This is a genomic window from Streptomyces sp. NPDC005374, assembly GCF_042872225.1.
GTDB lineage: Bacteria > Actinomycetota > Actinomycetes > Streptomycetales > Streptomycetaceae > Streptomyces.
In genome coordinates, this window is the sequence record NZ_JBIAKA010000001.1 from 1,030,558 (window position 1) to 1,088,095 (window position 57,538).

The following is a 57,538-nucleotide window of genomic DNA, read 5'->3' on the forward strand; positions in this document are numbered from 1 at the left end:
CCAGGGGCGCGGGGAACTGCGCGGCCAGCCACAGCCGACCCGCAGCCTGCAACGGCCCTGCGGACCCCAGGACCCGACGACTCCCCGGTCAGACCGTCAGCCCCCGCACCAGCAGATCCAGCAACGCACACACGAACAGGGCAATGCCGATAAAGCCGTTGACGCTGAAGAACGCCCTGTTCAGCCGGGACAGGTCATGCGGCCGAACAATCGAGTGCTCGTAGACGAACGCGCTCGCGACGATCATCAGACCCACCCAGAAGAACCCACCCGCGTCCGTCGCGACGGCGTACCAGACAAGGAGCGACATCGTCAGGAAGTGACAGGCCCTGGCCCCCCAGATCGCTCCGGGAATCCCGAAGCGCGCCGGCACCGACATCACGCCGACCTCCCGGTCGGTCTCCACGTCCTGGCAGGCGTAGATCAGATCGAACCCGCCGATCCAGATGCCGACCGCGAGACCGAGGATCACCGCGTCCCACGACCACTCACCGGTGATCGCGAGCCAGCCGCCCACCGGCCCCATCGCCTGGGCGAGACCGAGGATGGCCTGCGGGAAGTTCGTGAACCGCTTCCCGTACGGATAGACCACCATCGGGATGACGGCGACCGGAGCCAGCGCCAGGCACAGCGGGTTCAGCAGCGCCGCCGAGCCGAGGAAGACCACGACCGCGACCAGCGCCCCGGTCCACGCGTGCTTCACCGACATCGCCCCGGTGACCAACTCCCGCTGGGCCGTCCGCGGATTGCGCGCGTCGATCTCCCGGTCGATGATCCGGTTGACCGCCATCGCGAAGGTGCGCAGGCCGACCATGCAGATGGTCACCAGGAGCAGCCGCCCCCAGTGGATGTTCCCGTCCCACTCGAACATCGCGGTCAGCGCGGCGATGTAGGCGAAGGGCAGCGCGAAGACCGAGTGCTCGATCATCACGAGGCGAAGGAATCCCTTCACCTTCCCGGTCGGCTGCGGCGCCGGGCCCGGGCCCACGACCCCGTCGGCGGTGGTCATCATGCGAGGCTCCCGAGGAAGGCGTCGAGGTCGGTCAGGAGTGCGGCGGCGGGCAGCGGCCCCGTCTCCACGGTCAGCGGTGTCTCGGCGTCGTCGGGCGGGGTGACGTGCGCCGTGAAGGTGTACGCGTCCGCGCCGGCCGGGCGTGCGTCCAGCCGCAGCACCGCTCCGCCGTCGACCGTGAACGGGCCGTCCGCCGCGGTGAGCCCCGCGCGCAGCCGCTCCGCGAAGTCGACGGGTTCCGCGTCACGCACACCGGGCAGCTCGAAGCCGTCGCCGTCGCCGCCGTGCTCGAAGAGGACCGCCCAGGTGTCACCGGGGCCGGCGAGCTCCTCCGGGGTGACGCCCGCCTGCTCGGCGGCCAGCCGGACGCCCGGGTCGGCCGGGTCCAGCTCGGGCCGCACGAGTGCCACATAGTCGGTGTCGGTGCCGATGAACAGGGCCGGGCCGCCCGCGGCGATGGGGCTCACAGGCCGTACTCCTTCCACCGGCGGTCGACCTTCGCCGCCGTCTCGGGGTCGGACAGGACCATCTCGGGCCAGCCGCCGTCCCGCGTATAGCCCTCCTCGGGCCACTTCCTCGTCGCGTCGATGCCCGCCTTGCCACCCCAGAACTGCTGGTAGGAGGCATGGTCGAGATGATCGACGGGTCCTTCCACGACCGACAGGTCCCGGGCGTAGTCCGTGTTGCCCAACGCCCGCCAGGCGACCTCGTGCAGATCGTGGACATCGCAATCAGCGTCGACGACCACGATCAGTTTGGTCAGGGACATCATGTGTGCCCCCCAGACCGCGTGCATCACCTTCTGCGCGTGCTTCGGGTACTTCTTGTCGATCGAGACGATCGCGCAGTTGTGGAAGCCGCCCGCCTCGGGCAGGTGGTAGTCCACGATGTCCGGCACGATGATCTTCAGCAGCGGGAGGAAGAAGCGCTCCGTCGCGCGGCCCAGCGGCCCGTCCTCCGTCGGGGGGCGGCCCACGACGATGGACTGGAGCAGCGGCCGCTTCCGCATCGTCACGCAGTCGATCTTCAGCGCGGGGAACGGCTCCTGCGGGGTGTAGAACCCGGTGTGGTCGCCGAAGGGCCCCTCCGGCAGCATCTCCCCCGGCTCCAGCCAGCCCTCGATGACCACCTCGGCCTGCGCCGGGACCTGGAGCGGAACCGTCTTGCAGTCCACCATCTCGATCCGCTTGCCCGCGATGAACCCGGCGAAGAGGTACTCGTCGATGTCCCCGGGAAGCGGCGCGGTGGAGGCGTACGTGACGGCCGGCGGACAGCCGAAGGCGATCGCGACCGGCAGCCGCTCGCCCCTCCTCGCCGCGACCTGGTAGTGGTTGCGGCTGTCCTTGTGGATCTGCCAGTGCATGCCGATCGTGCGCTTGTCGTGGCGCTGGAGCCGGTAGAGACCGAGGTTGCGGATCCCGCTCTCGGGGTCCTTAGTGTGGGTCAGGCCCAGGTTGAAGAAGGAGCCGCCGTCCTGCGGCCAGGTGAAGAGGGCCGGGAGCTGGTCCAGATCGACGTCGTCCCCGGTGAGGACGACCTCCTGGACCGGGGCGTTGTCAGCCTTCACCTTCTTCGGCGGTACGTGCACCATCGAGCCGAGCTTCCCGAAGGCCTCGCGCACGCCCACGAAACCGTGCGGCAGTTCGGGACGGAGCAGCCCGCCGATCTTGTCGGAGATGTCGCCGTACGACTTCAGGCCGAGGGCCTTGAGCAGTCGCCGGTCGGTTCCGAAGACGTTCATGGCGAGCGGCATGGCGGACCCGCGGACGTTCTCGAAGAGCAGTGCGGGGCCGCCCGCCTTCTGCACCCGGTCGACGATCTCCCCGACCTCCAGGTGAGGGTCGACCTCGGCCTTGATCCGCTTGAGGTCTCCCTCGCGTTCCAGTGCCCTGAGCAGGGAGCGAAGATCGTCGTAAGCCATGGGGTCAAGTATCCCCGAGCCGCTACCCTGGCCCCGTCAGGGGGCGGTCACAGGCTCCCCACAACGTTCCCAGGGGGATTGCGCGCATGCTCAGGCTGTTGATGTACCTCGTGCCGCTGGCGCTGACGATCTACGCGTTCATCGACTGCCTGAACACCCCCGAGGACGAGGCGAAGCACCTTCCCAAGATCGCCTGGGTCTTCATCATCCTGCTGTTCTGGATCGTGGGACCGGTCGCCTGGCTCGCGGCGGGCAGGCTGCGCACCCCGCCGGCGGACGGCCGCACCCCTTCCGAGTGGCACCGCAACCACCGCATGGAGTACGTCGCCCCCGACGACAACCCCGAGTTCCTGAACTCCCTCAAGGCCGACAACAAGAAGGACGAGGCCCTGCTGAAGGACTGGGAGGCGGACCTGCGCCGCCGCGAGGAGGAGCTGAAGCGCCGGGAGCAGGGCGAGGGCCCCGAGGGCAACTGACCCGACGCCGTACACCTTGTAAGCCGCCGAGCCGCCCGAAGCGGACAATGCGCCCCTGGGCGGCGCCGGACGCGGGCCGGACACTTGCCTCGCATGACGACAGTTCCCGCCGACTCCACGACCGGCGCCCCCGCCCCCGCATACGGTGACAAGGTCATCGCCGTCGAGACGGCGGGCTCGGAGCCCATCCCCGAGTCCGAACGACACGGCACCCCGCTCCAGCTCCTGTGGACCTGGGCCTCCCCGAACATCGAGTTCGCGACCGTCTTCATCGGCGTGATCGCGGTCCTCTTCTTCGGTCTGGGCTTCTGGCAGGCCACGGCCGCCATCGTGCTCGGCACCGCGCTCGGCGCGCTCACCCAGGGCGTGCTGTCCCTGGACGGGCCGCGGTTCGGGGTGCCGCAGATGGTGATCGGCCGGCTCTCCTTCGGCCATCGCGGCAACATCCTGCCCGCCGCGGCCAACGGCCTGGTGGCGGGCGTCGGCTGGTTCGCGGTGAACAGCGTGAGCGCGGCCTTCGCCCTCAACACCCTCACCGGTCTGCGGCCGTTGCCGTCGCTCCTCCTCGTGGTGGCCGCCGAGATCCTGATCGGCTTCATCGGCCACAACTTCGTCCACGTCTTCGAGAAGTACGCCTTCCCCGCCCTCGCGGTGATCTTCCTGCTGGCCGGGGTGTGGACCTTCAAGGACGCGGACCTCGGCGGCGGCGGCACGGGCGGCGGCGTGGGCGGCTTCCTGCTCGCGTTCAGCGCGGCCTGGGGGTACGCGGCGGGCTGGAACCCGTACGCCACGGACTACTCGCGCTATCTCCCCCGTACGGCGAACAGGTTCCGGACCGTCCTGTACCCCGCGCTCGGCCTGTTCCTGTCCGTCTCGGTGGTCGCCGTGATCGGCGCGGCCTCGGCGACGATCGTCTCCCCGAAGGACGCCACCCCGACGGCGGCCTTCACCGGCCATCTCCCCGGCTGGCTCGGCGACCTGGTCCTGCTCGCGATCATCCTGGGCGCGGTCTCCGCGAACGCCCTCAACGTGTACTCCGGCGCGATCTCGATCGCCTCCTTCGGCCTGAACCTCCCCGCCTGGCTGAGCCGCAGCGTCCTGGTCGTGGTGTCCGGGGTCGCGGGTACGGCGGCGGCCTGGGCGTCGCTCTCCGACGCGGGGGCGGCCTACGAGGCGTTCCTGCTGGTGATCGCGTACTGGGTGGCGCCGTGGCTGGGTGTCGTCCTGGTCGAACGCCTCCTGCGGTCCCGCACGCCGGACGACGCCCTCGCCGCCCGCCTCGACGACCGCGGCTTCACCAACTGGCCCGGTCTCGCGGCCCTGTTGATCGGTGTGGCGGTCTCGGTCCCGCTCTTCTCCAACCAGGAGGACTACGTCGGCTATGTGCCGAAGCACTGGCCGTCGTTCGGGGACATCACGCCAGTCGTCGGGTTCGTGCTGAGTGCGGCACTGTACGCCGGATCAGTTTTTTTCCGTCGTACTCGACGGTAATAACTGTCTTCGGAATTACGGGAGTTACCGGCGAGCACCCTTCACATCCAAGGCGCCGCTCCCGGACCGCACAAGATTGTCGACTCGTCTACTCGCGTCCACACCCGCAGTATGCCGACGGGCCGTCATATCACCTTCCCTGCCTCCGAGTTAACCCACACGAGTGACACGAGATTGAGGCCGCACACGCGCTAGTCTCCTTCTAGCTCCTTTCCGGGCTGGTGTCGATGGGCACCGATCGGGTCCATCCGGGCTCGGCCCCCGAAGGAAAGGAGCAAGGTCCGTGGCTAGCTCTGACCAGCCGAGCGACCGGGACGACGACAGTCCCCCGCGTGGCACCCCAGAGCCGGACCGCGGTGACGCGCCGCGCAGACGTCGGACACGCGTGGTCGGAGAGTGCCTGTACTGGCTCATCCGGCTGATGCTCGACCTGTACGACAACGGCGGATGAGGTCTCGACCCCATCCGCCGTCAGTTACCGAATAGTCCGCAGCGTGGGTCCGTGCTCAGGTTGGCCGCCGGACGCGGGCCCACGTTGCTTTCGGCAAGTCGTCGCGGAGCGGCACGCTCCGGAAACACCTCAACTGTAGTGATCCCCTGAGAACGCCACCCCTAGTGAGCACATCCTCACTCCTGCGGAGCACCCCCGGGAACCCAAAACAGTTCTATGCGGTACCCCCACCGTACTGCGTTCGATCCACAAAGAGCGGCCGGAACGGGCTCCAGGATGAGCGGGCATGCATGATGATGAACCTGAACGGTACCTCCGGGGCTAGCAAGGCTAGTTGAAGGACCAACGAGGAGAGTTGGGGTTCAAGTGGCACGTGGTACAGCGGACTTCGACGGCAGAGCACTGCGCGCCACCCGCCAGACCCGCCCGGTCGACGGCGAACTCCTCAGCGCCCAGGCCCTCGCCGAGCGCCTGGGCACCTCCAAGAGCCGTGTCCTCGCGTACGAGAACAACACCTCCACACCGGACCCGAAGCGCATCGCGGAGATCATCCGGCTCTTCGGCATCGACGAGCCCCGGAAGCTGCGCCGCAACCGGGTACTGGCCGACATCCACGGTCTGCGCTGCCAACGCGGTCTGACCATGGCGGAGGCGGCCGCACAGGTCGGCATCAGCCGCAGCGGCTACGCCAACCTGGAACGCCACGCCCTGCTTCCGGTGCGGGACGACGGCACCGTCCGCATGAACCTGGCCCGCGTGTTCGGGGTGGCCCCGGCGGTCATCGACCGCGCGCTGCTGCGCCACCCCGAGGCGGTCGCCCGCCAGACCCAGCTCGCCCGGCAGCTCGGGATCGTCTTCGAGCGCGCGCACCAGGAGCACACCCCGGCCGTCATCGACGTCGACGACCCGCTGCTCCTGCGGATCGCGCCGCTCGTCCAGCGCCCGACGAGGGTGGCCTGCCGGCTGGTCAACGCCGAACTCGACGCCTACCGCGACCTGTTGCGCGACCACGCCCGGATGAAGGTGGACGCGGCCTTCGCGCAGTCCACCGCCGACGCCGCCCTTGCCCACAAACGCCGCAGCCGCCTGGAGACGCTGATCAAGGAGGCCGCTCCGGTCGCGTCGAAGAACCTGAGCCGTTTCCTGTCGGAGGCGATGAACGTCCGCCAGTGGCGGCTGATGGTCGCCCTGGCCAACGCCGGACTCGACGGCATCGCCCTGCCAAGCACCACCCGCTACGCCTCCGTGGAGGACCTCACCGTCCTCCAGATCCGCCAGTACGCGACCGTCCTCCAGCGTGGCGACCAGACCTACGCCACCCCCACCGAGGGCGGCATCGCCACGGTCCGCACCAACTACGCCCGCTACGGCCGCCTGTATCCCCGTGTCCCGGCCCCCAACCTGAGCCGCTACTGGGAACAGCGGCGCCGGCCGAGGCCCCTCGTACGCAGACCCGGACAGCAGGCACCGGAAGTGTCCTGAGGCCCGGAGAAACGGCCCTCAGTCCACGGTGATCGAGTCCAGCTTCTCCCGCAGATACGCGTGCGAGTCCACCGCCTCGTAGGCCACCCGTCCGACCGGTGCCGGGACGGACTCGACGGTCGTGCCCGGGGTGCACTCGCCGAAGTAGACCAGGGACATCAGTTCCTCGGCGGGTGCGTCGGCCGGCGGCGGGAGCACCCGGTGCCGTCCGGACCGCCACCGGTCTCCGGTCCAACGGGCCATCAGGTCACCGATGTTGATGGTGAAGGCATCGGGGTCGAAGGGCGCGTCCTCCCAGCCGCCCTCGTCGGTGAAGACCTGGAGCCCGCCCTTGCCGGCCTGCCGGTCGAGGATCGTCACCGTGCCGAAGTCGGTGTGCGGGCCGATGCGGAACTGCCCGGGCTGGGGCTCGCCGACCACTTCCGTGCCCGGGTACCAGTTGATGTTGAAGCCGTACGTCGGATGGTCCATGTGCCGGGAGAAGAAGTCGGCTCCCAGCCCGAGGGCCTCGCCCAGGAGCGACAGCAGCCCCTTCTCCAGTTCGCCCATCCGCTCCAGGTACTCCTCGCACAGCGACCGGAGTTCCGGCACCTCGGCGGGCCAGACGTTCGGCGCGTACCACTCGGCGTTGACGACCGGGTCCTCGAAGGGCTCGTGTGTGGCGAAGGTGAGCGACTCCTTGAGGTCGGGCGGGGTCTCCGTGCCCTCCGAGTAGCCGTTGGCCTCGGCGCCCGGACCGAGCCAGCCGCGGCCGCCGACCTTCGCGGTGTACGGCTGCTTGACGTCCACCGGCATCCGGAAGAAGGTCCGCGCGGCCTCCCGGATGCGGGAGCGCAGGGCCGGGTCGACGCCGTGCCCGGTGACCAGGAAGAACCCGGCCGTCTGGAGGGCCTCGTCCAGGGTGCGGGCGATGGCGGCGCGGGCCTCGGGGTCCCCGGAGAGCCAGGGGCGCAGATCGATCGTGGGGATGCGGGGGTCACTCACCGATGTCCTCGTTCCACAGTGCGGGGTTCTTCTCAATGAAGTCGGTCATCATCCGGACGCATTCGGGATCGTCGACGAGCACGATCTCCACACCGTGCGCGGCCAGCCAGTCGTGCCCGCCGTGGAAGGTGGTGGCCTCCCCGACGACGACCCGCCCGATCCCGAACTGGCGGACCAGACCGGAGCAGTACCAGCAGGGCGAGAGGGTGGTCACCATCGTCGTACCGCGGTACGACCGCTGCCGTCCCGCCGCCCGGAAGGCGGACGTCTCGGCGTGCATGGAGGGGTCGTCGTCCTGGACGCGCCGGTTGTGGCCGCGTCCGAGGAGGGTGCCGTCGGCGCCGTAGAGCGCGGCCCCGATCGGAATGCCGCCCTCGGCGAGCCCGGTGCGGGCCTCCGCGACGGCGGTGGCGAGCCACGTGCGTGCCGTCGCCCGGTCCAGGGGGTCCAAAGGGTCCATGTCCTCACTCTCCTGTGGCCGAAACACGAGGGCAACGTGCGGAAAGTACTCTCCCGGCAACCCACATCCGGACGAACTGTCGGGAGGCACGCGTGCCCGCGCTCACTCTTCGCGAGATCCTTGCCCTCGATCCGGTCCGCGCGTGCGAGCCCGAGCTGCTGGCCGGCCACACCGCCCTGGACCGCCCGGTCCGCTGGGTCCACTCCAGCGAGGTCTACGAGGGCGCGAACTTCCTGGACGGCGGCGAGCTGCTGCTCACCAACGGTTTCGGGCTGACGGACGCCGACGAGGAGGTGCGCCGGCGTTACGTCCGCGAGCTGGCCGCGAGGGGCGCCACCGGGCTCGCGGTGGAGGTCGGCCGGTCCCTGCCCGCGATGCCCGCCGAGGTGGTCGACGAGGCCCGCCGGCGTGAGCTGCCGCTGCTGGCCCTGCACCGGGTCGTGCCCTTCGTACGGATCACGGAGGCCGCCAACCGGGCGATCGTGGCCCGCGGCCTGTCGGGCCGTGCGGTCGTACGGCCGTGGGGCGACGACCACACGGCGGCCCTGCTCGCCGACCTCGCCGACCGGGCGGCGCTGAACCAGCCGGAGGTGGAGGCGCGGGCCGCGCTCGCGGGCTTCCACCCCGGCCCCGGCGCCCGGCTGATCGGGGTCTCCCTGCACGGCACCCGGGACGTGAGCACGGTCGACCGCGCGGTACGGCTGCTGGGCGGGGCGGGTGTGCTGCGGGCCGCGTTCCCCGGAGACGTCCTGGCGCTGCTCTCGCTGCCGGGAGCGCGCCCCGGCGACCCCGTGAAAGCGGTGCGGGAGGTCTTCCGCAAGGCCGCCGACCCCGGGCTCACGGTGGCGGTGGGCCACGCCGTCTCCGCCACCGACGGCGGCTGGCTGCGCTGGAGCGACACGCTGCGGGCGGCCCGTACGACACTGGAACTGGCGCTGACCGTCCCGACCGCCGAGCCCGCCGTCCCCGACGGCCCCGTGGTGACCTCGTCACGCGCGCTGGCGCTGGAGCGGGAGCTGACCAGGGGCGGCCTGGACGCCAACCGGGAACGCCTGTCGGCCCTGGTCCACCACACCCTGGGCCCCCTCCTGGCCTGGGAGGCGGCCCACCCGAGCGACCTCGTCCGCACCCTGGAGACCCACCTGCGCAACGGCTGCTCCCCCACCCGCACCGCCGCCCTGCTCCACATCGGCCGCCAGTCCCTGTACCAACGCCTGGAGCGCATCGAGTCGTTGCTGGACCTCGACATCGACGACCCGGACCTGCTCGGAGAACTCCTGACGGCCACGTGCGCCCACCGGGTGGTCCGCGGAACGGGAACCGTCGTACGACGCGGCCTGCGGACGGTGGCCTGACGGAGGGGGACGCGAGGGCCGGTCGGTCGACATCCCCGGCCCCATGTCCAGCAGGCGGCCCGCCCGGGGTCAGCCGCTCACCCTCAGCAGGAGCTTGCCCGTGCTGGTCCGTGCGCCCATCAGCCGGTGTGCCTCCGCCGCCTCCTCCAGGCCGAACTCGGCGGTTACCGGCAGGGTCACCGCGCCGTCGGCCACCGTGGCGAAGGCCTGCTCGGACAGGGTCCGCAGCTCGGCGGGGGCGATCTGGGCGAGGGTGAGGATGGAGAAGCCGGCGACCGAGATGCCACGGGGGTACAGCTCGGGCTGGCCCACCTGCCAGGGCGGGGCCCCGCTCGCGTTGCCGAAGGAGATCAGGCGGCCGTACACCGCGAGGGAGGCCAGGGAGGCGCGGAGGGTGTCGCCGCCGACCGGGTCGAGGGCGAGGTCGACCCCGCGGCCGCCGGTCGCCGCCCGCACCGGCTCCTCGAAATCGCCGACGAACACCTCGTCGTAGCCGTACTCGCGCGCGTGCGCCACCTTGGCCTCGCCGGACACCACGCCGTACACCGTGGCTCCGGCCCGCTTCGCCAGCTGGCCCACCACCGTGCCGATCCCGCCCGCCGCGCCCTGCACCAGGACCGTCTCTCCCGGCTGGAGCCGGCCGACGGTGTGCACGAGGGCGTACGCCGTCGGCAGGACCGACGGCAGGGTGGCCGCCGTGCGCAGGTCGAGGCCGGACGGGAGCGCGAAGACGCTGTCCGTGCCGACGACGGCCACGTCCGCGTAGCCACCGCCCTCGGCCAGCACCGCCGTCACTTCCTGGCCGACGCTCAGCCCGGTCACGCCCTCGCCCAGCGCCCGCACCCGCCCGGACACCTCCAGGCCGGGTACGAACGGCAGCTCCGGCACCCGGTAGCCCTCCGAACGCGCCTTGAGGTCGGCGAAGTTGACCCCGGCGTACGCGACGTCGACGCTCACCTGGCCGGGGCCGGGCTCGGGCACCTCGGCCTCGACCACCTTCAGCACTTCCGGATCGCCGTACTCCTGGATCTCGATCGCGCGCATGTCCCCACCTCAACTGTTGAACTCGATTGCTCAACTCGACTGTTCAATGAAAACCGAACACTCCCCACTGTATGGTTTTCATCGAACACTCGGCAAGCGGAACAGCGAAACAGAGGGAACCCATGAGCGCCCCCCGGCACCGAGCCGCCCCCGAGCACACCCACCCGGACGACGTCCCGGTGCTCACCGCGCTCGCCGCGCTCGCCGACCCCGTCCGCCTCGCCATCGTGCGGGACCTGGCAGCCCGGTCCGAGTGGGCCCTGGCCTGCGGCAGCTTCGACGTGCCCGTGGGCAAGGCGGGACTCAGCCACCACCTGGCGGTGCTGCGCGCGGCCGGACTCCTGGAGCAGCGGGACGAGGGGCCGCGGCGCGTCAACCGGCTCCGGCGCCCGGAGTTCGACATCCGCTTCCCGGGGCTGCTGGAACTCGTGCTGCGAACGGACTCCTGAACGCTCACCTATCGACATTTTCGTAATCCAACGGACATCGCGCGATCTAGTCCGAACCAACTCCCCCTCCTTACCCTGGTCTTGATACACAGCGCGCATGGGGGGAATGCGGGTGCACAGACAGCTGCACGGGCGCGGGGCGCTGTTCGACACGGATCCGGCGGGGCTCGCGCCCCGGCTCGTGGGGTTACGGCCCCACCAGCACCGGGCCACGGCGGTGGAGCATCCGCAGGAGCTCCCCTTCGTCGTGCTCACCGGCAGCCGCGGCCGCGGCAAGAGCGCGGTGCTGGGCGAACTGCGGGACGCCTACAAGGGACACACGCCGGTCGCCCTGATCGACTGCGAGGCCGCCGAGTTCACGGCACCGCCCGCGGGCCGGGACGCCGAGGCCTGGTCGCCGGTGTCACAGGCACTGCTGGTGATCGCCGAGCAGCTCGCGGAACCGGTGACCGGCGCGGGCCGCATCACCTTCCCGCGGCTGATGTCGGGCCTGGTCGCGGTCGCCGCGGGCGGCTGGCGGGACGCCGACTCCGAGCGGATCCGGCGCGAAGTCGAGCGGATCCTGCTGCTGAACGAGAGCGGGTCCTGGATCGCCGGGTTCGCCGGACGCTGGGCAGGGCGGGTCGCCGCCAACGTGGCGGCCGCGGCCACCGGGACCGGGCCCCTGCTGTCCTCCGCCATCGAGGCCACCCTGGAGTCCATCTCCGACAGCTTCGTGCACCGGCGCCAGCAGCGGGCCGCGACCTGGTGGCGGGACTACCCCAACGCGAGCCGCAACGCCCGGCGCGGACTCATGCTGCTCTCCGGGCACTTCAGGGCCGGCGGCACCTCCCGCGAGCACGCCGAACGCCATCTGGTCCGCGCCCTGCTCGCCGACCTCACCGACGCCTACACCGGCGTGCTGCCCCGCATGCAGCGCCTGGGCCGCCCGCTCGTCCTCGTCGACAACGCGCAGTCCGCGCCGGGCCCCGGCCTCACCGACCCCGTCCTGAGAGACCGCTCCGAGGGCATCGCCGACCAGGCCGTCTTCATCACCGCACTGCGCGGCTCCGGCCGCCCCGCCCTGCGCAACGCCGTACGGCACACCCTCCCCGAGGTCGCCCGGCGCACCGACTGGACTCCCGACCCCGCGTCCCCGTCCTCCCGCGCCCTGCTGGTCTCGCTGCCACCCCTGTCCGCCGACGACACCCTGCACATCGTCGACGAGCACCAGGTGCCGCCCCAACTCCCGCACGCGATCCACCGGTTGACCGGCGGCAACCCGCTGGGCATCGTGCTGCTGACCGAGTCCGCCGCACAGAACAGCACCGCCTCCCTCGGGGAGTTGCTCACCTCGGACGTCCGGCTGCACGAGGACCGCGACGGCCGGCCCGCCTACGTCGAACTCCTCGACCGGCTGGTGCCCGCCGACCGGCTGGAGGAGCTGACGGTGCTGGCCGCCGCCCACGACCACGACTCCGCCACCGCACTCGCCGAGACCCTCCTGCCCGACGACTTCGGCCCGGCCGACGTACGGGCCCTGCAGACCCGGCTCGTCCGGGAAGGGCTGCCCGAGGAGCCGGGCCAGTTCGTCGGCGACCCCTTCGTGCGGACACTGCTGCTGCTCCGGCTGCACCACCGGGCCGCCGACCACGGACGGTGGCGCGAGGCGCACGAGACGCTGATCCGGCGCTACGAACCCACGGACCGGTATCACCTGCACCACCAGCTCGCCCTCGGGACGACCGAGCCGGCCGTCGCCCACCTGCGCGACACGTTCACCGACCTGGACACCGGCAGCTGGCTGCGCACCCTGCGGTTCATCGCCTCGGCGCCCTACTTCCACGCGCACGACGCCGAGGGCCACGACTTCGACGCCCGCGACGACCGGCGCGCGGCGATCGCGCTCGGCCGCACGGACGCCGCCCAGCGGGTGCCGGACGGCGTGAACCCCGTACTGCACTTGCGGATACGGCGGTTGCTGCACGCCGTGTGGCAGCTGACCGACCCGCTGGCGCTGCCCGACCCGAAGGTCTGCGACCGGCTGCGCTTCGAGCTGGAGCAGCTGTCCAACCTGCGCCCGGCCGGCAACGCGCTGCTGTGGCGGGCCTCCCGGGACTGGCCCGAGGACGCGCTCGCCGGGCGCGCGCTCAGGATCCCGGACGACGACGAGGGGGAGGCGTGATGGCCGGCAGGGGATTCGGAACGTGGCTGCGTGAGGGCGTGTGGGAGATCCCGCTGCGCCGGTACCTCGCGGTCGTGGTCGGGGTGGCGGTCCTTGCGGGTCTGGTCCTGGGCGTCCGCGCCCTCGCCCACGACGACCGCTCCTGCGCGCCGGGTGTCGTCCGGCCCGAGGGCAGCGACGAGTGCGTGGGCGTCTCGGCCACCGCCTACGACTGGGGACGCGCCCCGCTCAGGCCGGTCGTCAAGGCGATCGACCGCGAGAACAGGTCCATCAAGGGCCCCTACGTCACCGTCGCCCTCCTCGAACCGTTCACCGCGACCGACGCCGACAACCTCGGTGACGTCCTGCACGAGATGCAGGGCGCGTACCTCGCCCAGTACCAGGCCAACCACCAGTCCAACGGGACCGTCCCGGCGATCCGGCTGGTGCTCGCCAACCCCGGTGCCACCGGCGCCCATTGGGAGCACACCGTCGACCGGCTGGAGGGCATGACCGGGGAGAAGGACCGGCTGCGGGCGGTCGTCGGCGTCGGCCTGAGCACCGCCAACAACAAGCGGGCCGTCGCCGCCCTCACCGCGCGCGGCATCGCGGTGATCGGTACCTCCATCACCGCCGACAACCTCGCCAACGGGCAGAACGGCAAGGACCCCTTCCCCGGCCTCGCCCGGGTCGCCCCCACCAACACCGACGAGGCCCGCGCGCTCACCTCCTTCGCCCAGGTCGCGGCCGACAAGGCCGTCCTGGTCTACGACCAGAAGGCGGACGACCCCGACGACGGCGACCCCTACTCCCTCACCCTCCAGCGCTCCTTCGAGAAGCTGCTCAAGGGATCGCCGTACGCCCCCTGGTCGTTCAACCCGCCCGACGACCGCGCCCAGGAGGGCTCCACCGCCAACGACTTCGAGCAGATCACCCACCTGGTCTGCGACACCGACGCCGGCACCGACACCATCCTGTTCGCCGGACGGCACACCCAGCTGCGGCAGTTCATCAACGCGCTCGGCGAACGCGGCTGCCAGAAGCGGAAGTTCACCCTGCTCACCGGCGACGAGGCGTCCTACCTCACCGGCGACAAGGACCTGCGCCGGGACGCCCTGAACCGCAACCTCACCGTCCGCTACACCTCCCTCGCCCACCCGGACGCCTGGATCAAGTCCCCGCCCGCGACCGGGGGTTCGGCCGCCGACGCGAAAATCCTGCAGGAACTGGTGCGGGTGGGCCAGGGCGACAAGGTGGGCCCGATCGGCACGGTCGACCTGGAGGACGGCCAGCTGATCATCGCCTACGACGCGATGCGGCTCACGTACCAGGGCATCCGGTTCGCCAAGGGCACCAAGGACATCCCCACGCTCGAGGAGGTCCGCAACGAGTGGCGGCTCATCAAGGGCACCCAGCAGCGGGTCGACGGCGCGAGCGGCTGGATCTGCCTCGACAACCACGGCAACCCGTACGACAAGGCCGTACCGATCGTGGAACTGACCCCGCAGGGCACCGCCCGCTTCGTGAGGATCGCCTGGCCCGAGAAGAAGCCACCGGCGAAGGAGTGCCTGCCGCCGTCGTAGCGCCTGGCCCTCGCGGGTACGGCGAAGGCCGGTTCCGGCGACTGTCGTCGCGGAACCGGCCTTTGTCGGTGCGGGGCTCAGACGCCGGCGTAGGAGTGCTTGCCGGTGACGAAGATGTTGACGCCGTAGTAGTTGAACAGCCAGCAGCCGAAGGCGATCATCGCCAGGTAGGCGGCCTTGCGGCCCTTCCAGCCGGCGGTGGCGCGGGCGTGCAGGTAGCAGGCGTAGGCGACCCAGGTGATGAACGCCCAGGTCTCCTTCGGGTCCCAGCCCCAGTAGCGGCCCCAGGCCGACTCGGCCCAGATCGCGCCCGCGATGATCGTGAACGTCCACAGCGGGAAGACGGCCGCGTTGACCCGGTAGGAGAACTTGTCCAAGGTCGCGGAGGCGGGCAGCCGCTCCAGGAACGAGGTGGCGAACCGGCCCGGCGTGCCGCCGCTCGCCAGCTTGCTCTCGTACGAGTCCTTGAACAGGTACAGGATCGTGCCGACGGCGCCCACGTAGAAGACCGCGCCGCACAGGATCGCGGTCGAGACGTGGATGTACAGCCAGTACGAGTGGAGGGCGGGAACCAACTGGTCACTGGCGGTGTACAAGACAGTGACGGCGATGCCGAGATCGAGGAGGACCGTCGTGATCAGGAACAGGCCGAGCCAGCGCACGTTCTTCCGCAGCGCGAGCAGCGTGAGGTACACGCCGACGGCGACCGTGGAGAAGGTGATGTTGAACTCGTACATGTTGCCCCAGGGGGCCCGCTCCACCGAGGCCGCGCGGGCGACGACCCCGGCGAGCTCGACGAGGAAGGCGAGCACGGTGAGGGACACGGCGATACGGCCGTAGAGGTCGCCCTGCTCGTCCCCGCCGTGCGCCCCGGGCCCGTCGGGCACGTCCCGCGCCCCGGCCGCGGCCCGCACCACGACCTGCGGTCGCTCCAGTACGGCGGTGCTGCCGCCCTTGCTCACGGTGACGGCCGGCGCCTTGGCCTTGCCCGCGGTGCCGGTGAGCGCGGCGGCGGTGCGGCCGACCTTGCTGCGGCTGCCGAGGAGCCATTCGGCGATGTACGTGAAGAAGGCCAGGGTGTAGACGGCCATCGACGAGTAGATCAGCGTGTTGCTGATGTTGGCGAGGTGTTCGTTGGTGGCGGTGGCCAACTCGGTTGCGGCGGCGAGAGTCACTTCGTCTCAGCCCCTTCGGAAGGTACGACTCGGGGGTCGGGGGTGGTGTCGTCGTGCGGTGGGTCTTCGTCGGGGCCGGGCGCACCCGGTGCCTGGTCGTACAGGGTTCCGGCGAGGTCGCCGAGCTCCTCGGGGAGCTTGGCCGACTCGCTGCGGCCCAGGCCCGCCATCTCGACGACCGTGACACCGTCGGCGCCGCGGACCGCGCGGACCCACACCCGGCGGCGCTGGATGAAGAGGGAGGCGGCGAGGCCGAAGATCGCGGTGAGGGAGCCGGCGAGCGCCCAGTCGGTGCCGGGCTGCTGGACGACCTGGAAGTTCGCCCACTGCCTGGTGCTCTCGTAGGTGATCGACCCGGCGCCGTTCGGGAGCTTCATGGTCTGGCCGGGCCTCAGGTTCTCCCTGAGCTGGGCGCCCTTGGAGTCCTTGAACTCCTTCACATGCGACTTGTCGAGCTGGTACACGCTCTGCGGGATGCCGGAGTCGACGCCGAGGTCGCCGTAGTAGGGCGCGAGGTTGAGCACCGGGTTGTTCAGCGCCGGGAAGGTGGAGGCCGTCTCGCTGCCCTTGGTGTAGGTCGGCAGGAAGAACGCCGAGATGCCCAGCTGCTCGCTGACGCCCTTGGCGTTCTTGTAGCCGTCGAGGACCTTGACCACACCGGTGGAGGTGACGTTGGAGTCGAGCGGCAGCATCGCCACGGCGTCGCTGTAGACGACGTTGCCCTTGCCGTCGCGGACCGTGATGACGGGCGCGTAGCCGTGGGCGGTGAGGTAGACCTTCGCGTCGCCGATCTCCAGCGGCTCGTTGACCTTGACGAGGGTCTTGTGGTCCTTGCCGTAGGCGCCCTCGCTGTAGGTGATGGCCGCCTGGTAGAGGCGCGGGGTGCCCGTGTTGGGGCCGCTGGTCTCGTAGGTGCCGGTGAACTTGTTCAGGGTGAAGCTGAGCGGCACCAGGTCGCCGGTGTCGAAGAGGTTCCCGGACTTGAAGTCGTCGTACTGGGTGAGGGTGTTGGAGAAGCCGTCGCCCTCGACGACGAGTTTGTTGCCCTCGGACTTGAAGAGCTGGCCCCAGGCGAAGGCGGTCAGCATCACGATGAGCGCGATGTGGAAGGCGAGGTTGCCGACCTCGCGGAGGTAGCCCTTCTCGGCGGCGACGTTGTCACCGGCGAGGTGGGCGCGGTAGCGGCGCTTCTTCAGCAGGGTGAGCGCGGCCTCGCGGACCTGCTCGGGCTCGGCCCCGGTGCGCCAGGTGGTGTAGGCGGGCAGCCGGGTCAGCCGCTTGGGGGCGCCCGGCGGGCGGCCGCGGAGCTGGCCGACGAACTGCCAGGTGCGGGGGATGATGCAGCCGATGAGGGAGACGAACAGCAGGATGTAGATCGCGCCGAACCACACCGAGCTGTAGACGTGGAAGAGGCCGAGCTTGTCGTAGACGTCCCCGAGGGTGGGGTTGTTCTTGACGAAGTCGGCGACCTTCGTGGCGTCGGTGCCGGTCTGCGGGATCAGCGAGCCGGGGATCGCGCCGAGCGCCACCAGCAGGAGCAGCAGCAGCGCGACCCGCATGGAGGTCAGCTGGCGCCAGAACCAGCGGGCCCAGCCGATCACCCCGAGGGCCGGCATGTTCAGGGACTCCGCGGGCGCGGTGGACAGCTGGGAGCCGGCGGCGCCGAGGTCCTGGTCGGCGGCGGGAGCGTCGGGTGTGGTCTTGCTCATGGATCAGATCCCCACAATGAAGCCGGCGGACCAGGACTGGACGTCCTGCACGAGGCGGTCCCAGACTCCGGTCAGCAGCAGCAGACCGGTCACGATCATCATGGTGCCGCCGATGCGCATGACCCAGACGTAGTGGCGCTTGACCCAGCCGAAGGCGCCGAGCGCCTTGCGGAAGGCGACCGCGGCGAGCACGAAGGGCAGGCCGAGGCCGAGGCAGTAGGCGACGGTCAGTATGGCACCGCGGCCCGCGCTCGACTGCTGGGCGGACAGGGTCAGCACCGAGGCGAGGGTCGGGCCGATGCACGGGGTCCAGCCGATGCCGAACAGGGCGCCGAGCAGCGGGGCGCCGATCAGACCGGTGGCGGGCTTGCGGTGGAAGCGGAACTCCCGCTGGGTCATCCAGGGCATCAGGCCCATGAAGAAGACACCCATGAGGATCATGAGCACGCCGAGCACCTTGGACAGCACGCTCTGGTTCTCCTGGAGCGTCTGGCCGAAGTAGCCGAACAGTGCCCCGCTGGAGACGAACACCGCGGTGAAGCCGAGCACGAACAGGGAGGCGCCGGCGACCATCCGGCCGCGTCGGGCCTCGGCCAGGTCGGTGCCGGTGACGCCGGTGACGTACGACAGATAGCCGGGGACCAGGGGCAGGACGCACGGGGAGAAGAAGGAGACGAGGCCGCCGAGGACCGCGACGGGCAGGGCGACCAGCAGCGCGCCGTTGAGGACGGTGCCGTTGTAGCCCGTCTCGGCGGCGAGCGTGATGACTGCGCTCACGTCACTTCTCCGCGAGGACCGGGTCGATCATCTTGCGCAGCTTGCTCTCGCTGAGCGCGGCCAGCGAGCGGGCGGCGATCTTGCCGTCCCGGTCGATGACGAGCGTGGAGGGGACGGCCTGCGGGTTGAGCGTGCCCTTCTTGAAGCGGAGCATCAGCTTGCCCGTCGGGTCGTAGAGGCTGGGGAAGGTGATGCCCATGTCCTTCTCGAAGGCGCGGGCGTTCTTGACGCTGGTGTCGCGGGTGTTGACGCCTACGAACTGCACGTCCTTGCCCTTGAGGGCCTTGGAGACGGCCTCCAGGTTGGGTGCCTCGGCCCGGCAGGGGGCGCACCAGGAGCCCCACATGTTCAGGACGACGACCTTGCCCTTGTAGTCGGCGACGTCGAGCTGTGCTCCGTCGACGGTCTTGCCGGACAGGTCGGGGGCGGTGCCCCGTTCTCCCTTGTCGGCGGTGGAGATGCCGTCCGTCCCCATGACGAAGTTGGTGTCACCGCCGCCCCCCGAGGTGCCCCCCGAACCGCACGCGGAAAGGGTCAGCGCGACTGCCGCGGTACCTGCGACGAGCAGGGCGGCACGGGTTCGGGAGCGGCTAGGCCTGGCGGCACTCATGTGAAAAGTTTCGCATGCCCGTTCCGGGGATCTTGCGCACCCCCCTTGTGGGCGGAAACCCGCATTTCAGGCGGCGTTCGAGGACGGCGAGGCGGTGTTCGCGGAGGGTGCCTTGAGGAACTCCTTCCAGCCGCCGGCAGGCTGCTGGCCGACGTCGAGCGTGCGGAGTTCGGCCAGCACCTCCGGCTTCTGTACGTCCATCCAGTCGACGTACTGCCGGAAGGAGACCAGCCTGACGTCGGCCCCCTTCTCCTTCTCCCGCGCGATGTGTGTGAAGGCACGCTCGACGGCGTCCATGTAGATGCCGCCGTTCCAGTGCTCGAAGTGGTTGCCGACGAAGAAGGGGGCGCGGTTGGTCTCGTAGGCCCGCTGGAAGCCGTCGATGTAGGCGCCCGCGGACTGCTCGCGCCAGGCCGGGTAGTTGTGGGCGGGCGCGTTGGTCGAGTTGATCGACTGGTTGGCGAGCATGTTGTAGTCCATCGACAAAACCTCGAAGCTGCGGCCGGGGAAAGGTATCGCCTGCAGGGGCAGGTCCCATATGCCGTTCTTCTTCTCGGGCCAGACCTGGCGGCCGCCGGGCGAGGAGGCGTCGTAGCGCCAGCCGAGTTCGCGGGCGGTGGGCAGCAGGTTGTTCTGGCCGAGCAGGCAGGGGGTGCGGCCGCCGACGAGTTCCTTCTCGTAGTCGAAGGGGAGAGCGGGCAGGTCGGTCCAGCCGGTGTTGGTGCGCCACTCCTTGACGAAAGCTTTCGCCTGCTGGATCTCCGAGCGCCACTGGGCCGGTGTCCAGTTGCCGACGGTGCCGTGGCCGGAGCAGAAGTGGCCGTTGAAGTGGGTGCCTATCTCGTGGCCCTCGAGCCAGGCGCGGCGCACGTTGGTCAGGGTCGCCTTGACGTGCTCGTCGGTGAGGTAGCCGATGTCGGAGGCGCCGCGGGCGTTGTTCGGGGGGTCGTAGAGCCGCTTCTTCGACTCGGGCAGCAGATACAGCCCGGAGAGGAAGAACGTCATGTGCGCGTCGTGCTTCTTGGCGAGGTCGAGGAAGCGCGGGAAGAGTCCGTTGCCGACCTCGCCGGCCCCGTCCCAGGAGAAGACCACGAACTGCGGCGGGGTCTGACCGGGCTCCAGCGGCACCGGCTTGGCGGGCTGGCGGGGCTGCTTGCCGGTGAAGGAGGTCGAGCCGTCGCCGATGGGGCGGACGGTGACGGGCTTCTTCGTCGCGCTCGGCGTGGAACCCGCGGCATGCGTCGCCCCGTCCGACGGAGTGAGGGTCCCGCACCCCGACAGTCCTACGGCGGCCGCGGCACCCGCGCCGAGTCCGAGTGCTCCCCTTCGGGTGAGAGAGTGCATGCTTCCCCGATTCGTCACGTTCTCTGGTGGTCACCCAGTCAGAGGAGACGACGGCGGAGAAGGTTCCGGTGCTGTTTCCGGATTCGGTAACAGAAGAGCGCCCCGTCAGGGGCGCGGGGCTGTATCGATATGCGGCTCCGCCGCGTAGGCGCGACCAGCCACGACAGCCCCGCAGTCCCCCACGAACCGCTAGGCCCCGAACGCTTTGCTCTTGCCCTTGGCCGGCTTGGCCCCGGCGCGGAGATGCACCGGCACGAGGTCGAGCGCCGGCTCGCTGTATCCCACGGACACGATCCGGTCCCCCTGATACGTGAACGACGTCAAAGACGCCAGCGTGCACTGCCGCTTGCGCGGGTCGTGCCACAGCCGCCGCTTCTCGACCCAGGACCGCACGATCCAGATCGGCAGCTGATGGCTGACCAGCACGGCCTCATGCCCCCGAGCCCGATCCCGCGCAGCATCCAACGCGCCCTTCATCCGGACGACCTGGTCGACATACGGCTCGCCCCACGACGGCTTGAACGGGTTGACGAGGTGCTTCCAGTTGTCCGGGTTCTTCAGCGCCCCGTCGCCCACGCCGAAGGTCTTGCCCTGGAAGACGTTCTCGGCCTCGATGAGCCGCTCGTCGGTCGCGATGTCCAGGCCGTGCGCCTTGGCGATCGGCGTGGCGGTCTCCTGAGCCCGCTCCAGCGGGGAGGCGACGACCTGCGTGACGTCCCGGCCGGCCAGATGCTCGGCGACCCGGTCGGCCATCTGCCGCCCGAGCTCGGAGAGGTGATAGCCCGCGAGACGGCCGTAGAGGACGCCGTCGGGGTTGGCGACCTCGCCGTGCCGCATGAGGTGGACGACGGTGATGTCACTGTTGGTGGGGGTGCTCATGCTGCCGTGGCCTCCGCCGCCGCTCGGGCCGCCGCCGGAAGGGCGTCGGCGATCCGCTGAACCGCCTGCTCGTCATGGGCCGTGGACACGAACCACGACTCGAAGGAGGACGGCGGCAGGTAGACGCCGTTCTCCAGAAGGGAGTGGAAGAACGCGGTGAACCGGAAGGACTCCTGCGCCCTGGCGTCCTCGTAGGTGCGCACCGGACGGTCGGTGAAGAACACCGAGAACATGCTGGAGGCGTTCTGGACCGTGTGCGCGACGCCTTCCTTGCCGAGAGCCTCGGAGACCAGCGAGCGGATCTGCTCGGAGACGGCGTCGACCTTGACGTAGGCCGCGTCGTCGAGCAGCCGCAGCTGGGCGAGCCCGGCGGCGGTGGCGACGGGGTTTCCGGAGAGCGTGCCGGCCTGGTAGACGGGCCCGGCGGGCGCGAGATGCGCCATGACGTCGGCGCGTCCCCCGAAGGCGGCCGCGGGGAATCCACCGCCCATGACCTTCCCGAAGGTCAGGAGATCGGGCCGGACCCCGTCGATGCCGTACCACCCGGCGCGGCTGGTCCGGAACCCGGTCATGACCTCGTCGGAGATGTAGAGGGCACCGTTCTGCGCGCAGGCGTCCTTGAGCCCCTGGTTGAAGCCGGGCAGCGGCGGTACGACGCCCATGTTGCCGGGCGCGGCCTCGGTGATCACACAGGCGATCTCACCGGGGTGCCGGTGGAAGGCCTCGTGGACGGCTTCGAGGTCGTTGTACGGCAGCACGATCGTGTCGGCGGCCTGGGCACCGGTGACACCCGGGGTGTCGGGAAGCGCGAAGGTGGCCACACCGCTGCCCGCGGCGGCGAGCAGCGAGTCGACGTGACCGTGGTAACACCCGGCGAACTTGATGACCTTGGTGCGCCGGGTGAAGCCGCGGGCCAGCCGGATCGCGGACATGGTGGCCTCGGTGCCGCTGGAGACGAGCCGGACCTGGTCGACGGGCTCGACCCGGGCGACGATCTCCTCGGCGAGCGCGACCTCGCCCTCACCGGGGGTGCCGAAGGAGGTGCCCTTCGACACCGCCTCCTGGACGGCGGCGATCACCTCGGGGTGCGAGTGCCCGAGGATCATGGGGCCCCAGGAACAGACCAGGTCGACGTACTCGCGCCCGTCGGCGTCCGTCAGATACGGGCCGGTGCCGGACACCATGAAGCGGGGCGTGCCGCCCACGGCGCGGAAGGCGCGCACCGGGGAGTTCACGCCGCCCGGCGTGACCGCCGAGGCGCGGTCGAACAGGGCCTGCGAGACAGGCGCGTCGTATGAATAGGGCAATTCACTCATGTCCTGCGACTTCTCCGACCTTCTACGACGTTCTCTGGCGTTCTGCGACGTTCTCCGGCGTTCCCGCCGTTCTCTGGCGTTCCGCGCCGTTCTCCGGCTTCGTTGCCTGTGACTACCTCAGGGTAGGCCAGGCCTCGGAACCCCCCGGCGCCCGACGATCTGCGAAACTGGATGCAGATACACACAGCTCACGGAGACGATGGCACGGAGCCGTTCGTTCAGAGGCTGCGAAGATCCTGCGGACAGGTGTTTCAGCGCACGTTTCGGCGCGCGACCGTGGGGGAGGTCACTGACACGATGATCGGGTTGCGCGGCGGGGGCCACGCGTCCTAGAAAAGCAGTCGGGTGGAGATATGCATCGCGGTGGCGGACTGGGCGAGGGGACCGATGACCTGGGTCCTCGACGTTCCCAACGGGGGAAGCACCGACGCGAGGCGGAAGAGGCCAACGAAACCCGACAGGGACACGGCGCACCCGGTGCGCCGAGCACAGCCGGTGAGTCGGAACGCGACGAGCGACGTATCGAACGTCGGATCGATCGGTTGAGGGCGGGAAGCAGGAATGGTGGTCGGGTGGGGGTGACGTACAAGTACTTCGGCGCGCCCGACGGCGCGACCGCGGCCCGCGTCCCGATCTCGATGCGCCCCGAGGAACTCGGCGGCGACGAGCTCGGCATGGGCGGCATGTTCACCAAGATCAAGCCGGAGACCATGGCGGCCATGGTCCTCACCGGCATAGAAGGCGTACCCCTCAACAAGGTCCCCCCGCTCGAACTGGTCGTCCTCCACCCCGACTACGCGGTGGTCAAACTCCCCATGACGGTCGTGGACCCGCTGCGCGGCATAGGCGAGGAAGCGGTCGGCGCGGCGGCCTTCATCTGGTCGACGGTCCCGGACCGGGGCGGCCCACGGGACGCGTTCAACGTGTACCAACTGCTGCATGAATGGCAGGACTTCAGCCATCGGCTGCATGAGGCGGGGCATCAGCCTTATTGCCTGGTGTGGCCCTGACCTGGGGTTTCGTGGGATTCGGGCGGGGTCTTCGGGCCTCGCCTTTTTCATGTCCCCAGAGGGGCCGTCAGGCGGCCAGGGCACATTGAGGGCACATGGGTTTCGGCGGGGGCACTGATGTGCCCTGGTCGGCAGGCGGGTCGCCTTCCGCCTCGGCTTCCGTGAGGGCGTCGTCGATCGCCTTGCGGGTGCGGGTCTCGCTGGACGGCAGCAGATGCGTGTACGTCCGCAGCGTGAAGCCCGGGTCCGAGTGGCCGAGGAATTCGGAGAGCGCCTTGATGCTCTCCCCCGCGTCCAGCAGCACGGAGGCGTAGGCGTGCCGAAGGGCGTGCATGCCGTCTTCCGGAGCCGCCTGGAGGTAGCGCGCGCCGCGCTCACGCGGAGGGATCACACCGGCGGCAGCCAGGGCGAGCTTCCAGGCACCCATGTTGAAGACGCTGCGGTTGTACGCCCGGCTCTTCTCGTCGACGAAGAGGAGACGGAAGGTCTTCGGTTCGCCGTCCGGCTTGGTCCAGGGCAGCGTGACGGCGACGGGTGGGAACTCCTTCACGTGGGCCTTGAGGGCGGCGGCAAGTTGGGCCGGCAGGGGCACTGACCGGATCTTGTTGCCCTTGGGCAGGGCGAAGACAGGCTTCGTACCGACCAGCCGCACCTGTCGGTTGACGTGGATCCAGCCGCCCTTGAAGTCGATGTCGTCGACTGCGAAGCCGAACACCTCGCCCTGGCGCAGGCCGCAGCCGAAAGCGAGATTGCCACCGGCCTGGAAGCGCTTCGGGAGTCCGGCGACGACCGCGCGTACGCGTTCCAACGACCACGGAATGATCTTCTTCTTGGTCGCCGTCGGTAGCTTGACCGACTTCGCCTTGCAGGGGTTCTTCGGCAGCAACCCGTCCTCCACTGCCGCGCCGAGGATGCTGGAGAGGATGTCGAAGATGCCCTCGATCGTCGACACTTCAAGGCCGCTGTCCTGGAGCGTACGGACCCAACCCTGAACGAGCGAGGGCTGGTTGAGGGACCGCAGTTCGCGTCGTCCGAGGTGCTCGACGATGTGGTTGCGGACGGTCGCCTCGTAGCGAAGGGCGGTCGTCGGGCCGACGGAGTTCGCGTCGAGCCACTTCTGCGCGTAGGCGCCGAGCGTCTGCTTCGTCTCGGCCGGGACGACGTAGGAGCCGCGACGGATCTCGACGTCGACCTCGGCGGCGCGGTTGTCCGCCTCGGCCTTCGTGTGGAAGTTCTCCTTGCGCTGACGGCCGTCCAGGTCTCGGTACCGGACCTGCCAGCGCTTGCCGATGCCGTGATCGGCGGTGGGGACGGCCCGCTTCGTGCGGCCCTTGTGCTCGCTGCACTCGGACTCGTCGGGGTTGGGGTGCGACTTGTGCCAGCGGTCGTACACGTCAGCCAAGAAGGGCCCCCTGAATGTCGTCGAGGGTCCCGCCGAAGTGGGACGCGGGGTCGCGGGCTGCCCACAACGGCAGCAGGGCCGCTGGCGCGATACCGAGAGCCGCGGCGATCGTGACGAGGTCGTCGATGTCGCAGCGGCGGCGGGCGCGTTCGGTGCGGCTGAGAGCGGTGTTGGTCATCGGGCGGCCCAGTGCGGTGCAGCGGGCGGCGAGCTGGTGCTGGGTCAGGCCACGCGTGAGGCGGATGCACTCAATAGCGCGGGCGGAGTGGAGGCCGGCGGGGCCAATTTCGACAGGTCGGGATGCCATGACAGATAGCTTTAACTTGCAGCCGGGCGTTATGGCAAGAGTTGGTTCTTAAACTCTACAGAAGTCGTTCGAGGCAGAGTGGCGTTCGTCTCAGCAATTCACGGCCTATCACGAACCATTCCCCCGAAGCGTCGCACTAACTTTCCTCCGCGCGCACGAAATGGGTGATTTAGGCTATTTTCCACCTAGCCGCCCGAAGGAGGAGCCGTAACCCTTCATGGCAGCTCTCTGGCACATGTGAGCTGTGGCGACGCCTGTGGGCGCCCATTCGACCGACTGCTGCGACGCGGGAATTTCGGCGGCGGTGGGAGCGATTTCGGCAACCGGGGATCCGCCCTTACCGTTTTGGAATCAACCGGTCACACCGAGAAGTGCTGGAGAGTTTGAGAACCAACTCTGGACTTTTCCGCCCGGGGTGTGGCTGTGTTGTCCAAGCCCGATGTCCAAGACCGAAAAGGAGCCCTGTGCCGAATTCCTCTTCCCGCATCACCAACGCCCTTGCCACCGCCGAGGCTGCCAGGCGCGGCCCGCTCGCCGGCCCGCAGGAAGTCGCCGCCTACCTCGGCGTGCCGGTGAAGACCCTCTACCAGTGGAAGTACCGGGGTATCGGCCCCAACGTGCACAAGGTCGGCCGTCACCTGCGCTACCGCTGGTCCGAGGTGGACGCCTGGGTGAACGCCCGGTCCGCGTACGACCTCGCCGTCTGAAGCCGCCCATTCGGGACTGCGAAACGGCCCTCGGCGAGCCACCGCCGAGAGCCGCAGTGTCCCTGCCCCGTCGCCCTTGAATGATCGATCCGGTGGGCCGGGCCTTACCCGTCCGGCCCACCAGGGAGGAACGCCTGTGGACGAACCTACGTCTCCCACCGCCCCCACCGCACTCTCGACGCCCGCCTGGCCGTCCGTCGCCGCCCCCGGACAGGGCCCACACCCCGACCCCGAGCCCTCGTCAACCGAGGACGCGGAAGCGCAGCAGACCGCAGACGGCGCGGAGCTGCTGGACGAGCTGCGGGAAGCCATCGCGCGGTACGTGATCCTGCCGAGCAGCGAGGCGCTGACGGCGGTGACCTTGTGGATTGCGGCAGCGCATATCCAGCCCGCACTGCAGCACGCGCCGCGCCTGGCGGTGGTCGGGCCGGCGAAGCGGTGCGGCAAGTCCCGCCTGCTGGATGTGATCACGGAGACGGTGCACGAGCCGCTGATCACCGTGAACACCAGCCCGGCGGTGGTCTTCCGCGCCATCGGCGACGACCCGCCCACGCTGCTGGTGGACGAGGCCGACACCATCTTCGGCAGCATCAAAGCGGCTGAGAAGAACGAGGAGTTGCGCGGTCTGCTGAACGCCGGTCATCAGCGCAACCGGCCCGCGCTGCGGATCTCCGGGCCGGAGCACAAGCCGCAGGCGTTCCCCACCTTCGCCATGGCTGCGCTGGCCGGGATCGGGGACCTGCCGGACACGATCATGGATCGGGCGGTGGTGATCCGCATGCAGCGCCGCAAGGGCGGCGAGCGGGTGGAGCAGTTCCGCTCCCGCCGGGACATCCCCGCCCTGCACGAAGTGCGCGACCGGCTCGCCGCGTGGCTTCGCCCACTGCTCGACACCGCCGCCGACCTGGTGCCCCCGATGCCGGTACAGGACCGTGCGGCGGACACCTGGGAGCCGCTGGTGATCGTCGCCGAACTGGCAGGCGGTTCCTGGCCGGAGCGGGCCCGCGAAGCGTGCGTGATCATGTGTGCGGCCGAGGTGGGCCAGGACGACGAGTCGAACCTGAAGACCCGCCTGCTGCGGGACATCCGCCGCGTCTTCACGCGCTTCGGCGATCCCGACATCATGCGCACCCGGGACCTGCTGGAGGAACTCCTCAAGGACCAGGAGGCCCCGTGGGCGGAGTACCGCAACACGGGACTGACCTCACGCCACTTGGGGATCCTACTCAAGGACTTCGGCATCCAGGCAGCCGTTCTCCGCTTCGAGGGCGGACGGCAGGCCAGGGGCTTCGCGCACCTGCAATTCACCGATGCCTGGGCACGCTACTGCCCCGAGGAGCCGACACCGACCCGTGGTGACGAGACCGCTCGCCACGGGGAGGCCATACACCCGTAAACACCCGTCACACGCGTCGCATCCCAGGTCAGCCCCGTGACGGGTCGTGCGGCTGTGACGGGTCCTCCCGTACCACGCCGTGCTCCCGTACCTGCTCTGACCAGGCATGCGACGGGTGCGACGAGTCACCGCACCTCTCAGTGGTCACCCCACGATCGTGGCCGCCGACCGTTCCCTGCCTGGAGTACCCCGCGTGCCTTCGTCCACCGCCACCACGCCCGCCGCGATACCTGGAACCGCCGCGATCCGGCTCGGCATCGTCCTGCTCGGCACGATCGGCTTCGCGCTCTCCTACGACGCGCTGCGTCAGATGGCCGTCGCGATCCACGTGCGCGGACTGCTCACCTACGCCTTCCCCCTCGTGATCGACGGGTTCATCGCCATCGGCGTCGGCGCCCTTCTCATCCTGCGCAACGCCCCGCTGCACTCCCGCTTCTACGTGTGGGCGCTCGTCGGGATCGCCACCATCACCAGCATCTGGGCCAACGCCCTGCATGCCGTCCGCCTCAACCAGCAGACCCGACAACGCAACGGACTCCATCTCGACGACTTCACCGTCGGCGGCCTGTCCGCCATCGCCCCGCTCGCCCTGGCCGGCGCGGTCCACCTCTACATCGTCGTCCACCGCCATGCCGCTGCTCACGGTCCAGCCAATGTGGCGCGAGATGCTGCCGACGTGGCTCCGGACACCACCGAAGTGGCTGAGGACTCGCAATCCTCCACCGAACCGCAGGATCACGAGCCCAACGAGATCTCTCCCGAGCGGCTCGCCCTCGCGCGTATTGCGCCGCTGGGGCGCAAAGGGCGTGCCTCACGCCGCCACATCGAAGTCACCTTCCGTAGCAGGGACTTGACCATCGGCAGGACTGAGGCGGACAAGCTCAAGGACCTCCTTCAGGCCGAACTCGACGAAGCCGCTTCCCAGCAGAGGGACCTCGACACGACCCCCGCCAGGGCCGCCTGACCCCTGCCTTCGCGCCGATCGCCCCGCCTCCCGGGCTCACTCCCGTGTCCCCGTGCAGCCGAGCACGGGGACACGGGAGCCGCGCGCAGCGAAGCGCCCGACACTCAAGCAACCCCCGGAGACCCCCATGCACGACCCGTACCGCGAAATCCTCACCCCCCAGCAGGAGATGACCACCGACCCCAACAGCGCAGCAAGGTATGCCGCTGGACCGTCCAAGGGCCGGCCCAACGGGGATGCCTCCGCCCCGGGGGTGGCGGAGGACCTCGGGCACCAGGGGGCGCACGAGGGGGAAGAGCCCGTCGACACCGCCGCCGCTGTGCCGCTGCCGCGTGCTGCCGAAGCCGCCGCGCTGCACCGTGTCGCCCGACGCCGTAAGCCCGACCCGAACGGCCAACGCAAGGAGCGTGTCGACGCGCGCTACAGCGTCGCCGAGAAGAAGGACATCCTGCGCATGGCCCGGTCACTGAACATCGCCGGCGCCCACTACGTCGGCGCCGTCGTCATGGCCCACATCCACGGTGATCTCACGCTGCCCGGCCAGCGCACTCCGCTGGACGACTACATCGACGAGCTGACCGCCCTGCGTGGCGAGGCCGCCAAGATCGGTCACAACATCAACCAGATCGCCAAGAAGCTGAACTCCGGTGGTCATCCACAGCTTGGGGATACCGCCGTTCTGGCCCAGGCCGAGCGCACCTTGACCGCGGTCGGCGCCACCGTTCGCCACATCGCGGCAGCCGCGAACCAGGCCGTCACCAAGAAGGCGGCCCGATGATCGCGAAGATCGGCAGCGGCAAATACACCGCGGGACTGATCCGGTACCTCTTCGACACGAAGAAGGCCAAGGACCACACCGACCCGCACCTGGTCGCCTCCTGGGACGGCTTCGCCCCAGACCCCGGCCGCACGGACGACTATGACGCCACCAAGAAACTTTTGGTGGCCGACCTCAACCTGCACGTCAAGCAGGCCCGGCGACTGGGCCGCGCCCCCGAGAAACACGTGTGGCACTGCTCGATCCGTGCCACCGAGAGCGACCGCCACCTCAGCGACGAGGAGTGGGCCGACATCGCCCGCCGGGTGGTCGCGGCCACCGGCATCGCGCCCGACGGCGACCCGGACGGCTGCCGGTGGGTCGCCGTCCGCCACGCCCCCGACCACATCCACATCGCCGCCACCAAAGTCCGCGCCGACCTGAGCACCGCACGCCACTGGAACGACTACAACACCGCCGACCGCGAACTCGCCGCCATCGAGAAGGAATACGGCCTCTTCCAAGTCGTACGCGGTGACCGCACCGCCGCAAAGCGCCCCACCCGCGCCGAGCAGGAGAAGGCCCGCCGCGCCGGCCACGACAAGCCCGCCCGCGAACGTCTGCGCACCACAGTGCGGACCGCCGTGGCCGCCGCTTCCAGCATGGAGGAGTTCGTCCACCTGCTCAGCCACATCGACGGCGTACTCGCCGAGGTCGTGTACTTCCCCTCCGGCGATGTGCGGGGCTACAAGGTGGCCAGCAAAGACACCACCACCGCCGACCACGAGCCCGTCTGGTTCTCCGGCTACGAACTCTCCCCGGACCTGTCCTTCCCCAAGATCCAAAAGCGTCTGGCGGGCATCTACCCGCAGTCCACTGGGCAGCCGGGTCGGCGCAGGACCAACCCGTGGCACCAGGCCACCGCCGCCACCGAGCGCATCCCCCACCACCTGGCCCAGGCCGACGACGAAGCCTCCCAGGCCCACCTCGCCGCCTTCGGCGAGGCCCTCGACGCCCTCCCGCTCCTCGCTCCACAGGCTCTGCGGCCCCAACTTCGAGAGGCAGCAACCGCGTTCGAGCGTGCCACTCGCTCTCGCATCCAGGCCGAACACCACCACGCTCGCGCACTGCGCGGCGCCGTGCGGGCGATGCTCCGCGAGCCCGCCCCCAAGGACGGCGCCATCCTGGTGATGCTCCTGGACGCCGCGATCCTCCTGGTCATCGCCGCCGCCCGCTGGCACCAGCTCCGCCGCCATGACCAGCAAGTCGTCGCCACCCAGCAGACCCTGCTCCACCTCCAGGCCGCCTACGACCACGCAGCAGCCGCACCGCTGGCCGCCCTCGCCCAACGCCAGCCGCCCCAGCAGGCCGTGGAGCGGCAGATCCGCCGCCTACGCCAGGCCGTGCCCGACCACGCCGAGCAGGTCATCGCAGACCCCGCCTTCGACGCCCTCGCAGTCACCCTCGCCGAGGCAGAAGCAGCCGGACACGACCCGGAGCGGCTCCTCCAACAGGCAGCCGACCAGCGGGCCTTGGACGACGCCGGCTCTGCCGCACGCGTCCTGATCTGGCGCATTCAACGTCTCACGGCAGCGTCGGCACCCAGCACACCAACTCATGACTCTGCTTCGACCCGGCGCATCCCGCTCACGTCGACACGGCAGCCTTCCGCGCAGCAGTCCGCTATCAGTGGCCAACGCCGCCGCTGACCTACGGCTGACGGCCCGATCGCAGCCTCCGAGCCAATGAACCATCCGCGATGGACTGGCGATTATCGACCCTGAAGCGACTAGCAATCGAGCAGATCACGCGCCACAGAGAAGCGCTTGTGCAAAAACTCCTACATCAACTAAAGTCCGCCTGGCAGTGAAGTGCTGCAATGCGAAGTCCGACCAGAGGAGTCGTCCGCATGAGCGTGCCTCTTTCATCCTGGGCGACCGAGGTGTTCGGCAAGCAGGCGTCCGCAGTCCGCATGGGCCTCGGGCAGGCACTACGGAACATGCAGGCCAACGCCCAGGCCGCGCAGGAACAGGCCGATTCGCGCACCAACCACACCTACGGCTCGGCCCGTTGGCAGGGCCAGTTCGAGCGAGTGTGGGAGGAACTGAAGGATCTGCCCGGCTCCACTCCCGTCAAGCCGTTCGGGTTCCCCTTCGAGCTCATGGTCGTCGGAAACGGCCTGCTCTATCCGTTCCTCTACTCGAAGACCACGTCGGACGTTCGCACAGCCCGCATCCCGCGTGAGTCTCGGTTGGTGAAGGAGCTGTTCACGTTCGCGCCCGACCCGGCCGAGGTGCAGGGCGCATTCGACTTCGACGACCTCGACGAGAGCGGCCAGGTGGTGGAGCCACGAGGTGGTCTCGCGACCGTGCCGCCTGGCACACGCCTGGTCCTGGTTCCCTTCGCTTGCAACGCCTCCGAGCTGCTGGAGGCTCACTGGGGCATGGCCGCACTGGGTGCCGAGCGACGCCTGGAGTGGGCGACGCTCCCCGAGGCACTTACGCTGCCTGACACCGTCACCTTCCACGGGCAGCATCTGAGGAGCATCCCCAAGCAGTCGATGTCGTCCGAGCGGGAGCTGACGAGCTTCGACGGTGGAGCAGAGCCGACCCTTACGCTGTCGTCGCGTGGGAACGTTGATCAGCAGCGCGACGTTCCGCCCCTGACCGAAGCAGAGCTACGCGAGGACCAGACCAGCGAAGACGATGCGAACGATTAAGCAAGACCTCATTCCGGGCTTGGAGGAGCGGGGCACAACGCCCCGCGCCATTTCCGACGGCTTCGATCCCGCCCGGCTGACGCAGGCGCGTCGGCTGGCCGAGATGACGAAGAAGGACGTCGCGACTGCCCTTGGGGTGACCCCGGCGGCCGTGGGCCAGTACGAGACCGGGGTTTCCCGTCCTCGCCCGGACCTCATCCCCCGTCTTGCCGAATCACTCGGCGTACCTGCCACTTTCTTTCTGGTCGGCCGTCCGGCAAGCCGACTCGATTCCTCCATGGCCCACTTCCGCAGCTTGCGCAGCACGCCGAAGTCCCAGAGGGAACGGGCCCTGGCCTTCGCCGAACAGGTATGGGAACTCACCTACGCCCTCGAACGACGGATTCAGCTTCCCCTCGTGAACCTGCCCGGCTTTGCCGGCGGTGAGGTCCACCCCGGAGCCGAACTGCCCACGGACCCGGCAGCGGCAGCACGCGAGCTGCGGCGGCGGTGGGGTATGGGAGAAGGACCGGTCACCCACCTCGTCCGACGTATGGAATCCCACGGCATCGTTGTCGTGATGCCCCCCGCGTCCGATCCTTCGGCAGCGACCGTGGACGCGTTCTCCACTCGGGCGGCACGGCCGCTTGTAGTCCTTACTGCCAATCGGGCCGATGACATCTACCGCCATCGCTTCACGGCCGCCCACGAGCTCGGGCACCTCGTACTCCATGGCGACGCCACCGGTGACAGCCGTCAAGAGAAGGAAGCCGACGCCTTCGCCGCAGAGTTCCTCACCCCCCAGGACAGCATCCTTCCCTTCCTGCCCAAGCGGATGGACCTCGCGCGCCTGGCCGAGCTCAGGCAGGTCTGGGGCGTTTCCATCCACTCGCTCGTCTACCGATGCCGTGAACTCGGCCTGATCTCCGACGCCACGACCAGCCGCACATATCAACGCCTTCGTGCGCTGGATGGCCAGCCCGGCTTCATCCCCGAGTCGGTATCGAACTACGCCGGCGAGCAGCCCTCTCTGCTGCGCCAAGCCTTCGAACTAGCCCGCAAGGAAGCGGATCTGTCAGTGGCCACACTGGCGCATGAACTGGCCTGGACGCCGCAGCGCGTTCGTGAGCTGCTCGACGTCCAGGAACAGCGGCCGGTCCTACGCCTCGTGCAGTAGTAGGGCAGCTTGTGTGCCATTACGCCTGGGCTGCAAGGAAGCGAGATTCTCGTTGGACAGCCAGTCTGTTCGCCAACGCCCCGGGACCGATCTTGCTCAAGGCCCAGAGGCTGCTGGTCCTCCGGGCCCACTGCCAGAGCGGATCGTCCGCATCCACAGGGGTACGGAAAGGCAGCACAGGGATGCTGCAGGCATCAAACGGATCAACGTCGAGGTAGCGCAGCCCGCCGGTGCCGCACAGATAGTGGGTACTGCTGGTGGCTGCGGCGAGATCGGCAAGGCGCTCGGACCGACCTTGACGGGTCGAGATCTCACTGCTCACCAGCACTTCTCCTGACCAGCCAAGAGCGGTGAGCAGGGCGATCGTCGATGCTCTCGCGAGGTCGGCCACGCGGTCTGTGGTGTCGATCATGCACAAGACCGCGTCTAGGACCTCGCGCGCGGCATCCCAGTAGCGGCTGTGGCCGTAGTACTGGCGCACGAGCAGTTCGACCGCCCGTCGCGAGCGGCGGGGATCGACGAGCCGAGCCTGGCTGATCCTCGTCGCGCGCCCGTGGGGAAGGTGCGTCGGGAGCGTGAGCCACTGCTGCCGACCAGGATCGTCCAAGGCGGCGAGACGGGCTCGATGCTGGTAGTCGCGCCGGGCGAACTGCACATCGTCGAGGACGATCCAGCGGTCGGCGGCAAAGAGCTTCGCCAATGTGGACAGCCGTGGAAACAAGTTCGGTTGATGAATCGCACACACCCCGTCCGACGGACCGACGCGGGGTGATTCAGTCGCTGATGAGGCGGCTGTCGAATCCGGCCTGCAGAAGGCGCTCGTAGGCGTCATGGACATCCTTCGGTACGTCCTGCTCAACGGCGAAGCCGAGCTTCGGGTATTCGATCACCCGTTGCAGGTCTCCGACGAGCATGTCGACGACGAGCTTCTCGTCGCCGATGGACTTGATGTAGTCGTCCAACTCAAGTGGCTCAGAGGCACAGACCACCTCCACCTCCGGCCACAGGTTGCGGCAGGTCGCGTACGAGCGGCGCTCCATGTACGGCTTAGAGATCAGCAGAAGCGACTCCACCTCCACGCCAGCGTCGGCCAGCAGCTCGCGGGAGAAGGTGATGTTCTGGCCGGTGTTCGCCGCCTTCGGTTCCACCAGAATCGCCTCGTCCGGAACGCCCAGGGCGAGCGCATGCTCGCGGTAGTGGACGGCCTCGCCGCGCGGGAAGCGGGCTCGGGTGGTGGGGCTGTTGCCGCCGCTGAACACCACGATGGGGACGAGGTCGGCGCGGTAGAGGTCGGCGGCAGTGGTGGCCACGCCCAGGTCGTGGCTGCCCAGGCCGATCGCCGCCGAGCAGGGCCGCTGCTCGTGGCCCATCTGGTGGTAGTTCCAGATCAACGTCGCGTCGTGGAACTGCTCGTCGGTGATCTGGCGCTGCTGGTGCTCCGGCACTGGCACTCCCTGACTCATCCCTGCTGGCCTCTACGGATGCCCTCGATGCTGCGCAGCTGGTGGCTCAGCCCGAACTGCTGGGCCACCTGTGCCGCCTGATCGAGGACGGACAGCCCATCATTCCGGGTCGCCGCGTCCGACAGAAGGATGTGCCCGTACGCGGTGTCCAGCCGCACCCGCTGCATCGGGGAGTCGACCATGCCGGTGGTACGCGCGACGTCGATGTAATGCAGGGCCTGCTTCAGATCGCCGACGCCGCGATGGGCCAGGGCCAGCTTCTGGTGGGCGACCGACCAGTCCTCCGGCTCGCCGAGGTCCTCGAAAGCTCGGGTGGCGGCCGTCATCACGTTGGTGGCGTACTCGTTGTCGCCCTCCTTGCTCAGGGCCGTACCGACCCAGAGCTGGGCGCGGGCGCGGTCGCGAGGGCTCAAGCGCTCATCCGTGGCGAGGAGTTCGTAGTGGCGGGCGGAGGCTTCGAGCCGACCGGACATCTCCTGCACGACGGCGAGGGACAGCTCGATCTGCGCCACCCGCCGCGGGATGTCGAGTTCGGTGAACATGCCGTGGGCAGTGCGGTAGGAGTGAAGGGCGGAGAGCGGGCCGAGGATCGCGCCCTGGTCCCGCTGAAGGTCACCGAGCAGAACGAGTGAACGGCCGTACAAATAGAGGCCCTTGTTGTCCAGGCGGTGCGGGTCGTGACTCCCCAGCCAGCGGTTCAACAAGGTGGAGGCGAAGGAGAAGTTCTGGCGGCTGATGCAGACCACAGCCCGCTCGATGTCCTCGGTCCAGGTCTCGTAGTCCGCCGGCCTTGCGCTCTCTCGCTCCGGGACCAGCACCGCCTCGAACCGGGCATGAGCTGCAGCATCGGCACGAGCCAGCGCGGTGTCGAGGATCGCCTGGGTATCGGGCCGCGGCTGCGTTCCGGCGCGCAGGCTCTCCCACTTGGCCACCGTACGCAGGGCGACGCCCAGGTGCTCGGCGAAGGCGCGCGTGCTCATGCGCAGGGCAGCGCGCAGAGCGCTCGCCTCCCGGCCTGTCCATTGCTGCACGCTGACCACGGCTGACCTCCCCTCCGTCACGTATGTAAGCACCCTCCGTGACGGCGCAGGGCGAGAAGTGCAACGGAAGTACAACAGCAGGTCATTTCGAGGCCGTTCGCACTGGCCGACGCTATGGGCATGGACGAGGAACTCATCACGGAACGCCGCCCGGTCACCGGCCCCCACGTCTTCGGCTACATACGCCATGTGACCGGTGGACAGGCCCGCCATGCGGCGTTGGTCGACTGCCTGACCGAGTACTGCCGACGGCACGAACTGACCCTGTGCGGGGTCTTCACCGACCGCGAGGCGACCGTAACCGTCCGCTCCCCCGCCTTCGTCGGTCTCCTCGACGCCCTCGGACTCCCCGACACCTACGGCGCCGTGATCCCCGTCCTCAGCCATCTCGGCCCCAAGCGGACCGCCGGCGAGCGGAAGCGGCAGATCACCGCGACCAACACCCGTCTGATCGTGGTCCGTTCCACCCTGGCGACCACTGGTCCCGCGCCTTCGCTGGGCAAGAGTTCCGACCTCCAACGGCAAAGAGGCACGTGATGTTCCTACGCGAAGCGCTGCGGAGCGCCCTCATGGTCAACGATGTGCCCGGACTGCGCCTGCTCCAAGTCGGCGACTGCTGGGACCTCGTACGGACCCCCGCGGACATCGGCTTCCTGGCCTTGGCTCACCTCCGCGCCACCGACGCGACGATCGGCCCCGTACTGTACGACAAGCCCAACGAACGCCTCTACTACGCGATCAGGACCGGCACCCTCGGCAGTTGGGACGACTTGCCCGTGCGGCATCTCTCCAGCAACTCTTGGCTGGTGGCCCCTGGCCTGGAGCTGATGGACGACTGGTTCGGCGGCTGGTGCGAACTGCCCGACGACAACACCCTCACGGACGCCGACACCCTCCGCGCCGCGCTGTCCCACCCGTACGTCCTCGCCGGCCAGGAGGAGCCCTCCGGCGCCTGTCGTAGACAGACCGAGTTCGAAGAGGCAGGCCGGTGAATACCCGCGCAATCATCTGTCACATGGAGTGGACCATCCAGCCCGACCGGGAGCCGGATGCGGAGCCGACCACGTACGCGATGCAATGCGCCGTCTGCGGCGAGACCTCCCCACCCAGCATCGACTTCGCCGAACCACAGGACTGGGTGTTCGGGCACGGCGGCCGCAACCCGTCGCACCACACCTACCGGGAGGTCATCACCCGGCCATGGCGGGCCTGGTGGAAGCCGTGACAGGCCGTGCCGTGAGTCGACTGGCGCGCTACACGGCCCGCTTCCGATCATGCTGATCGCCGCCTCGTGCGGCTTCGTGATCGGCGTCGCGGTCTGCACCACCCCAGCCGGCCCCTGAGTTCCCGTCCCTGCCGGACGCAGCCGATCGAGAGGTTCCCCCCACCCGAGAAGCCCCGGCAGGGGCGGGTCGTAAGCCCCCGCCCCGGGCGGATCAACCGCCCGAGCCCTGGACAGGTCGAGCGCCGTCCGGGGCGGGTCCGCAATGCCGTTTCATCCCGAACCCCAGGAGGAACAATGCCGAACGACACCACCACCCCGGCGACCGGACCGGCCCAGGCCGGGCTGGTCAAGGCACGTCGCCGCATCCAGGCCGCCCGCGAGCGGGGCGTCACCCCGTCCGACGGTGGCAGCACCGGCCGTACCGACGGCAACGACTGATCCAGGAGGAGAAGCGTTGTCGCCGCTGAATCCGGCGGCTCACCTGGGCCAGGACGAGTTCTTGGCCCAGGTGCTCCACCGCCACTACCGCCACATCCCTGCCGCCCTCCCGAACCCGGGTGAGCTGATCACCTGGGACGACGTGAACACCATCCTGGCGACCCACCGCCTGGAGCCGCCCCGCTTCCGCCTCTCTGCGGACGGGGAGATGCTGCCCGCCCACCGCTACACCGCTCCCGTCACCACCCGCCGTCACACTGTGTGGCAGCGCCTGCACCCCACCGAACTGCACGACCGACTCGCCGAGGGCGCCTCCCTGGTCATCGACGCCGTCGACGAACTACACCCACCCATCGGCCGCGCGGCCATGGAACTGGAGCAGTGGCTGCGCACCGGCGTGCAGACCAACCTGTATGCGTCCTTCACCGCGCGCGAGGGCTTCGGCGTGCACTGGGACGACCACGACGTCGTCGTCATCCAGATCGACGGCGCCAAACGCTGGAAGCTGTACGGCCCCACACGCACCGCCCCCATGTACAAGGACACCGACGAACCCGAACCGCCGCCGGAGGAACCGGTCGCGGAACTGGTCCTGCGCCCAGGGGACATTCTCTATCTCCCGCGCGGTTGGTGGCACTCGGTGGCTGCCTCCGAAGGCGAGCACTCCCTCCACCTCACCTTCGGCATCCAGACCACCACCGGCGCCCAACTCCTGTCCTGGCTCGCCGACGACCTACGCCGCCACGACGTCCTGCGCGAAGACCTGCCCGTACACGCCACCGCAGCGCAGCAGGCCACATACCTGGAACGACTGCGCAAGGAAGTCACCACCGCCCTTGAAGACCCCGGATTGCTCGGCCGCTACACGGCGATGCGCGACAGCACCGACCTCACCCGCCTCCGCCCGAGCCTTCCTCACATCACCGGACTCCCTGCAGACCCGGACATCCACATCCAGTTGACCAGCAGTCGCGCGCAGATAGGCCCCGCGCCCGACGGCGACGGATGATCTTCCGAGCCTGCGACAACGAATGGGAGTTGGCCAAGGAAGCCCTGCCTCTGCTTCAGTGCCTGATGTCCGCCGCACCCGGCACCGTCTCCCTCGGCGAACTGGTCACGGCAGCCGGAATCCCCCTCGCGGACGTGACGGCCGTCGTCTCCGATCTGATCAACGGCCAAGCAGCCACAGTGGTGCAAGGAGACCGACGATGACGATCCCGTCTCTCGGTCTGGGCACCCACCGCATCCACCCGTCCGCACTGTCCGAGGCCGTCATCCGCGCAGCCACCGACCCGACCACCGCATGGATCGACACAGCGCCCAACTACCTCAACGGACAAGCCCAGTCGCTACTCGCCCCGGTTCTCATCCAGCACCGCGTCCCGGTCTCCACGAAGGTCGGATTCCTCACCTACCGGGCCATCAAGGACGCCGTCGCCGACGGTGCCCTCACCACCGATGCCGCCGAACACGGACACTGCCTCAGCACCCCGTACGTCCACTGGCAGTGCTCCCGCAACCGCACCGAACTCGGCCGCGCCCACCTGGACCTCGTCTTCACCCACAACCCCGAACGGCTCCCAGGCGACCCGTACGAATCTCTGCGCGAAGCCTTCACCGCCCTCGAAGCAGAAGCGGCAGCGGGCGCCCTGAGCGCGTACGGCGTCGCCACCTGGGACGGCTTCGACACCGGCGCCCTGAGCATCCCCTCCCTGCACCAACTGGCGGCCGAAGCCGCCGGCACAGAACACCACCACCTGCGAGCCATCCAACTGCCCGTATCCCTCGTCACCGCCACCGCGTTCGCCCAAGCCCTAGACGGAGAGGGTCCCATCGCCCAGGCAGCCGAACTCGGATGGCAGGTGTACGCCTCAGCACCCCTGTTCGGCGGGGAACTTCCCCACCTGGCCACACCCGAACTCACCGAGCTCCTCAGCCCGGATCTCACCGTCCCCCAGGCATGCCTCCTCGCCACGGCCTCGTGCCCGGGAGTAACACGGATTCTGCTCTCCACCTCCACCCCGGCACACTGGGCCGAGGCGCAAACGGCTCTGCGAAGCCCGCCCATCCCAGTCCCCACGCTGCGAAAGGTGCTGGATGTACTCGCCGCCGACTGACCCCGCCGACCAACAGCGCATGCACGGAGCATTCGTCCAGGCCGCGCAGACGCTGAACACCACAGTCGTCGGTCCGGAGGTCTGGGGCTGGTACGGCCGCACCATCAGCAGCCGCGTCCAGCACCCGAACCGCGGAGTCTGCTGGCTGAGGCTGCTCTCGGTACCCGAGGACAAGGCGGCCGGGAGGATCTGGGAGGGCAACGGCCAGGCCGCCGCCCTGTTCGACCGGCACGTCCGCAAACCGCTGCTGTACGACACCTCGGAGGCGAGGAGCGACGGCCACGCCTACCGCGCGGAACTGCACCAGTACGTCACCGAACCCGCTGTCTCTCCGAGCCCAGTCCTGCACACGGATCCCGATCCGCCGGTCTCGTGGTGGGATTCGCTCCGAGCGGACCTGGACTACGTGAGCAGGGTCCCGACGGACCGCGTGGCCGTACGCCAGGAGTGGGTGGACCGCAGCGTCCCCCGCTTCCTCGGCATCCCCGGCCCCCGCATCACGGACTGGACGACGGCCCACGGAGACCTGCACACCGCCAACCTCACCAACACCACCCCCTACCTCCTCGACTGGGAAGGCTTCGGCCAAGCGCCCGCCGGCTACGACGCGGCCATGCTGCTGGCGTACTCCCTGCTCGTGCCGGGATTCATCCAACGTGTCCGGGACGCCTTCCCCGTACTCAAGACAGAACCCGGACGCGTCGCGCAGATCATCGTCATCACCGAACTGCTGCAGTCAGCCTCGCGTGGAGACCATCCTGAATTGGTGCCCACGCTCCGGGCCCTGGGTGCAGAGCTTGCTTGACTGGCTCGTCAGCAGCCAATAGCGCTCTTCAAACCGGCTCTGAATTCCAGTGATTTAGGGTGTTTTCGCAGGCGAACCTGAACCCACCTCAACCCGCTCTGACCAGCTAGGCAGCCACTCCCGCACAGGGGGACCTCAGGTTCCTGGTTTACGCCTCACCCCGTACTGCCCAGGGAGGCCAGGACGTACCGTCTTCCTTCAATCCGGGGCAGAGCAGGCCAGACAACCCCGAAGGATTACGCAAAAGCGACGGCGTCTCGGCCTCTACTGCCGCACAATGGGCTCCTGTCCCATCCGGCACACAGAATGCCCATGTGCCCCGTCGAGAGCGGTGATGACGGCGTCCCGTTGGTACAAGTGTGACCTTCAAGTGGCCACACCGGCATGGAAGTTCAAACTACCGGCAGGTAGCTCATACGACTTCTCCCTGGAGGAGGACAGGGCCCTCTTCGCGGACGCCTACATGGAGAGGCTCCGCGACTGCGGCATCGAGGTGATCGCACTGGCGGACCACAACACCGGTGCATGGCTGCCTGTCATGGAGGCCGCGGGACGCAAGTACGACATCGTCGTGTTCCCTGGCGTCGAGGTGACGACGGCCTCTGGGTCGGACGGGGCTCACCTGGTACTGATCGGCGACCTGGACCGTACAGAGCAGGACATCAATGTGCTACTTGCTCGCACTTGCGGATTCGAAGATGACCATCCGAGGTTGAACCCGAGGACGAATGATCCCGCACCAGCTCCCCGGACGGTCAATCAGATCCTGGATGACCTTCCTGATCAGTGGCTGGCTATTGCTCCGCACGTGCTCACCGAAAACGGTCTCGCGTCGGGAAAGACCGTGCGCGGGGATCTGCGTTGGAAGGCACTTCATCACGACCGGCTCGGCGCGGTGGACCCCGGCGAGGTAACAGAGGAGCGGCGCGCGGGGAAGGGTTTCGTTGCCCAGTTCCTCAACCGGGCTCTTGGCGGATTCCCGTGTCTTGCCCGCATGCCGTTTCTCGCAACGTCAGACGCCTACAGCCTGGAGGGTTTGGGGTCGCGTTTCACGTGGATCCGGATGGACACCCCGTCGAAAGAGTCACTGCGCCAGGCATTTCTTGACCACGACGCCCGCATCATGCCGAGCTGGGATCCGCGGCTGATCGCGAACCCAGACCCCAATGTCATCGACCACGCCTGGGTGGGGAATATCGAACTCGGTGGCACGTTGGGCAACTCCATAGAGCCGCTACGGATCTCCTTCGACCCACGGCTGAACGTCATTATCGGAGGCCGCGGCGCCGGCAAATCAACCGTGGTCTCCGCCTTGCGACAGCTGTACGGCAGCACCCAGAGCCTTCCGGACTCCATCGAGCACGAGGCGACCGCCTTCGTCGATGGCGTCTTCAGCGAAGCACGATTGACCGCACAGCACAGGCTCGCCATCTCTCGGGAGCAGCAGACTGCGCTATGGAGCTCCCCGTTGGGCTCACGCACGGAGCGAAACGGCGTGCAGTTGCCGACACACTTCCCGATGCGTGTCTTCAGCCAGAAGGAGCTGTTCGAACGGACCGCTCATGACCGCGCGGACCGCTTCGCCGCATCTAAGCACCTGTTGAGCCTCGTTGATACGGCTCTTGAGGCTGACGCAGCCGCTCCGGGCGGATTCGCGATCGAGTTGGACGCGGTACGGACACAGTGCTTGACGAGAGTCGCTAAGCGCATCAGCGTCGAGGCGCGGCTCGCTCAGCGCCCCTCACAGGAAGCCCGGCACGACGAACTCCTCCATCAAATTGAGGCATTCGGGGATGCTGAGAGCCAAAGCTCCCGCTTGGAAAGCGAGCGGATCCGGCGCGACCACGCCAGACTCGGCGCCGACACCGCGCGGTTCGAAGCCGCAGTCGACGAACTTGGCGCGGCGACGATCAAACGCCTGGAAGCCGCACTGCCAAAGCCTCCAACAGGGTTGGACGAGGAGCCCCGGCAGTTGTACGCGGAACTTGCCCAGATCCGTGACGAGCTCAACCGGACCGTCGGAACCAGTGTCATAGCGGCGAAGGAGGCACTCGCGCAGAACCGCCAGCGGCAGCAGACAGGAGTCTGGGCCGATCGGGTGCAGCGCGCGGACACGAAAATCATCGAGTTCCAGCAGCGCTTGAGCCTGCTCGGCGTGGAGCCCACGGCCTACCTCTCGCTTACCGAGGCGCTGAACTCCGTGCAGGGAATCCTGCGGGAGCTTGAGGAGGACGAAGCCTCTGCCCCTGGGCTACGCAGCTCGGAGGAAGCTGCGTGGTCCGACCTGGAGCACACGTACGAACGCCGGCGTCGGCGGCGGGAGACGCTGTTCGCCGAAGTGGCCAAGCGCAGCGGTTCACTGCGTTTCGAGGTGGTCCCGCACGGTAACTGCACCAGCTGGGTACAGGATGTGCGTAGTCAACTCGGCGTGCGATCTGACGGGTTCGTCGACGACATCCCGGCTCTGGCCGAGTGGCTTTGGAGCGCGCCACTCAACGACGGGCAACGCCGTCAGGAACTCTGGCGCCAGTCCCTGCTGAATTGTAACTTCACACAACTGCGCCAAGAGGCCGGCGGCAAGGCCACATGGTGGAGCAAACTAGCGAAGCTAGAGTCGACACAACGCATCCGCCTCGCAATGAATTTCCCGGACGACGCAGTGGTGATGTACTTCCTGCGGGACGGCGGCAAGGCCGAGAACGACGCCGACTGGCAGTCCGTCACCACCGGTTCACCAGGCCAGCGCAGCGCGGCCATGCTCAGCTTCGTCCTACACCATGGGACGGAACCGCTCGTGCTAGACCAGCCCGAGGATGACCTGGACACTGCGTGGATCTCTCAGCTCATCGTCCCCGAGATCAGGAAGAGTCGGTGGCACCGCCAGGTCATCGTGATCACCCACAACGCCAACATCCCTGTAAACGCTGACGCGGAGCGGGTGATCGTCCTCGAAAACGACGGCTCCCGGATCCGAATCAAGACCAGCGCTTCGGAGACAGGTCCGGAGGGGTACCAAGAGCAGGAGCACGTGGGCCCCATCGAAGTGACGAAGGTCCGCCATGACATCCAGGACATCCTGGAGGGTGGAACCGCAGCATTCATGTCCCGGGAGCGCCGCTACAACAACGAGCTCAGCACCTACCGAGCCGCTCTACACGGCTGACAGTAAAACCAGCTTCCGCAATGGTTCCAACCTCTGGTCCGCCCACTGGTGAAGTCCCAGGTCACCTCAGAATCCCCGATGCTGCGAACGAGACTGCTGTGACTCCCCATACGTCCGCTTCCATAAATGACTGCGTAGTGTGAAACGTAAATCCAGGCACCTGCGGGCGATGATCATGCACGGCAGTCACAAGCGCTCCCAGCGTCGAGACGGCCGTGGCAAGAGATGACAAGAAGCGTGCAGGGAAAGGCACTTCGCTCCGACGGAAGAACGGCCTGGAAGCCCCGCCGAGGGCGGAGCTTGGGCGGTCGGTAGAGCTGTCTCCGCGGTACATACTGCACGATCTCGCTCAGGCCCTTTCCCTACGGAACAGTCCTGGCCATGCGCCTACTACGTTTTGGGAGGGGAACGAGCACTGCGGACGCCTTGACGTAGCCCGCCTTCAGGCTCAGTGCTTTATGTTCTGCCCGGGCGGAGGAGGCACCGTCAGACACTCTGCGCTTCCTCCACCCGAGGCTGGATCGAGTTCTCACCCGCGGTCAAGTGCCCGCCGTGGTTCCCCCGCCCGGACGGCGACGAGCGACAGAGGCCGGCGTTGGGCGTTGCGTGGAAACATTGGGATTGCGGGCCCGACCTCGATCTGCGGGCACGCGCGGAGAAGAGGGAGCAGGAGGCGCTGCAGCGGTAGCCGCGAGGTCATTCAGCGTGGCGTTCACCACCGGCCAGCACATGTCGAGTGTGTCGCGGTTCGGGCTGTGTCCGGTCCGTTTCTCTGCCATGGGATGGACGAGATTCCTGTAGTGCCGGACAAGCTCAGAGGCCAGTTTGGCATCGTGTTCGATCCATTTGTTCTCGTACGCGAAGTCCACGAAGTCATTCAGCCCCATGTTCCGCAACGGCTTCGGCATGCGTACGCCTGCGGTGCGGATCTGCGCGGCATGCGCGAGAACCCCCTCCAGGAGGCTGCCCAGCATGATGACCGCCGACGTGTAGGCGCCATGCTCGTAGCAGGTACGTGCCTCGTCCAGTCGGAGTTGCACGGTGGCCGCGAGTTCCGGGTCGCTCACCACCTCCGTCACAGAAACCTTCAGCTCGACACGCGGCAGCTGCCGTACTTCGTTCTCGAAACCGGCTTCGCAGCGGACGAGGACCGGCTGGCCTTCTTCCTTTCCGATCCGGCGTCCGTCGAGCACGAGTACCTCGTTGAGTCGCTTCAGCGTGGCGTGGTACTCCTGCTGCTGGTTGTAGTACTCAAGGCGGTTCGCCAGGCGCAGGATTGCGCGCGCGGCGTCGTCCGTGCTGTCCTCCTGCCGCTCCTTGAGGAGTTCCCGGGCCCACCTGTGCCTCGGTGTGCCGTCGTACTCCGGAACGTCGTCCCAGCCCGCCCGCTGGAAGAACGCGGCTATCTCGTACCCCTTCCGGTAGAGCAGCGGCGTCTCGTCCCCGCAGATCAGGTGGGCGACCTCCGTCAGCGTGCTGTCGTCGAAGATCTCGTTCACATCAGGCTCCTTCGAGAGAGACAGACGCATCCTCATCGAGCAGGGCGTCGAGTTCATCGGTGGTGAGGTCGGTATCGTCCATCTCGACCGGGGCCCATGTGCTCCCCGAGTCGCCCTGGATTTCCTCAGTGACTCCGGGCCGGATACCCAGAGCGTCAAGGCGCTTCCACAACGGAGCCAGCGAATTCTCCGGAGACAGGGCGAACTCGCTGCTGCGTACGCGCCAGAACTGCCAGCCAGCCCGGCGCAGTTCCCGCTCCCGCTCGTAGTCGTCACGGATCTGGTCAGGAGTGGAGTGATACGGGCTGCCGTCGCACTCCACGGCAAGGCGGCCTGTCTCTCCTACGACGACGAGGTCGATGCGTTTACCGCTGACTTTCCACTGGGGGACGACGTGGTAGCCGCGCTCCCTGATCCTGCGGAAGACCCGCTGCTCGAACAGTGAGTCAAACGGCTCGCACCGTTCGTCGGATGAAACGGCGGAAAGGCCGGGAGAAGTGCCCTGGAGTTCCGGTGGCGCCTGCATATAGGTGAGCAGGGAGTGGCGCAGGTCCCTGCTGCGCAGCTGGTCCGGCGTGACGGAGGTGAACAGCCACATCTGGTCGCGCGCCCGACTGGCGGCCACGTTGAACCGCCTTCCGTCACCCTGGCCGGTCAGGGCCCGGGTGTTGTCTGCGTCGACGACCAGCGAGAGCAGGATGACGTCCCGTTCGTCTCCCTGGAACTGTTCGGCCGTGCCGACACGTATGTTGTGCCGCTCCTGGATCGTGGAGTCGATCCGCGTGTCGATAAGATTCTCCAGCAGCCTTGTCTGGTGTCCGGAACGGAGCACGATGACTCCGAAACTCCGGTTCGCGTACGCCTCGTCCTCCGCGAGTTCCTGCAACTTGGCGACGATGCGTTCGGCCTCGGGCCTGTTGACCAGAGTCTCTCGCCGACCCTCGCAGTGGCCTTCATGGACATGGGCGACTTCGAGGGGCCGCAGCCGGTCCGCTCCGTACTGCCGCAGCGGCACGAGTTCGTTGTCGGGATAGAACTGGGCGGAGGACCACTTGATGATCTCCGGCATGCACCGGAAGTGCTCGGTGAGCCGGATCGTCTCGCTGAAGCGCGCGGACAGCAGGTCGTAGAGGTTGGACTTGGGGCTGAGCCCGTCCCGCTGCCAATCTGTGAGATGAGGCAGGAGTGAGTCGAGAAGTTCGTTCAGACGCTCGTGCTTGCCGCCCGTGTAGAACGGGACACACTGCTTGTCGTCACCCACGACGATGATCCTCGGAGCGAGCCATAGCAGCATCAGCCCGTCGAGACCGACCTGGCTCGCCTCGTCCACGATGACGACGTCGAAGGCGTCCGGCTCGGGATCGATCATTTCGGCCACCTGTTTGATCGGCATGACCCATGCCGGGACTGCGGCACGCGCGTCACGCATCGCGGAACGGGCGGCCTTCAGGTGCCGCTTGCCGAGTGCCGTCATTCCCTTGCCCGCATGCGCCATGGCCGACGCATAGGCACTCAGCGCCTGTTTCTGTCCGGCCGTCATCCGGTCCAGACAGTGGTACAACGCCTTGTCGGCCGCCAGTTGGGTCACCGTCTGCCTCAACTGCGCCTCGACCGCTTCGAGTTCGCCTTCTAGTTTGGCTTCTTTGCCAGGTGTCAGCATCGCGTCCTGGAAGGTACGCGCTCGCCGCCACGTCCAGGCTCCGTCCAGATTTACGAGGCGGGTCTCCCAAGCTTCCTCGGTCGGGAACTCGGCGAAACGCCGGGCCAGTTCGGGGTGGCCCTCGGACAGTCGGTCCAGGAGCTTGCGGGCCTCCCTGCGATCAGCCTCACGATGGAATGCTTCGGTCAGTGAGTCAATCGCGGACGTGTACGCCTGCGGATCAAGAGCGGTGACGGCCCGGTGCACCTCTGCCAGTTCGGCCACTCCGCGGGCATCAGGTCGCGGCAGCTGCTCGGCGATGGACCGCAGCGTCTCCTCCGCCTCACGGGCACGTAGCAGTTGTTCCGCACCGCTCGCCGACGTACGGATGTCGTCCCACTGCTGCGCTGTCCGCACCGTGGCCTTGATCCGGGCTTCGAGCAGGACCTCATGCAGCGAACGTACGGAGTCGGTGAACCTGTCCACCGCGCGGATCGTTGGCACCCGGTCCAGCAGCTCCGACAGAACGACCTCCGTGGAGCCCTCGACCGCAGGCACGCCAACGCTCTGCCATCGCTCGTTCAACTGCCGGACGCACTGGCGTGCCGCCAGATGGGCCACCAGCGCGGAGATCTCGTCCGGTGTGCTGGGCAGCCGCCCGTCCACCCGGCAGTCCCGTAGGAGGACTTGGGCTTCCTTCTGCACCGGCCTCGGAGCCAGCTTCCGCAGCTTGCCGCCGCCCTGCAGGTATTGTTCGAGGTCCTTCCCTGCAGCGATAAGACGAGATTCCTCGGCAAGCGCCACGTCGGGTACGTCGAGCATGGAGAAGGGCATGTGCTGAAGCAAGCTCTGCACGTTCTCGGCCCGGGCGGACGACTGGCGTACTCCCTCCCACAACTGCTGTCGCCGGCCTGCCATTCCGTCCTGCAAGGCACGCGTGGTCCAGTCCTCGGGCGGCCAGGCGGCGGGGTCGCCCGGCAGTCCCTCACTCTGCAGCGCGTGTTCCGCCGCGTCCAACAACCCGACCAGCGTCGCAATCAACTCACAGCCTTGCTCAGCGAGTTCGAGGGCGAGTGTGTCAGATGCTGGTCCGGCGCAGGCTCGTGCAGCGGTGTCCAGGGCGTTGACTGCCTCTTCGAACAGCACAGGTGCGACGAAGTCCGCGGGGTCCGGGCAGCGGGCGGCATGCTCGTCCAGGACTCCGGCCCCGTGCCGGGACACCAGACCCAGCAGGCGCTGAGCCTCATCCTGGCTCAGCGACGGTTCTCGCGGTGCCGAGGTGGGCAGGGCAGGCATCCAGTCGTACTTCGGTGCGCCAGCAGTGACGGTCTCCACGATCTCCGCGAGCCGCCCCACGTAGCCGGGTGCCACGTCGAGGTGTTCGTACCACTCCGCCTCCCGAACGGCACGAAGTTCGTCACGGAGCCGCGCGCGGGTATCCGACAGTTCCGAGCGCAGCGCTTCATGGCCCTGGATCTTTACGTCCAGACGCTCTGTCGACTGGGTGGCACTGAGCTGGGAGAGCGCACGCACGGACCGTTCCAGGTCGTCGCTGCCGTCCTGGCGCCGGTCGCCCTGGAGGACGCATAGGCTGCGCAGTTCGGCGGGCAGTTGCTGCCGCAGGACCTTCAGCGCCTGGCCCTTCTCGCTCGTCACGAGCACCCGCTTGCCGTCCGCCAGCAAGGCGCACACGAGGTTGGCGATGGTGTGCGTCTTTCCCGTGCCGGGCGGTCCCTGAACGACGACGCCGGTATCGGTCTGAAGGCGCCTCAACACCTCCCGCTGGGCTTCGTTCGACAGCAGCGGGAACAGCGGGTCGGGGCCGAGGGCGGGCGGCACGTCGCGGCCCCCTGCCGTACCCCACGCCCTGCGGTCCTCCGCTTCCAGCTTGTACAGCAACTGAGCTAGGCCCAGGGGAGCGATGGCACCGGGCTGAGCGAGGCGGTTCGCGATACCGTCGTAGAAGTTCACGAGGGCGCCCTGGCCCCGCTGCCGGAGAATGATCGCCGGCGCGAACCCGAGCGTCGGCACCGGCAGCGCCGGGTCGGCGGGCGGGCGACCCCAGCCCCGGTGGAACGCCACCGCGCGATCGGTGCCGAACGCCCGCTCCGACCAATCACCGAGCACGTCCTGGGAGTCACGCGACAGCGGATGGAACCCGTCCGCGTCGACACGGTCTCGCAGCGGACCCAGCACACGGGTGCTGTAGCCCTCGTCCGCGTCAAGGAACTCGCTGTCCTCCATCCGCGCGGGGTCGCCGGGTGCGAGAGCGACGGTGATGGACATATTCGTGGAATTCACGGTGAGTATCAGCGGCGCCGTCAGAATATGCCGGGCGATACGCGCAGACGGACGTGTGGCTCCGATGGTCAGGAAGCCAGCGCCCAGTACCGCCTCGTATTCCTCGCCGTCCTGCTGAATCCTGATCGCCACTCGATACAGCTGTTGATGGAGTTCCCGGTACGGCCGGTCGACGCGCTCTTTTTCCGACCACTTACGCCACGCGTCGAGCCATCGCGTGTAGGCGCGCAGCACGTCGTGCGCTTCCTCCCGGCGGATCTCGGAGACCTCGAACAGGTCTCCGTTCTCGTCCTCCTGCCAGCCCTGGCCTGGTCCCGACTCGGCCAGCGGTGGTGCTTCGAGCGTCGCGGTGACGGCGGCCTCGGGATCGATCCACCCCACCAGCACCTCGGGCAGGTCAGGAGCCGGGCGAGGCGGGCGGTGTGCCACCTTGAGCAGCGTCCGGTCGCCGTCCGGGTGCCGCCGGAGCTTGTCGTCCGGCAAGCCTGAGAGCCAGAGGACCTCCGGATACTTCTGCCAGTCCCGCACCGGCTTGTACGAACCCCGGACGATTTCGCGCATATATTCGATAAGTTGGCGCGTGTGGTGAACCGCCTCCGGATTATTTGCGCGAAGTGCAGAGTGAAGAGACACCTATCCCCCAGATAATGGCCCGATGGAAAGCCTTCCAGGATGTGGGAGAGAGGCGGCTCCATCAACAGGGACCCGCAAGTAATGACGCGAACGAGCCACATTCCGCGAAAGTTGGCTGTAACGCAGCCAACCGTCAGGAGCGAACCCACGTGTGGCGATCACGAGCCGCGGTGTACACCGACTCGACCCTGTCCAGTCGCCAGTCAGTCTTGAGGTGCCTGAACGCCGCGATGTCGCGCTCCTGAACGACACGCACGTCCCGGAGCGACGGCACGACCTGCAGATCTGCCACCGCAACGAAGGCAAGCACCGGCTGAACCTCGACGGGAAACCCGCACGCACTCGTCAGCGCAGTTGAGGCCCGCCGCGCCTCAGCTCGGCTCTTCCGCACGTAGGGGTACGACTGATCGCCTATGCGAACAGAGTCGTCGCCCACCCAAACGCGCGCTCCGCGGAGGCACTTCGTGTTGAAACAGAAGGCTCCGCCCGGCCCAATCAGGACGTGGTCAATGTCAACATCACCCGCCAAGGGTATGGAATGCAGAACTCGCCAGCCTCGCCGCGCCAGCCTCTCCAGTTCCGCTCCCACCCGACGCTCGCCGGCCAGCCCTGCACGCCAGCTGTCTGCCTCCAGGCGCCGACCGGACAACCTGGCCAACGCCCACCGCCAGAAGCCGGGCGCCAGCTCCTCCAGCTTCATCTGCAGCGCGTCTCCCGGGCGGTTCCCGGCGAGGTCGTCCTCAGAACGCAGTGCCTTGTGTACTACGGGCGAAGAAGAAGCAGTGAGAAAAGGCGCAAGGACATCAAGTACCGCGTCCCGCTGTTCCTCAACCAGAAGCTTCAGGTACCCCGTGCGGCGGTCGAGCCATGCGACCTTCTTGCCGTCCGACTGATTCACGTAGAGACGGTCATGTCCGTAACGCTTCCATACGGAGACCTGTAAGCCGCTCACGCACCCCCCGTTTCGCATCCCATCAAAGACCAACGACCATGTGACCAGGATCAGAGACGGCGATCAAGACGGCCTCATGTCTGCGCCATGCAGGCTGGAGGCCGAGATTGGACGCTTCCCTCACCTCGAAGGGACCGGACGAGAGAGGCTCTGGCTATATCGTTCGGGAGCCGGCACGAATGGCGGACCGGGTGGCGACGTCGACGGCGTATCCCATCCAGTCGCCTCCGCTCGCGCGCTGATCGTCGAAAATAAGCCATTTCCTCAAGGGGGAGTACGAATTTCGGCTCTAGATCCATGCCTTCGGGAATCCGTCTGTACGTTTGCCGACGTGAAGTCGTTCACCCCGTGCGATCCGGCGGGTTCGTGAAGCTCATCGAGGGACGGGGGTCCGATGCTTACCTGGGCCGAGGCCGCACTGTGCGGCGCCGGGGGCGGGTTGATAGTCGAGGCCGTCGTGACCTTCGGGCGGCTGAACGCCTGGCAGCAGGCCCGGCATGAGGCAAGGGCAGCCGCGAAGCCATTGCCTCCGATCGGCACGTTCATCGATCCGCCCGCGGATTCGCTGGCCGCGCTCTTCCGCGTCGTGCTGGGCGGCGTGGCGGGCTGGCTCCTCCATGGCGAGTTGGCCGGGGTGTTCGCTGCCGTGTCCGTGGGAGCGTCGGCACCTGCGGTACTCGCTCAGGTAGGCCGGTCCACCACCGCCGCTGAGGCGCTCCGGGCCGGTCCCGCCGCCGATCCCCCTCCCGTGGACCCAGCCGGAGGCGCCGCCGAGTCTCCTACCCCGCCAGGCCCTCCAGGATTTGATCCCGCTCAAGGGGAGGCAGCCCCATGAGCCCTGGATCCCTCGCCCATCGCTCCTGGAAATCGTTCACTGGCGGACGTCGGCCGAGCCTCCGGCGGTCGGCGGAACGCGGACGCGCCGGATACACCTTGTGGCAGCGGGCCTGGGCATCGTTCATCGGTTGCGATCTCCGCTCACGACCTGGCGCGGCCCCGGCCGGTCATGCGTCGGCCCTCGCCGTGCAGGAACAGTCTGGGAGCGGTCTGCAGGCCCGCCCTCTCACCTCGGGGTGGTTCGCACTGCCGCAGCTCCCAGCCCTCGGCACCCTGTCCGCCGCGGGCGGCGACTCGGTGGTGCTCGAAGCGTCGTCGCCCGACGGGCGAGCCGGGTTTCTGGTGCGCCGCCGCAGCGGCGGCGAGTCCGAGTACAGCCTCGAAGTGGTGGTGCGCAGTGCTCGCGATGCCGCCCAGCCACTGCTGTCCACGGTCACCTATCGGCAGCCGGACGGGCATGAGCGTGTGCTGCTCGTGCCCGTGGCGTGGGGGCAGTTCGGTCCCGCGGCCGCATACGTCGGCCTGCGCGGCTTCGACACCGGCACGACGTGGGCCGCCACCGCCCCCTCACCGGTGTCCCCGGACACCAACTGGGACCCCACAACGGTCGCGGACTCGATCGACGCAGCACTCAACGAGGCGACCCGCGACGCCTGGCGCCAGGTGCGGGAGTTCGTGAACGACCAGGTACGCGGCGTCATCGACGGCGCACTGCGATGACCTCCGAAGCAACCGCCGCGAAAGGGAACCGACACCGCGTCGTGCTCGACACCGTCCTCAAGGACGCGACGAGTCCACAAGGCGTGGTCAACGAGCTCCTCGGCGAGCGGCAGCTGTGGTGGAAGTGCTGCAGCGAAGCGGTCCGTGCGGATCCCTCCTGGCTGCTCTCCGCACAGGCCAAGGACCTGGCCGAGTGGATCGACTCGACAGCACCCGACCGGCCGCCGGCCGACTCGATGACGCCCGCCCGCCACGCATACCTGCTGGCCCAGGCGCTCAGCGCACCGGAAGGCCGGACGGCGGAGCACGACGATGCCCTGACCCGAATACGGAGTGCGTGGGGCCGCAGCGGTCTGCTGTCGGCCAACGCCGCTCCCGGCCCTGCTCAGCCGTCCGGTCGAGGAGTTCGGGATCTTCCTCCAGACGTCGCCGAGCGGCTGAATGCCGTCATCGAGCGCCTTTCACATCTGCCCGTAGCCGACGATGAGGGCGGGCGGTCGGCCGGACCGGACGGCGTGCTGATGATCGGCGCGCTGTTGATGGCGGGGGCCGAGCCGCGCAGGCGACCGCTAGTACGGGTGCCGGTGGTATTCGGAGGCGCCGCACAACACAACGGTCAGGGCGCCGAGGAGGCAGGCGCCACCGGAGTCCTGGAACTGCGTGAATTCCCCGCCGGCCCCCCGGGCCTGTATCCCGATCCGCGCTCGATGACCGGACTGCGCAGCACCAACGGGCAGTTCGCGACCGCCCTCGGCCGGGCATGGGCCGTGGCGGGCCCACGCCGCGGCCTCCGCTGTGTGCTGTGGCGCGTCGTGCTGACAGACCCTCCCGGACCTCTCCTGCAGATCGAGGGCCCTTCCCTCGGCGCCGCGTTCGCCCTGGGGCTGCGGGAACTCCTGCGTCATCCCCCGTCCAGACGGCCCAGCGTGGCCTGGCTTCGCGGAGTCTTCTACGGGCTGCGCCCGCGCACTGCGGTGACCGGGGCACTAGGCCATGGTGAGCGGCTCGTCGAGGTCAGCGGCATGGAGAGCAAGCTCCTGGCCGCGCGCCGTAAAGGGCTGCGTCTTGTCGCCCCCACAGCGAACCGGCCCCACGCCGCCCATGCGCCCGAGCCCGGAGACGTGAAGTTCGCCGAGACGCTGCGGCAAGCCGACCGGTACGCCCGCAGGTTCCGCACCGCCCGCCTTGCCATCGTGCTGTCGCTGGTCGCCGCCGCCACGACATCCGGTGTAGTGGTGCAGTACAGGGAGGCCGAGGCCAGGAACCGGCTGGCCACTGCTCATCAGCTGGCCGATGTGTCGGAGGATCTTCTCCAGAGCGACGTCGGGCTCGCCGAACTGTTCGCGGAGCGGGCATACCGGCACCACCCCGATCCGCTGACCCGCCGGGCCCTCTTCCGGGCAGTCACCGCCAGCCCGCACCTGGCTGGGAGCGTGCGGGCGAGCGGAACGGTCTCCGCCGTAGCGAGTGCACGGGACGGGCGGGGCGCCGTCGCCGGGACCCAGGACGGATATGTGGAGCAGTGGACGCTGTCCGGGACCGTGTTCGGCGACCACAAGCGGCTGGGTCGCCTCCCCAGCCCTGTGAAGGCCGTCGCGGCCGACAGCACAGGGGAGACTGTCCTGGCGACCGACGGCACCACGGTGCGTGTGTGGGCCGAGGGGGTGCGCGCGGCAGCGCCCCGCATCCCCGCCGGGCAGCAGCCCACGGCGGTGGCAGTCTCCCCGTCGGGACGCTTCGTGACGGTCACGACGACGACCTCGGGGTTCGGGATCCCGCCCACACTGTGGGTCTTGGACCGGGACTTGGGAGAGACGAGACGGCTCGATCTCAAGGACATGGACACGAACGCGGACGCCGTCGCTTTCGTCGACGACATGAACGTGGCTGTCCTCGAGGCCGACTACGGCACCTGGAATCGCATCTCTTTGAAGCGGCTCAGCCGCACCGCCGGGAGCACGCTCGGCTTCGGCGTCCACAACGTGGGCTTCGCACTCGCCCCGGACGGCAGCCACTTCACCTACAGCAACAAGGGCTCCCCGCTCCCGATCTGGCCGTCCAAGGGCGCCCCCGATATCGACAAACCAGCCCTGCAGGCGAAGACGGAACCCGGCAATCCCGCAGCCCTGGCCGTGAGCCGCGGCGGTTCTCGGGTCGCCGCAGCCATCGGCACCACCATCCGCGTTACCCGGACCAACGCGCCCAACAAGACGGCATCCGAGCCCATCGCCCTCCCGGGGGCGGGGACGGTCACCGAGGACGCACTCACCTTCGTCGGCGACAGCGACAGCAAGCTGATCTCGGCTTCCCAGGACACCCTCAGCCTGTGGGACCTGAACCAGCACTCCCGCATCGCCAAGACCGCCACGGCGACCATCCCGAATTCCTGCGAGGCATGTAATGCACCGCGCGTCTCCGTGTCACCGGACGGCCGCGACGTGGCAGTCCTCGACGGCAACGAATCGAGCCTCGCCGTCCAGAGGCTCGGCCTGCCCGGCGAGGACCCACGGCAGAGAAGACTGCCGCAGGTCCTAAAGCTCCCTGGGCTTTCGGAGCTGCTGTGGCAGCCCGACAGTTCGCGCCTCTTCGTGGTGGCGCCGGACGGCAGCGCCGAGATCCTGGCCCGTGGACGCGACGAATGGCGGATCGCCGGCTCCTGGCCCGCCGTGCCGAACCCGCTCCAGCTCTCCGACCCGCCCGCGCTGCTGCGTTTCCTGCCGGACGGCCGGAAAGTTGCCGAGGTCGACACCTCCGGCACGGTCCGCTTCAGGGACGCAGATTCCGGAAAGGTGCTGCATCAGGTCCCGGGCCCGAGGGCCATGGCACCGAAAGCCGACTCCGGCTTCACCGCGCGCAGCCGGAGTTTCGTGGCGCTGGATCCGCAGGCCGCCCACGCCGCGGTGTTCGACTACGGGGACCCGCTCAAAGACCCACGTCCTCAGATCCATGTCATCGAGATCGCGACGGGCCGTATCCGCACGATTCCCGCATCGGGCACCACCGGCGTCGCTTACGCAGGGGAGCGCTTGCTCGTTCAACGAAGCGGCGGAGCCCTCGAGCTCTGGACCGCTTCAGGGAGCCAGCGGCTTGACACAATCGAGGGCACGGCCGACACCGCCTTCGGCCCCGTCGTCGGCGGGGACCTCGTCGCCGAGACGACGTCCGAGGACAACACCGTTCGCCTCCTCGACCTGTCGTCAGAAGCCGCCCTCGGGGCACTCACGCTCCCCGAGGACAACAAGCCGCAGTCAACGGGCATGGCCTTCACGGCAGATGGCACGAACCTGGTCACGGCGACGGAGGCCCCCAATGCCGCGACGGAGGCCGAGGCCGCAGCGGACCGTGGCCTGGGGCAACTCACCGAATGGAGGCTTGACCCGAGTGACTGGATCCGCACCGTCTGCTCGTCGACCGGCAGGGAGCTCGAACCGGACGAGTGGGAACAGCACATGGGCAGCGAAGGCCCCTCCGCCCTGCGCTGCGGGGAATGACGCCGTGCTCCCCTGGCGGCAGGAGCAGGCCGTGACCACGAAGGCGCGAAGAGGCCCCGGCTCAACGCCACCCCGCCAACGTGCGCTCGCTGCCTCGCTCGCCCTGGCAGCGGCCCTCTCACTAGCCGGCTGCCAACAGGAGCCCGGCGGCCGAACCGACGGCAGCGGCCCGAACGCTTCCCCATCCTCGTCCGGCCCCGACTCTGCGGTGATCTTCCTGCCCGGCAACGCCAGTCCCAGCGACATGGTCCTGACCGACGACGGCACACTGTGGGTCGCGCAGGCACAGCTGAGCGCGATCGCCGAGATCGATCCCTCGGGCAAGGTCACCCAGCACCCCCTTCCCCGCGGACCCGGCTACCCGCCCTACCCATACGACCTCCAGGAGTCCCCGGACGGCGGGATCTGGTACAGCGCGAGCGACCAGCTCGGACGTCTCGACCCGTCCGGGAAGTTCACGTGGTGGGACGACAGCTCCAGCAGCAACGACAACGGTCCCGGCTCCGACGACGGTCCCGGGTACCCCGACGGACTCACCCTCAGCCCCGACAACACCATCTGGTTTGCCCACATCGCCAACGGCGGCATCCCAGCCTTCAGCCGCGCCGACAACAATCGAGGGCTGTCCAGCATCGCGATCCTGAAAGGCAAGGGCACGTTCTCCATCCCGACGGGCGGCATCGTTGCAGGGCCGGACCGTGCGGTGTGGTTCTCCCAGATTCATCAGTACGACGAGTCCGACGGCGACGGCATCGGACGCCTCACCGTACAAGGGGCCTACAAGGAGTGGCCGCTGCCCAAAGGCACAACCCCGCAGAGGATCGTCGCCGGCCCCGACAAGGCGCTGTGGTTCACCGAGAGAGGTGGCATCGGACGCATCGATGTCGACGGCGACGTCTCCCACTTCGCCGTCCGGGAGTCCGAGCACCCAGACGGCATCGCTCTCGGCCCTGACGAGGCACTCTGGTTCACCACGGACAGCAGGGTCGGCCGCATCACCCCGAGGGGCAAGATCACCCTCTGGCCCGTACGGGGCGCCAAAGGGCTGAGCAGCATCGTCCCCATCCCGGACGGCGGCTTCTGGCTGACCGACAGGGGAACCGACACCGTCCGCCGGTTCTCACCTCCCCGTTGAACGTCCTCGGAGCTCAGTGGAAGACAGCGGCGGTTCTCCATGGCTGGCTTCGACGCCTGCAATCAGTCGACATCGACAGAGGAGGGATTATGCCGGCCGAGCCATTCGGAAGGTTCCAATACCCGACTGCACCATTACGGGGCGAGGGCACATCCAGGGCACATGAGCCTGGGAAACAGCGCCGACCAGTGAGAACTACCGAGAGTCGTTTCCGCAGCTCAGCGCACATCTCACCAAGAAACCCCAGGTCAGCCTCCCGCTGCCCCCAATCGCTGCACGAGTGGCAGGACTTCAGTCACCGCCTGCACGAGGCGGGGCATCAGCCGTATTGCCTTGTGTGGCCGTGAGCTGAGGTTTCGGCGGCTGCGGGCGGGGTCTTCGGGCCTCGCCCTTTTTCGTGGCGGGGGGGCCGTCGGACGGCAGGCGCCTCCGGAGCCTCCGGGGCAAGGACCTGGTCGGCAGACCGAACCGGGCATCGCCCGCGGATGGACAACATTTCGCCGATCGGGATGTCGTAAGCGCCTAGCCCTGTCTCCGGGAGGGGGAGGCGGGCGCCGTCTCGCCTGAACCGGCGGACGGGCCGGAGGCGGCGAGGTCGAGGAGCGTCATCTTGTCGTGGTCCGGGCTGCCGGGCGGCGCCATGTAGACGACGAGGCGCTGGCCCTGTGCGCGGTTGAGGGACAGCCCTTCGTGCGAGAGCGTCATCGTGCCGACCTCCGGGTGTCGGAGCGTCTTCTGGCCGTCGCCGATCGTGTGCACCTCGTACCGCTCCCAGAGCCGGTTGAAGTCGGGGCTCTTGACGATCAGTTCACCTACGAGTGCGGCGAGATCCGGGGCGTCCGGATCGGTGCCGGCGATCGCCCGCAACTGGGCGACGCACCCCTTGGCCTTCTGTTCCCAGTCCGCCCACAGCTCGCGGGCAGCCGGGTGCAGGAAGGTGTACCGGACGGTGTTCCGCTGCCGCTCCGGCCAGTCGGCGATGCCGTGGAGCAGCCGCAGCC

The 57,538-nt window shown here is 68.5% G+C and carries 50 protein-coding genes (1 of these 50 cut by a window edge); 28 read left to right on the forward strand and 22 right to left on the reverse strand.

Annotated features, from left to right (window positions below; genetic code table 11):
* Positions 1-88: 88 nt before the first annotated feature.
* From mqnP to ACFYRX_RS04830, 3 genes are read right to left on the reverse strand one after another with little or no spacing between them, the layout of a single operon-like run.
* Positions 89-1,012: a menaquinone biosynthesis prenyltransferase MqnP gene (gene mqnP / locus ACFYRX_RS04820; RefSeq protein ID WP_389096620.1), complete on the reverse strand. Its 924-nt coding sequence runs from the start codon at positions 1,010-1,012 to the stop codon at positions 89-91.
* Complete coding sequence (locus ACFYRX_RS04825; protein WP_389096622.1) at positions 1,009-1,479, reverse strand: hypothetical protein; 471 nt, start codon at positions 1,477-1,479, stop codon at positions 1,009-1,011. The genes mqnP and ACFYRX_RS04825 overlap by 4 nt, the downstream gene beginning before the upstream one ends.
* On the reverse strand, positions 1,476-2,933 hold the full coding sequence (locus tag ACFYRX_RS04830; RefSeq protein ID WP_389096624.1) for a menaquinone biosynthesis decarboxylase: 1,458 nt from the start codon (positions 2,931-2,933) through the stop codon (positions 1,476-1,478). The genes ACFYRX_RS04825 and ACFYRX_RS04830 overlap by 4 nt, the downstream gene beginning before the upstream one ends.
* An 86-nt stretch (positions 2,934-3,019) precedes the next feature.
* On the opposite strand from ACFYRX_RS04830, the gene ACFYRX_RS04835 reads away from it, so the two are divergent.
* The 4 genes from ACFYRX_RS04835 to ACFYRX_RS04850 all read left to right on the forward strand — a co-directional run bounded on the left by ACFYRX_RS04835 (position 3,020) and on the right by ACFYRX_RS04850 (position 6,833).
* The gene (locus ACFYRX_RS04835; RefSeq protein ID WP_389096626.1) at positions 3,020-3,409 is read left to right on the forward strand and encodes a PLD nuclease N-terminal domain-containing protein; all 390 of its coding nucleotides are present in this window, start codon (positions 3,020-3,022) and stop codon (positions 3,407-3,409) included.
* Positions 3,410-3,502: 93 nt separating this feature from the next.
* Positions 3,503-4,900 (forward strand): purine-cytosine permease family protein, encoded by a 1,398-nt coding sequence (locus ACFYRX_RS04840; RefSeq protein ID WP_389096628.1) that lies wholly within the window; start codon positions 3,503-3,505, stop codon positions 4,898-4,900.
* Positions 4,901-5,183: 283 nt separating this feature from the next.
* Complete coding sequence (locus ACFYRX_RS04845) at positions 5,184-5,351, forward strand: hypothetical protein (RefSeq protein WP_389096630.1); 168 nt, start codon at positions 5,184-5,186, stop codon at positions 5,349-5,351.
* 366 nt (positions 5,352-5,717) lie between these two features.
* Positions 5,718-6,833, forward strand: coding sequence for a helix-turn-helix transcriptional regulator (locus tag ACFYRX_RS04850; RefSeq protein ID WP_389096632.1), 1,116 nt, complete (start codon positions 5,718-5,720; stop codon positions 6,831-6,833).
* An 18-nt stretch (positions 6,834-6,851) separates the two neighbouring features.
* Here the strand turns inward: ACFYRX_RS04850 and ACFYRX_RS04855 are convergent, their stop codons facing one another.
* Positions 6,852-7,817 carry an isopenicillin N synthase family dioxygenase gene (locus ACFYRX_RS04855; protein WP_389096634.1) on the reverse strand — a complete coding sequence of 322 codons (966 nt, stop codon included), beginning with the start codon at positions 7,815-7,817 and terminating at the stop codon, positions 6,852-6,854.
* Positions 7,810-8,277, reverse strand: coding sequence for a nucleoside deaminase (locus ACFYRX_RS04860; RefSeq protein WP_389096636.1), 468 nt, complete (start codon positions 8,275-8,277; stop codon positions 7,810-7,812). The genes ACFYRX_RS04855 and ACFYRX_RS04860 overlap by 8 nt, the downstream gene beginning before the upstream one ends.
* Before the next feature lie 92 nt (positions 8,278-8,369).
* Here ACFYRX_RS04860 and ACFYRX_RS04865 point away from each other — a divergent pair, with 92 nt between their 5' ends.
* Positions 8,370-9,632 (forward strand): PucR family transcriptional regulator, encoded by a 1,263-nt coding sequence (locus ACFYRX_RS04865; RefSeq protein ID WP_389096638.1) that lies wholly within the window; start codon positions 8,370-8,372, stop codon positions 9,630-9,632.
* Between the two features lie 69 nt (positions 9,633-9,701).
* Here the strand turns inward: ACFYRX_RS04865 and ACFYRX_RS04870 are convergent, their stop codons facing one another.
* Entirely contained in the window at positions 9,702-10,676 is a 975-nt protein-coding gene (locus ACFYRX_RS04870) for a zinc-binding alcohol dehydrogenase family protein (protein ID WP_389096640.1), read from the reverse strand.
* A 122-nt stretch (positions 10,677-10,798) separates the two neighbouring features.
* Between ACFYRX_RS04870 and ACFYRX_RS04875 the strand changes: the two genes are divergently transcribed.
* From ACFYRX_RS04875 to ACFYRX_RS04885, 3 genes are all read left to right on the forward strand, one after another.
* Entirely contained in the window at positions 10,799-11,125 is a 327-nt protein-coding gene (locus tag ACFYRX_RS04875; protein WP_389096642.1) for an ArsR/SmtB family transcription factor, read from the forward strand.
* A gap of 106 nt (positions 11,126-11,231) precedes the next feature.
* On the forward strand, positions 11,232-13,289 hold the full coding sequence (locus tag ACFYRX_RS04880) for a hypothetical protein (protein ID WP_389096936.1): 2,058 nt from the start codon (positions 11,232-11,234) through the stop codon (positions 13,287-13,289).
* Positions 13,289-14,851, forward strand: coding sequence for a hypothetical protein (locus tag ACFYRX_RS04885; RefSeq protein ID WP_389096644.1), 1,563 nt, complete (start codon positions 13,289-13,291; stop codon positions 14,849-14,851). The genes ACFYRX_RS04880 and ACFYRX_RS04885 overlap by 1 nt, the downstream gene beginning before the upstream one ends.
* A gap of 77 nt (positions 14,852-14,928) precedes the next feature.
* On the opposite strand, the gene ccsB is transcribed toward ACFYRX_RS04885, so the two are convergent.
* From ccsB to hemL, 7 genes are all read right to left on the reverse strand, one after another.
* Positions 14,929-16,026 carry a c-type cytochrome biogenesis protein CcsB gene (gene ccsB / locus ACFYRX_RS04890; RefSeq protein ID WP_389096646.1) on the reverse strand — a complete coding sequence of 366 codons (1,098 nt, stop codon included), beginning with the start codon at positions 16,024-16,026 and terminating at the stop codon, positions 14,929-14,931.
* Positions 16,023-17,735 (reverse strand): cytochrome c biogenesis protein ResB, encoded by a 1,713-nt coding sequence (locus ACFYRX_RS04895; RefSeq protein WP_389096648.1) that lies wholly within the window; start codon positions 17,733-17,735, stop codon positions 16,023-16,025. The genes ccsB and ACFYRX_RS04895 overlap by 4 nt, the downstream gene beginning before the upstream one ends.
* A 3-nt stretch (positions 17,736-17,738) precedes the next feature.
* Positions 17,739-18,512 (reverse strand): cytochrome c biogenesis CcdA family protein, encoded by a 774-nt coding sequence (locus ACFYRX_RS04900; protein WP_389096650.1) that lies wholly within the window; start codon positions 18,510-18,512, stop codon positions 17,739-17,741.
* Position 18,513: 1 nt separating this feature from the next.
* Positions 18,514-19,122: a TlpA family protein disulfide reductase gene (locus tag ACFYRX_RS04905; protein ID WP_389096652.1), complete on the reverse strand. Its 609-nt coding sequence runs from the start codon at positions 19,120-19,122 to the stop codon at positions 18,514-18,516.
* A gap of 66 nt (positions 19,123-19,188) precedes the next feature.
* Positions 19,189-20,466 (reverse strand): polysaccharide deacetylase family protein, encoded by a 1,278-nt coding sequence (locus ACFYRX_RS04910; RefSeq protein ID WP_389096654.1) that lies wholly within the window; start codon positions 20,464-20,466, stop codon positions 19,189-19,191.
* Between the two features lie 189 nt (positions 20,467-20,655).
* The gene (locus ACFYRX_RS04915) at positions 20,656-21,345 is read right to left on the reverse strand and encodes a histidine phosphatase family protein (RefSeq protein ID WP_389096656.1); all 690 of its coding nucleotides are present in this window, start codon (positions 21,343-21,345) and stop codon (positions 20,656-20,658) included.
* Positions 21,342-22,661: a glutamate-1-semialdehyde 2,1-aminomutase gene (gene hemL / locus ACFYRX_RS04920; RefSeq protein ID WP_389096658.1), complete on the reverse strand. Its 1,320-nt coding sequence runs from the start codon at positions 22,659-22,661 to the stop codon at positions 21,342-21,344. Before hemL ends, ACFYRX_RS04915 begins: the two co-directional genes overlap by 4 nt.
* Before the next feature lie 353 nt (positions 22,662-23,014).
* On the opposite strand from hemL, the gene ACFYRX_RS04925 reads away from it, so the two are divergent.
* Positions 23,015-23,671, forward strand: coding sequence for a hypothetical protein (locus tag ACFYRX_RS04925; RefSeq protein ID WP_389096660.1), 657 nt, complete (start codon positions 23,015-23,017; stop codon positions 23,669-23,671).
* Between the two features lie 67 nt (positions 23,672-23,738).
* On the opposite strand, the gene ACFYRX_RS04930 is transcribed toward ACFYRX_RS04925, so the two are convergent.
* Both ACFYRX_RS04930 and ACFYRX_RS04935 read right to left on the reverse strand, forming a co-directional pair.
* Positions 23,739-25,064 carry a tyrosine-type recombinase/integrase gene (locus tag ACFYRX_RS04930; protein ID WP_389096938.1) on the reverse strand — a complete coding sequence of 442 codons (1,326 nt, stop codon included), beginning with the start codon at positions 25,062-25,064 and terminating at the stop codon, positions 23,739-23,741.
* Between the two features lies 1 nt (position 25,065).
* Positions 25,066-25,380 (reverse strand): helix-turn-helix domain-containing protein, encoded by a 315-nt coding sequence (locus tag ACFYRX_RS04935; RefSeq protein ID WP_389096661.1) that lies wholly within the window; start codon positions 25,378-25,380, stop codon positions 25,066-25,068.
* Between the two features lie 464 nt (positions 25,381-25,844).
* Between ACFYRX_RS04935 and ACFYRX_RS04940 the strand changes: the two genes are divergently transcribed.
* The 7 genes from ACFYRX_RS04940 to ACFYRX_RS04970 all read left to right on the forward strand — a co-directional run bounded on the left by ACFYRX_RS04940 (position 25,845) and on the right by ACFYRX_RS04970 (position 33,079).
* Positions 25,845-26,087 carry a helix-turn-helix transcriptional regulator gene (locus tag ACFYRX_RS04940; protein WP_389096663.1) on the forward strand — a complete coding sequence of 81 codons (243 nt, stop codon included), beginning with the start codon at positions 25,845-25,847 and terminating at the stop codon, positions 26,085-26,087.
* 136 nt (positions 26,088-26,223) lie between these two features.
* The gene (locus tag ACFYRX_RS04945; RefSeq protein ID WP_389096665.1) at positions 26,224-27,483 is read left to right on the forward strand and encodes a DUF3631 domain-containing protein; all 1,260 of its coding nucleotides are present in this window, start codon (positions 26,224-26,226) and stop codon (positions 27,481-27,483) included.
* Positions 27,484-27,676: 193 nt separating this feature from the next.
* On the forward strand, positions 27,677-28,447 hold the full coding sequence (locus ACFYRX_RS04950) for a DUF2637 domain-containing protein (protein WP_389096667.1): 771 nt from the start codon (positions 27,677-27,679) through the stop codon (positions 28,445-28,447).
* 127 nt (positions 28,448-28,574) lie between these two features.
* Positions 28,575-29,225, forward strand: a complete 651-nt coding sequence (locus tag ACFYRX_RS04955; RefSeq protein ID WP_389096669.1) for a MobC family plasmid mobilization relaxosome protein — start codon at positions 28,575-28,577, stop codon at positions 29,223-29,225.
* Positions 29,222-30,913 (forward strand): relaxase/mobilization nuclease domain-containing protein, encoded by a 1,692-nt coding sequence (locus tag ACFYRX_RS04960; protein ID WP_389096671.1) that lies wholly within the window; start codon positions 29,222-29,224, stop codon positions 30,911-30,913. Before ACFYRX_RS04955 ends, ACFYRX_RS04960 begins: the two co-directional genes overlap by 4 nt.
* A gap of 200 nt (positions 30,914-31,113) precedes the next feature.
* On the forward strand, positions 31,114-31,923 hold the full coding sequence (locus ACFYRX_RS04965; RefSeq protein ID WP_356381486.1) for a hypothetical protein: 810 nt from the start codon (positions 31,114-31,116) through the stop codon (positions 31,921-31,923).
* The gene (locus ACFYRX_RS04970; RefSeq protein WP_389096673.1) at positions 31,910-33,079 is read left to right on the forward strand and encodes a helix-turn-helix domain-containing protein; all 1,170 of its coding nucleotides are present in this window, start codon (positions 31,910-31,912) and stop codon (positions 33,077-33,079) included. Before ACFYRX_RS04965 ends, ACFYRX_RS04970 begins: the two co-directional genes overlap by 14 nt.
* A gap of 19 nt (positions 33,080-33,098) precedes the next feature.
* Here ACFYRX_RS04970 and ACFYRX_RS04975 read toward each other — a convergent pair whose 3' ends face one another.
* The 3 genes from ACFYRX_RS04975 to ACFYRX_RS04985 are packed head-to-tail and all read right to left on the reverse strand — an operon-like array spanning position 33,099 to position 35,582.
* A complete protein-coding gene (locus tag ACFYRX_RS04975; protein WP_389096940.1) occupies positions 33,099-33,824 on the reverse strand; it encodes a WbqC family protein in 726 nt (241 codons plus the stop codon).
* Positions 33,825-33,852: 28 nt separating this feature from the next.
* On the reverse strand, positions 33,853-34,542 hold the full coding sequence (locus ACFYRX_RS04980) for a YdcF family protein (RefSeq protein WP_389096675.1): 690 nt from the start codon (positions 34,540-34,542) through the stop codon (positions 33,853-33,855).
* Positions 34,539-35,582, reverse strand: a complete 1,044-nt coding sequence (locus tag ACFYRX_RS04985; protein WP_389096677.1) for a helix-turn-helix domain-containing protein — start codon at positions 35,580-35,582, stop codon at positions 34,539-34,541. Before ACFYRX_RS04985 ends, ACFYRX_RS04980 begins: the two co-directional genes overlap by 4 nt.
* A 120-nt stretch (positions 35,583-35,702) precedes the next feature.
* Between ACFYRX_RS04985 and ACFYRX_RS04990 the strand changes: the two genes are divergently transcribed.
* The 9 genes from ACFYRX_RS04990 to ACFYRX_RS05030 all read left to right on the forward strand — a co-directional run bounded on the left by ACFYRX_RS04990 (position 35,703) and on the right by ACFYRX_RS05030 (position 43,330).
* Positions 35,703-36,119, forward strand: a complete 417-nt coding sequence (locus ACFYRX_RS04990; protein WP_389096679.1) for a hypothetical protein — start codon at positions 35,703-35,705, stop codon at positions 36,117-36,119.
* Positions 36,119-36,574, forward strand: a complete 456-nt coding sequence (locus ACFYRX_RS04995; RefSeq protein WP_389096681.1) for a hypothetical protein — start codon at positions 36,119-36,121, stop codon at positions 36,572-36,574. Before ACFYRX_RS04990 ends, ACFYRX_RS04995 begins: the two co-directional genes overlap by 1 nt.
* A gap of 23 nt (positions 36,575-36,597) precedes the next feature.
* Positions 36,598-36,807, forward strand: a complete 210-nt coding sequence (locus ACFYRX_RS05000; RefSeq protein WP_389096683.1) for a hypothetical protein — start codon at positions 36,598-36,600, stop codon at positions 36,805-36,807.
* A 294-nt stretch (positions 36,808-37,101) separates the two neighbouring features.
* Entirely contained in the window at positions 37,102-37,245 is a 144-nt protein-coding gene (locus ACFYRX_RS05005; RefSeq protein ID WP_389096685.1) for a hypothetical protein, read from the forward strand.
* A gap of 16 nt (positions 37,246-37,261) precedes the next feature.
* Positions 37,262-38,254 carry a cupin domain-containing protein gene (locus ACFYRX_RS05010; RefSeq protein WP_389096687.1) on the forward strand — a complete coding sequence of 331 codons (993 nt, stop codon included), beginning with the start codon at positions 37,262-37,264 and terminating at the stop codon, positions 38,252-38,254.
* Complete coding sequence (locus ACFYRX_RS05015; RefSeq protein ID WP_389096689.1) at positions 38,251-38,457, forward strand: hypothetical protein; 207 nt, start codon at positions 38,251-38,253, stop codon at positions 38,455-38,457. Before ACFYRX_RS05010 ends, ACFYRX_RS05015 begins: the two co-directional genes overlap by 4 nt.
* Positions 38,454-39,362: an aldo/keto reductase gene (locus tag ACFYRX_RS05020; RefSeq protein WP_389096691.1), complete on the forward strand. Its 909-nt coding sequence runs from the start codon at positions 38,454-38,456 to the stop codon at positions 39,360-39,362. Before ACFYRX_RS05015 ends, ACFYRX_RS05020 begins: the two co-directional genes overlap by 4 nt.
* A 19-nt stretch (positions 39,363-39,381) precedes the next feature.
* Positions 39,382-40,167 (forward strand): phosphotransferase, encoded by a 786-nt coding sequence (locus ACFYRX_RS05025; protein WP_389096693.1) that lies wholly within the window; start codon positions 39,382-39,384, stop codon positions 40,165-40,167.
* A gap of 334 nt (positions 40,168-40,501) precedes the next feature.
* Positions 40,502-43,330, forward strand: a complete 2,829-nt coding sequence (locus tag ACFYRX_RS05030; protein ID WP_389096695.1) for a TrlF family AAA-like ATPase — start codon at positions 40,502-40,504, stop codon at positions 43,328-43,330.
* Positions 43,331-43,869: 539 nt separating this feature from the next.
* On the opposite strand, the gene ACFYRX_RS05035 is transcribed toward ACFYRX_RS05030, so the two are convergent.
* The 3 genes from ACFYRX_RS05035 to ACFYRX_RS05045 form a co-directional block, all read right to left on the reverse strand.
* Entirely contained in the window at positions 43,870-44,829 is a 960-nt protein-coding gene (locus ACFYRX_RS05035) for a hypothetical protein (protein ID WP_389096697.1), read from the reverse strand.
* 1 nt (position 44,830) lies between these two features.
* Positions 44,831-49,330 (reverse strand): AAA domain-containing protein, encoded by a 4,500-nt coding sequence (locus tag ACFYRX_RS05040; protein WP_389096698.1) that lies wholly within the window; start codon positions 49,328-49,330, stop codon positions 44,831-44,833.
* A gap of 205 nt (positions 49,331-49,535) precedes the next feature.
* Entirely contained in the window at positions 49,536-50,300 is a 765-nt protein-coding gene (locus tag ACFYRX_RS05045) for a nuclease-related domain-containing protein (protein WP_389096700.1), read from the reverse strand.
* A 1,077-nt stretch (positions 50,301-51,377) separates the two neighbouring features.
* Between ACFYRX_RS05045 and ACFYRX_RS05050 the strand changes: the two genes are divergently transcribed.
* From ACFYRX_RS05050 to ACFYRX_RS05060, 3 genes are all read left to right on the forward strand, one after another.
* A complete protein-coding gene (locus ACFYRX_RS05050) occupies positions 51,378-51,911 on the forward strand; it encodes a hypothetical protein (protein WP_389096702.1) in 534 nt (177 codons plus the stop codon).
* Complete coding sequence (locus ACFYRX_RS05055) at positions 51,908-55,402, forward strand: WD40 repeat domain-containing protein (protein WP_389096703.1); 3,495 nt, start codon at positions 51,908-51,910, stop codon at positions 55,400-55,402. The genes ACFYRX_RS05050 and ACFYRX_RS05055 overlap by 4 nt, the downstream gene beginning before the upstream one ends.
* A 208-nt stretch (positions 55,403-55,610) precedes the next feature.
* On the forward strand, positions 55,611-56,537 hold the full coding sequence (locus tag ACFYRX_RS05060; RefSeq protein ID WP_389096705.1) for a hydrolase: 927 nt from the start codon (positions 55,611-55,613) through the stop codon (positions 56,535-56,537).
* Positions 56,538-57,059: 522 nt separating this feature from the next.
* Here the strand turns inward: ACFYRX_RS05060 and ACFYRX_RS05065 are convergent.
* Positions 57,060-57,538, reverse strand: partial view of a helix-turn-helix transcriptional regulator gene (locus ACFYRX_RS05065; protein WP_389096707.1) — the 3' portion only. 409 nt of this gene lie beyond the right edge of the window; only the last 479 of its 888 coding nucleotides appear in the window; the start codon falls outside the window, past its right edge — the gene reads right to left on this strand; the stop codon is at positions 57,060-57,062.

What these genes read in the sequence shown, in the direction of transcription:
- mqnP (WP_389096620.1), bottom strand. Translation starts at nt 1,012, where the DNA reads ATGATGACCACCGCCGACGGGGTCGTGGGCCCGGGCCCGGCGCCGCAG.
- ACFYRX_RS04830 (WP_389096624.1), bottom strand. Translation starts at nt 2,933, where the DNA reads ATGGCTTACGACGATCTTCGCTCCCTGCTCAGGGCACTGGAACGCGAG.
- ACFYRX_RS04835 (WP_389096626.1), top strand. Translation starts at nt 3,020, where the DNA reads ATGCTCAGGCTGTTGATGTACCTCGTGCCGCTGGCGCTGACGATCTAC.
- ACFYRX_RS04840 (WP_389096628.1), top strand. Translation starts at nt 3,503, where the DNA reads ATGACGACAGTTCCCGCCGACTCCACGACCGGCGCCCCCGCCCCCGCA.
- ACFYRX_RS04860 (WP_389096636.1), bottom strand. Translation starts at nt 8,277, where the DNA reads ATGGACCCTTTGGACCCCCTGGACCGGGCGACGGCACGCACGTGGCTC.
- ACFYRX_RS04870 (WP_389096640.1), bottom strand. Translation starts at nt 10,676, where the DNA reads ATGCGCGCGATCGAGATCCAGGAGTACGGCGATCCGGAAGTGCTGAAG.
- ACFYRX_RS04875 (WP_389096642.1), top strand. Translation starts at nt 10,799, where the DNA reads ATGAGCGCCCCCCGGCACCGAGCCGCCCCCGAGCACACCCACCCGGAC.
- ACFYRX_RS04880 (WP_389096936.1), top strand. Translation starts at nt 11,232, where the DNA reads ATGCGGGTGCACAGACAGCTGCACGGGCGCGGGGCGCTGTTCGACACG.
- ACFYRX_RS04885 (WP_389096644.1), top strand. Translation starts at nt 13,289, where the DNA reads ATGGCCGGCAGGGGATTCGGAACGTGGCTGCGTGAGGGCGTGTGGGAG.
- ACFYRX_RS04895 (WP_389096648.1), bottom strand. Translation starts at nt 17,735, where the DNA reads ATGAGCAAGACCACACCCGACGCTCCCGCCGCCGACCAGGACCTCGGC.
- ACFYRX_RS04905 (WP_389096652.1), bottom strand. Translation starts at nt 19,122, where the DNA reads ATGAGTGCCGCCAGGCCTAGCCGCTCCCGAACCCGTGCCGCCCTGCTC.
- ACFYRX_RS04910 (WP_389096654.1), bottom strand. Translation starts at nt 20,466, where the DNA reads ATGCACTCTCTCACCCGAAGGGGAGCACTCGGACTCGGCGCGGGTGCC.
- ACFYRX_RS04915 (WP_389096656.1), bottom strand. Translation starts at nt 21,345, where the DNA reads ATGAGCACCCCCACCAACAGTGACATCACCGTCGTCCACCTCATGCGG.
- hemL (WP_389096658.1), bottom strand. Translation starts at nt 22,661, where the DNA reads ATGAGTGAATTGCCCTATTCATACGACGCGCCTGTCTCGCAGGCCCTG.
- ACFYRX_RS04925 (WP_389096660.1), top strand. Translation starts at nt 23,015, where the DNA reads ATGCATCGCGGTGGCGGACTGGGCGAGGGGACCGATGACCTGGGTCCT.
- ACFYRX_RS04935 (WP_389096661.1), bottom strand. Translation starts at nt 25,380, where the DNA reads ATGGCATCCCGACCTGTCGAAATTGGCCCCGCCGGCCTCCACTCCGCC.
- ACFYRX_RS04955 (WP_389096669.1), top strand. Translation starts at nt 28,575, where the DNA reads ATGCACGACCCGTACCGCGAAATCCTCACCCCCCAGCAGGAGATGACC.
- ACFYRX_RS04960 (WP_389096671.1), top strand. Translation starts at nt 29,222, where the DNA reads ATGATCGCGAAGATCGGCAGCGGCAAATACACCGCGGGACTGATCCGG.
- ACFYRX_RS04965 (WP_356381486.1), top strand. Translation starts at nt 31,114, where the DNA reads ATGAGCGTGCCTCTTTCATCCTGGGCGACCGAGGTGTTCGGCAAGCAG.
- ACFYRX_RS04970 (WP_389096673.1), top strand. Translation starts at nt 31,910, where the DNA reads ATGCGAACGATTAAGCAAGACCTCATTCCGGGCTTGGAGGAGCGGGGC.
- ACFYRX_RS04980 (WP_389096675.1), bottom strand. Translation starts at nt 34,542, where the DNA reads ATGAGTCAGGGAGTGCCAGTGCCGGAGCACCAGCAGCGCCAGATCACC.
- ACFYRX_RS04990 (WP_389096679.1), top strand. Translation starts at nt 35,703, where the DNA reads ATGGACGAGGAACTCATCACGGAACGCCGCCCGGTCACCGGCCCCCAC.
- ACFYRX_RS04995 (WP_389096681.1), top strand. Translation starts at nt 36,119, where the DNA reads ATGTTCCTACGCGAAGCGCTGCGGAGCGCCCTCATGGTCAACGATGTG.
- ACFYRX_RS05000 (WP_389096683.1), top strand. Translation starts at nt 36,598, where the DNA reads ATGGAGTGGACCATCCAGCCCGACCGGGAGCCGGATGCGGAGCCGACC.
- ACFYRX_RS05005 (WP_389096685.1), top strand. Translation starts at nt 37,102, where the DNA reads ATGCCGAACGACACCACCACCCCGGCGACCGGACCGGCCCAGGCCGGG.
- ACFYRX_RS05015 (WP_389096689.1), top strand. Translation starts at nt 38,251, where the DNA reads ATGATCTTCCGAGCCTGCGACAACGAATGGGAGTTGGCCAAGGAAGCC.
- ACFYRX_RS05020 (WP_389096691.1), top strand. Translation starts at nt 38,454, where the DNA reads ATGACGATCCCGTCTCTCGGTCTGGGCACCCACCGCATCCACCCGTCC.
- ACFYRX_RS05025 (WP_389096693.1), top strand. Translation starts at nt 39,382, where the DNA reads ATGCACGGAGCATTCGTCCAGGCCGCGCAGACGCTGAACACCACAGTC.
- ACFYRX_RS05030 (WP_389096695.1), top strand. Translation starts at nt 40,502, where the DNA reads ATGACGGCGTCCCGTTGGTACAAGTGTGACCTTCAAGTGGCCACACCG.
- ACFYRX_RS05040 (WP_389096698.1), bottom strand. Translation starts at nt 49,330, where the DNA reads ATGCGCGAAATCGTCCGGGGTTCGTACAAGCCGGTGCGGGACTGGCAG.
- ACFYRX_RS05055 (WP_389096703.1), top strand. Translation starts at nt 51,908, where the DNA reads ATGACCTCCGAAGCAACCGCCGCGAAAGGGAACCGACACCGCGTCGTG.